The following is a 57,671-nucleotide window of genomic DNA, read 5'->3' on the forward strand; positions in this document are numbered from 1 at the left end:
CCAATCCGGACTACGATCGGCTTTTTGAGATTAGCATCCTATCGCTAGGTAGCAACCCTTTGTACCGACCATTGTAGCACGTGTGTAGCCCTGGTCGTAAGGGCCATGATGACTTGACGTCGTCCCCGCCTTCCTCCAGTTTGTCACTGGCAGTATCCTTAAAGTTCCCATCCGAAATGCTGGCAAGTAAGGAAAAGGGTTGCGCTCGTTGCGGGACTTAACCCAACATCTCACGACACGAGCTGACGACAGCCATGCAGCACCTGTATGTAAGTTCCCGAAGGCACCAATCCATCTCTGGAAAGTTCTTACTATGTCAAGACCAGGTAAGGTTCTTCGCGTTGCATCGAATTAAACCACATGCTCCACCGCTTGTGCGGGCCCCCGTCAATTCATTTGAGTTTTAGTCTTGCGACCGTACTCCCCAGGCGGTCTACTTATCGCGTTAGCTGCGCCACTAAAGTCTCAAAGACCCCAACGGCTAGTAGACATCGTTTACGGCATGGACTACCAGGGTATCTAATCCTGTTTGCTCCCCATGCTTTCGTACCTCAGCGTCAGTATTAGGCCAGATGGCTGCCTTCGCCATCGGTATTCCTCCAGATCTCTACGCATTTCACCGCTACACCTGGAATTCTACCATCCTCTCCCATACTCTAGCTTCCCAGTATCGAATGCAATTCCCAAGTTAAGCTCGGGGATTTCACATCCGACTTAAAAAGCCGCCTACGCACGCTTTACGCCCAGTAAATCCGATTAACGCTCGCACCCTCTGTATTACCGCGGCTGCTGGCACAGAGTTAGCCGGTGCTTATTCTGCGAGTAACGTCCACTCATCTTGGGTATTAACCAAAAGAGCCTCCTCCTCGCTTAAAGTGCTTTACAACCATAAGGCCTTCTTCACACACGCGGCATGGCTGGATCAGGGTTCCCCCCATTGTCCAATATTCCCCACTGCTGCCTCCCGTAGGAGTCTGGGCCGTGTCTCAGTCCCAGTGTGGCGGATCATCCTCTCAGACCCGCTACAGATCGTCGCCTTGGTAGGCCTTTACCCCACCAACTAGCTAATCCGACTTAGGCTCATCTATTAACGCAAGGTCACAAGTGATCCCCTGCTTTCCCCCGTAGGGCGTATGCGGTATTAGCATCCCTTTCGAGATGTTGTCCCCCATTAATAGGCAGATTCCTAAGTATTACTCACCCGTCCGCCGCTAGGTCAGTTACCGAAGCAACCTTCCCCGCTCGACTTGCATGTGTTAAGCCTGCCGCCAGCGTTCAATCTGAGCCATGATCAAACTCTTCAGTTAAAATCATTAGTGACTTAAGGTCACAATTCTGGCTCATCAATGTACTGACAAATTCTCTCAAATAAACTTCGAGTAATTTAAACCAATCAATCAATGATAATATTTCGATCAATCAATCAGTAAAAATCCACACAAGTTGTTCTTCATATTCTCTTAATGATCTTCTTCATGCTTCGTCAGCATCAAGCTAGGTCGGCTATATTACTCTCTATCTCTAGAAAGTCAACTGTGATTTCAAATTATTTTTTAAACTTCTTTTCTAAAATCCAACTTAATCAATTCAACCAAGTCATTGTTTTATTAGAAGTTTTAATCTTCATCACCGCCGATGGATGTGCATTCTACAGCATTCCTAACCTAACACAACCCCCTTTTTTAATTATTTTTGATTTTAGTGCTCAGTTGTATTTTTATTAATCATATTTTAAAATTTTTATTTAAATTTTGACCTATTTATATTTGAATTTTTTCTTTAAACTATTTCAAATGATTTTATCATTAAATAAATTAAGTAAAATATGGCCCTTCTTATAAATAGAAAAACATTCTGTTTAGGAATTTTGCTCTTGTGCTGCAATTATTCCTGGGCCAACTCGTCGCATAATATTTTTGTGATGACCTTATCCATTTTGAGTTATGCAAAGTGGAATACACCCTCACCTGAATTATGTGTTGCAGACAATCCAAATTATGCTACTCAATTTTCTAATTACGCAAAATCCAACAAATCATCTTTTAGTGTAAATGCTATTCATGCAACAGATTTAAAAAGTCGTCACTGCGATGCAGTATTCTTTTCGAATATCACCGCGCAAGCTGAGCAGACATTAATTGATAAATCCTTGAACTCCACAATTTTATCATTTAGCTCAAATAATGCTGAGTGTGAAATAGGAAGTGTTTTTTGCCTCTCTACCAACAAAACAGGGAATACTATTTTTAAAGTTAATTTAGATAGCTTAGCTCGATCTAAAATACATGTTGATCCGCGTGTTTTGTTACTCGCAAAAAATTCGGATTAAAATCATGATCAATAAGTTTTTTAAATCGAGCTCTTTGCAAACGCTTTTTCGTAAATCACAATTTACAACTTTTGCAATCACGCTATTTATTTGCACATCAACTTTTGTCACGATTTCAGTCTTTACAGTTGAGTCTTATGCAAAACAAAATTTACTATTAATCAGTCGTACAGTTTCTGAACGTGTGCAACCAGCACTCGTATTCTCAGACAAAATCGCGATTTCACAAATTATCAATGAATATACTTTCCAGCATTCTGTACGTCTTATAGAGGTATACGATGCGCAAGGACAAAAGGTTGCACAAAGTTTAAAAAATATTGAACACTATTCTTATATTCAAAATATTTTTGATCATATTTTTTTAAAAGATGCAATTAAATTGAATGTGCAACACCAAGGACAATTTGTTGGACAAGTTGTTTTATATGGTAGCTCGAATGAAATTTTAATGTTTATCTTTAAAATTTTTCTAGGTCTAGCATTTGGAATGCTATTTATGGTTTTTGCGGTATGGTGGTCTGTTAATCTCACCTACCGTCATATCATGGGCTCATTTTCTCCAATTATCCAAATCGCGCAACTTTTAAGAAATCAAAAAGCTTATAACTTAAGATTCCCTAAAAGTGATGTTAAAGAGTTCCAAGAGTTAAATAGTGTTTTTAACCAACTCCTTGATGAAATCCAGTCTTGGCATACACATCTTCAAAATGAAAATAGCGAGCTTTCATATCAAGTTCAACATGATCACTTAACACAACTGCCAAACCGTAGTTATTTTTATCAAGTGCTCTGTAGTTTATTTGATGATGCTCATCAACGCCAAAATTTAGCATTACTGTTTATTGATAATAATAATTTTAAAGCCATTAATGATCAGTATGGACACTTGGTTGGTGATGAAGTGTTAAAAGAGATGGCGGTTCGTTTAAGACGTCATATTCGTCAAGATGACTTCGTTGCACGTCTTGCCGGTGATGAATTTGCAATAATTTTGCGTTCAATTTCTAAAATTGAGCATTTAATTTCTATTGCAGAAAATCTCATTAAATGTTGTGAAGATCCTTTAATTTACAAAGGACAAGAGATTTATTTTAGTTTCAGTCTAGGCATTGCTATTTCAAGTAAAGCCTCTAGTCCAGAAGACTTAATTTCTCAAGCAGATCAAGCTATGTATAAAGCAAAATCGCTACAACACCATTGGTTCATTTATCATTCTTAATGTTTAGAGGATTGTTATGATTGCAAAAAATATACGTCTTTCTATTCTTGCTTTCGTTTGCTTAGCTCTCACAGGCTGTATGAACCTGGGTGGTCTAAGCTATAAGCAAGCACGCGTACTCAAGAAAGAAGGTTTCGTATTGACGGATGAAGGTTGGAGCTTAGGCTTACCTGAACGCTTGTTGTTTGGTTTTAATGAATCCAATATTCAGCCAGAACATCAAGTTGAGTTGATTCGTTTAGCGAAACAACTCAATAAATATCACTTAGATAAACTAAAAATTGTAGGTCATACTGATAATGTCGGTAATCCTGAATACAATTTAAAGTTATCCAAAGAACGTGCTCAAAATGTCTCTGATATTTTTATTGCAGAAAAATTTAATCCGGCAAATATTCAAATCATTGGTAAGGGATCTGATCAACCGCTTAAATCCAATGATACTGAAGAGCATAAGGCTGAAAATCGTCGCGTAGCTGTGATTATTATTCCTTAATCATTTTCTTTTATTCAAAATAGATCTCAACAGAGGTCTATTTTTTGTCTTCATTTTTTATATGGATTGAAGCAATACAAATTTCAGGCATAAAAAACCCGCTTCAAAGCGGATAATTTATATTTAAGCTTTAACTTAAATGGTCGGAGCAGTAGGATTCGAACCTACGACCCCCTGGTCCCAAACCAGGTGCACTACCAGGCTGTGCTATGCTCCGAACTTACAACGAACTTAAGGAATTGGGGTGAATGATGGGGCTCGAACCCACGACAACCGGAATCACAATCCGGGGCTCTACCAACTGAGCTACATCCACCGTCACATTAAGTTTTAGGCTCTATAATATCAAGCAACATATGGTGCGCCTGACAGGATTCGAACCTGTGACCATCCGCTTAGAAGGCGGATGCTCTATCCAACTGAGCTACAGGCGCATGACCAATGATACTGATATCACCGTTACCTTGCCTTGAAGAATTGGTCGGAGCAGTAGGATTCGAACCTACGACCCCCTGGTCCCAAACCAGGTGCACTACCAGGCTGTGCTATGCTCCGTTCATCTCAGCTTTAGTGTATCGCACATCGTGCGGTACGGTGTGCATTCTAGGCGTGACGCCACAAGACGTCAACACCTATCTTGAAAAAAAGTTAAAAAAACAAGTCAAATGTATATTAATCAAGCATTTCAGGTGTTTTTTATACAATTTTTAACGTTTCAATTGCGCACTGAAGTTCAACATACGATCTAATGGCAATTTTGCACGCTCTGCTAAGGCTGGATCAACAAATATTTCTTGATCAGCATTTTGTAAAACTGCCAAGATTCCATCGAGTTCATTCATTGCCATCCAAGGACAATGTGCACAAGAACGACATGTGGCTCCTTCACCTGCTGTTGGTGCTTCAATTAATGTTTTATGAGGTACGGCTTGTTGCATTTTATAGAAAATGCCACGATCTGTAGCCACAATCAAGGTATCTTGCGATAGTGTCTGCGCTGCTTTGATTAATTGTGAAGTACTGCCTACAGCATCTGCGATATCAATCACCGACTCAGGTGACTCAGGATGCACCAAAACAGCAGCATTTGGATACAAGGCTTTCATCTTTTCGATACCACGCGCACGGAACTCCTCATGCACGATACAAGCACCATCCCACAACAACATATCAGCGCCCGTTTTCTTTTGAATATAGCGTCCTAAATGTTGATCTGGTGCCCAAATAATTTTTTCACCCAGACTGTCTAAATGTTCAATAATTTCAACAGCACAACTTGAAGTCACAACCCAATCTGCACGTGCTTTAACTGCTGCCGATGTGTTCGCATAAACCACAACCGTGTGCTCAGGATGAGCATCACAAAATGCTGTGAACTCATCTACTGGGCAACCTAAATCCAGTGAACAAGTCGCTTCTAGTGTTGGCATTAATACTCTTTTTTCAGGGGAAAGAATCTTTGAAGTTTCTCCCATAAATTTAACACCAGCGACAACCAGTGTGGATGCCTCATGATCTCGACCAAAGCGTGCCATTTCTAAAGAGTCTGAAACACATCCCCCAGTCGCTTCTGCAAGTTCTTGCACTTCCGGATCACAGTAATAATGCGCCACTAAAACGGCATTTTGCTTTTCCAGTTCAGCCTTGATTTGATCAAACTTTTGTTGTTTCAGCTCTGGACTTAAACGATTGTCCTTTGGCTCACCCAAACGATCTAAATGCGCTTGCACAATCGATTTTGCTTCGTTGGCAATTAAATTATTCGCATCATTCATAAGAGGTCTTCTCATCCCTTGTCGCTGGCATCATGCTAGCGGTATACCTGTGTGAATTTATTGTACTTTTTACTGCACATAAATTCATCTCGAAAAATGTTTTGTTATAAAAAAGCCTCACGAATGAGGCTCAATTCAAATATCAATGTTTAAGAGCGATAGTCTGCATTAATTTTTACATAGTCATAGGATAAATCACAGGTATAGACGGTATCTTTGGCTGGTCCTCGCCCAAGATCTACACGGATAGTCATCTCAGTTTGTGACATCACGCGCGCGCCTGCTTCTTCAGTATAATCTTCTGCAGCACCACCATCTTTACAAATCTGTACCTCATCCAACCAAACTTGAATTTTTTCAACATCTAGATCTTTCACACCTGCATAACCAATTGCTGCAAGGATACGTCCCCAGTTTGGATCAGATGCAAAAATTGCCGTTTTTACAAGTGGTGAATGCGCAATACTATATGCAATATCACAGCACTCTTGTGTATTATGACCACCCTCAACTGCCACAGTAATAAATTTGGTTGCTCCCTCGCCATCACGAATGATCAGTTGCGCCAAACGCTTCATTACACGGGATAAAACCTCAAGCACTACCGTATAGCGGACATCATCTTCTGTAGTGATTTCTACACCACCAGCACATCCGGTTGCTGCAAAAATACATGAATCATTGGTTGATGTATCACCATCCACCGTAATACGGTTAAATGATTGGTCTGCACTAACTTTCAGCATCTTTTGTACAAGTGTTCGTGCAATAGGCATATCTGTTGCTACAAAGCTCAACATGGTTGCCATATTTGGACGAATCATACCTGCACCTTTAGAAATGCCGGTCATGGTATAAGTAATACCATCCAGCTCAAATTGCTCTGAAGCACCTTTAGGTGTGGTATCCGTGGTCATGATTCCAGTTGCGGCATCGTTCCAAGCATCCCCCTTCAAACTCGTTAAAGCAGGTTGTAATCCTTGAGTTAGGCGCTCAATTGGTAATTGTTCACCAATAACACCTGTAGAAAATGGCAGGACTTCAAAAGCCTCTACTTGTGCCAATTCAGCAAGCTTTAAGCAGGTCAATTGAGCATTTTGCATACCTAATTTTCCCGTACCCGCATTAGCATTCCCTGTATTAATCACGAGGTAACGAGGATTCGCCTGTGCCAAATGCGCTTTAGAGACATGAACAGGTGCTGCACAAAATGCATTTTGGGTAAATACCCCAGCAACATTGGTACCTTTTGAAAATTCAAAAATAACTAAATCTCGTCGATTAGGATAACGGACATACGCCTCAGCAGAGCCAATTTTTACACCTTGCACCACATGCATATGTGGCATAGACACGTCACCAACAGCCATTTTTAAATGTCCATATGAGTTAAATAAGAACAACAGCTTATTAGAATTCTTGCTAAAAATCGAGCTTATTAAAAAGCTTATTTATTTTTACTATAAGAAATGTTTATTCATCTGAATATAAAATAAAAAAAGCCAGTAAATTTACTGGCTTCATACTTTCTATCGCTTGTTATTGTTGCGCTGGAGCTGTGGTATCCACAGCCAATAACGCTTGTTTCACTTTTTCTTGACTAGATGCTGAAAGTGCTGGATTTGATGCAACAACTCGATTTACTGTCGCAGGTGTCACTGCCGCAATTGCTGCTGTTTTGAGAATAATTGGACGTCCACCCGTATTCCCCAAAGTATAACGAATACCCGTACGTGGGCTAATCACTGTGGTTGTTTCGTTTTTAACTTCTGCTTGCGCTGTTACCGCACCTGTCGCTGCTTGTACTTTTTCTACAGTGGTGGTTTGTGGTGCTGTATCTGCAAATGCCAATACTGGAAGGGCTAAAGTTGCAACAAATAAAGGTTGTAATAGTTTTTTCATTGTCTTTCCGAATATCTATTCAATTGAGCAACTTAATACCATTTTATTATATTTCCTGCAATCAAAATTAACTCACCGTAATAACTTGTAAAAAAAGCAGAACAATTGTTCTGCTTTTTTATTGAATTTTCAGTCGGTTTAATTAATTTTACCGTGGCACTGCTTATATTTCAGCCCAGAACCACATGGGCATAGTGCATTGCGACTTTCTGGTGGCTCAACCACATCGTCATTTGCAAATTGTGCATCAACGATATCATTGGTCACATTACCACTTAAACCATCTACTTCATCATGAGCAAAGTTCAAGCGCATTGCATCTGCTTGTGCTTGTTGTTGAGCTTCCATTTCAGCAAGCTCTTCAGGTGTTGGAATATGAACACGAGAAATATCAGTCACCACATCTGACTTAATTACACCTAACATATTAACGAATAAGTTAAATGCTTCTTTCTTGTATTCTTGCTCAGGATTCTTTTGTGCATAACCACGTAAGTGAATGCCTTGACGTAGATAATCCATCGCAGCCAAATGATCCTTCCAATGACGATCTAATGAACCCAACATGAAGTGACGTTCTAAAGTCGCTGCTGTTTCAGCACCCATTTGCTCACGACGACCACGATAACGTTCAACAATCTCATCAGAAATACGCTCAACCAAAGCTTCTTCATCAAGACGGCGGTCTTCTTCCAACCAACGATTAACAGGAAGATCAATACCTAAATCTTCTTTTAATGCATTTTCCAGACCATCAATATCCCATTGATCATGGATGGATTCTGGTGGAATATAAGTCTCAATCAAACCTTTTACAACTTCGCGATGCATTTCTTCAATATAATCTTGAAGTGAACTCTCTTCTAAAATCTCATCTCGTTGAGAGTAAATAATCTTACGTTGCTCATTATTGACGTCATCATATTTCAATAAATTTTTACGAATATCAAAGTTTCGTGCTTCAACTTTACGCTGCGCATTTTCAATCGAACGAGAAACCATCTTATGCTCAATAGCTTCGTTTTCTTGTAAACCCATTGCACGCATCATTGCAACAACACGATCACCTGCGAAAATACGCATTAAATCATCTTCTAAAGACAAGAAGAAACGTGAAACACCAGGGTCACCTTGGCGACCAGAACGACCACGCAACTGATTATCAATACGACGAGATTCATGACGTTCAGAACCGATGATATGTAAACCACCTGAACTCAACACCATTTCATTATTGTGTTCCCATTCTGCTTTTAGACGTGCTTCATCTTCAGCAGTAGGTTGTTCAATTTTGGCTAATTTAGCTTTCCAGTTACCACCAAGCAAAATATCTGTACCACGACCTGCCATGTTTGTCGCAATCGTAACAGCACGTGGTGAACCTGCTTGTGCAATAATATCAGCTTCACGTTCATGCTGTTTAGCATTCAGCACTTCATGCGCAATGCCCGCTTCTTTAAGCTTATCCGATAAAATTTCAGAAGCTTCAATCGTTGCAGTACCGATCAGGATTGGAGCAACACCAGCTTCATGGATTTTTTGAATCTCTTCAATAATCGCGTTGTATTTACCATTACGGTTTAAATAAATTAAATCGTTCTGGTCATTACGAATCATTGGGCGATGCGTTGGAATAAGTACAACATCCAAGCCATAAATTTCTTTCATTTCCGCAGCTTCAGTATCAGCGGTACCTGTCATACCTGAAAGCTTTTTGTATAAACGGAAATAGTTCTGGAATGTTGTTGTCGCTAAAGTTTGGTTTTCAGGTTGAACATCCAAGCCTTCTTTTGCTTCAACTGCTTGATGTAGACCTTCTGACCAACGGCGTCCCGGCATGGTACGACCTGTATTTTCATCAACAATAATCACTTCACCATCATGTACGATGTAGTGAACATTGCGTTGATACAAGAAATGCGCGCGAATTGCTGCTGAGACATGATGAACAAGGTTAAGATTTGATGGTGAATACAAGCTTTCGCCTTCAGCCAACAAGCCCATTTTGATCAATTCATCTTCAACAGTTTCATAACCGACTTCAGTCATTTCCACTTGGCGTTGTTTTTCATCAATCCAGAAATGCCCACCATCTGCAACTTTTTCTTCTTTCTGTGCATGAAGCTTAGGTGGAATACTATTGATTGCGACATACAATTGTGATGAGTCATCACTTTGACCAGAAATAATCAACGGAGTACGCGCTTCATCAATCAAGATCGAATCGACCTCATCAATAATCGCATAAACTAAACCACGTTGCTTTTTCTCTGCCATAGAGAAAACCATGTTATCGCGAAGATAATCGAAACCAAATTCGTTATTGGTACCATAAGTAATATCTGAACGATAAGCTTCAGCTTTTTCGATTGGTGATTGCATTGAATAAATCACGCCAACCGTTAAACCCAAGAACTCATAAAGCGGACGGTTTAATTCAGCATCACGTTGTGCCAAATAATCGTTAACCGTAATCACGTGAACGCCTTGCTCACTTATTGCATTGAGATAAACAGCCAAAGTTCCCATCAGGGTTTTACCTTCACCTGTACGCATCTCAGCAATTTTACCTTCGTGCAAAGTAATACCACCAATGAGCTGCACATCATAATGACGCATACCCATAATACGCTTTGCTGCTTCACGACATACGGCAAATGCTTCTGGCATTAATTTATCTAGGCTTTCACCATTCTTATATCTTTGTTTGAATTCTTCAGTTTTTGCAGATAAGTCTGCATCGCTGAGTGCAGATATCGTCGGCTCGAGCGCATTGATCTTATCGACAATTTTACGCATACGTTTTAGTTCGCGCTCGTTTTTAGTACCGAAGATTCCTCCGATCAGACTTGCCAACATATAAACTCTCTAAATCTTGTAAAATAAATTTTTCTCAGACGATATTATGGTGTTAGAAATTTGAAGTACAAGGGTTTTGCACAAATCCAATCAAAAAAATCTGACGACCAGTTGGGTACGCATGAGTTAAAGCGCCTTAATGTAGCAAATTTAACCGATATTTACAGCGAGGTCGTGCGCAATTCTGTGTTTTTTTCACATCAACACACCAACATATCTGTTTTTTTCATAAAGAAATAAAAAAACACTATTTTTAATTATAAAAAAACTGCGCAATAGTATTTTGGACGAGCTAAATAACAGATGATTTTTTAATTTTGAGGTTTTTATCATGACGCTACGACTAGGTGACATTGCACCAGATTTCACCCAAGAATCCAGTGAAGGACCCATTCACTTCTATGATTATTTGGGCGACAGCTGGGGAATTCTGTTTTCGCACCCTGCAGACTACACACCTGTGTGTACCACTGAACTTGGCTATACTGCAAAGTTAAAAAGTGAATTTGAAAAACGTGGCGTAAAAGCTATTGCCCTTTCAGTAGATGATGTTGAATCACACCGCGGATGGATTAACGACATCAACGAAACACAAAATACTCAGGTGAACTTTCCGATACTTGCAGACAAAGATCGTAAAGTTTCAACGCTTTATGATTTTATCCATCCCAATGCCAGTGAAACTTTAACCGTTCGCTCCTTAATTATTATTGATCCCAATAAAAAAGTACGCCTCATTATTACCTACCCAGCATCAACTGGGCGTAATTTCCATGAAATTTTGCGAGTGATTGACTCATTACAACTGACAGATAATTATAAAGTAGCGACACCTGCCAACTGGCAAGATGGTGAGGATGTTGTGATTGTGCCTTCACTCAAAGATGAAGCGGAGTTGAAAGAGCGCTTCCCAAAAGGCTATACGGCGGTTAAACCTTATTTACGTCTTACACCACAACCGAACAAATAAAATAACCCGCAACTACGTCATTTATTTAAACTAACTACTCTTTCAAAAGATCACATTTTATATGTGATCTTTTTTATGCCATTTCTCTATTCAAGTCCAAGACACTCCTTATTAAAACCAGACTGAGTCTAAAATCAAAAAAAGGCACCGAAGTGCCTTTAATTCTATCTACAGCACTTAAGCTGGAATACGCAAAACTTGTCCAGGAAAAATATCATCTGCATTTTTCAGTAATGGGCGGTTTGCTTCAAAAATTTTATTGTATTGATTTGGATCACCATAAAATTCTTTTGAAATTTTTGACAAATTATCACCTGACTTCACCGTATAGAATTTACTTTCTGGCTCTGGTGTAGCAACAGTCATTTGATCATCCACTTGAGCAACATGATCAACATTACCAATCGCAAGAACAATTTTCTCTTTATCTGCTTGGCTGTGTACTTGTCCACGAACAGTAGCTAAGTCTGTTTCAGAATTATAACTCACCGATAAACCGTCAATAGACAGACCTAAACTCTTCACGAGTCCAAGGAGTTTGTTCGCAACTTCTTGTGCAGAAGGCTCTGCTGGTGTTGCTGGTGCAGCTTGTGGCTCAGCAGGCGCTGTATTTTTTTTACCGATACCTTTTACGAAATCAAAAAGACCCATTTATGTTCTCCATATTTTATTTGGAACTTGTTTTTACTGTGAACTTTTATAAAAAATTATAAACTCTATTTTTATAGCGAAAAAATACAGCGAAATGCGTAGTCATTAGTGACAGAAAAGTAACCGTATGTAACCACTATTTTTTTGATTTTAGAATTATTTCAGCATGATCAAATATTTTGTTTAGGTGATTAAGCTTGATTTCATCTTTAAAAATATCCAGCAATAAAAAAACCACCTTTACGGTGGTTTTTACGCATAACAACGACGTGTTATACAATCAACACATTAACCAAGTTTTTTAGTTACATAGTCGATTGCTGATTGAACAGTCGTGATTTCGTTAGAATCTTCATCAGGGATAGTGATGTCGAAGTCATTTTCGAAAGACATAACAAGTTCTACTAGGTCTAAAGAATCCGCACCCAAATCATCCATGAAAGATGCTTCGTTTTTGATTTCTTCAGCTTTAATACCTAATTGTTCTGCAACAGCTTGTTTAATGCGTTGTTCGATATCGCTCACAGGAATTCTCCTCATTGCTTGTGGCGGCTTTTAATTGCCTGATAGTTTAATTGAATATTTACTTTTTTCAAAGTTTATACATCGCATTACGCCATGTATAAACCACCATTTACGTGTAATACTGTGCCTGTAATGTAACTAGCTTTGTCAGAAGCCAAGAAACTCACAGCATCCGCAATGTCTTGTGGTTGACCAAAGCGGTTTAAGGCAACTTGATCACTCATTTTTTTACGAATGTCTTCGCTTAACTGCTCAGTCATTTCAGTCGCAATAAAACCTGGAGCAATGCAGTTCACTGTAATTTGACGGCTACCCATCTCTTTTGCAAGGCTACGGCTAAACGCTTCAATACCTGCTTTTGCCGCTGAATAATTGGCTTGACCTGGGTTAGCAAAATGAGCAACGACAGAACTAATATTGATAATACGTCCAAAGCGAGCTTTGGTCATACCTTTCAATACACGTTTAGACAAACGGAAAACAGCCTTGAGATGAATGTTGAGAATATCGTCCCAATCATCTTCAGACATACGCAATAATAGATTATCTTTGGTAATCCCTGCGTTATTGACCAATATCATCACTGAACCATATTTTTGTTCAATGTCAGATACCAATGCATCAATGGCTGTGCCGTCGCGTACATCAAGTACTGCGCCTACACCTTGCTCTGCAAAAGTCACAGAAAGTTTTTCTGCACCTGCTTCGGATGTTGCTGTACCGACAACAAAATAACCATCTTGAATTAATTGTTGAGCGATGGCAGCACCAATTCCTCTGCTTGCGCCTGTCACTAATGCAACTTTACGTTCTTGTGTCATGCAATTTTCCCTTCAGCCACTAAGATAGCATTCAGTGCATCTTCCATACGTGCTTGCGTATCAAGTGGAAATGCTTTTTCAATATTAGGTAAACGTTTTGCCAAATTTGCCAGTACATTACCAGGTCCGCACTCTGCAACATACTGGATACCTTGATCTTGTATGAGTTGCATGGTTTTGGTCCACTGTACAGATTGGTACAATTGCGCTGTTAACGCCTGACGTAACTGTGTGGTATCTGTGGCAATTTCAGCATTGACATTTTGTATTACAGGAATACTTGGAAGCTCAATGGCAGTTTGTTCCAAAGCTTCTGCAAACCGTTCAGCAGCAGGTTTCATCAACGAACAATGAGATGGTACGGATACTGGTAAAGCAATCGCTTTGCCACCATTCTCTTTTGCCGCAACCATAACCGCTTCAACCAGCGTCTTATCCCCTGCAATAACAACTTGACCTTGTGCATTATAGTTTGCCGCTTCAACTGAGCCACGCCCTTGCACATTGGCTTGTTCACACAGTTCAATGACTTTTGCATCCTCCAAACCGAGAATCGCAGCCATTGCACCTTGCCCTTGAGGTACTGCAGATTGCATCAATTGACCACGTAGATTGACCAATTTAACTGCATCAGCTAATGTCATTGCATTTGCAGCAACCAAGGCGCTGTACTCACCTAATGAATGACCTGCAAGATACTTTGGTGCAACACCACCAAGATCCAACCATACACGCCAAAGCGCAATACTGGCTGTTAATAGTACAGGTTGAGTGTTTTCAGTTTGATCTAAACCCTCACCACTTTGCGCAATGTGCCATAAATCAAAACCAATGGCATCTGAAGCTTCAGCAAAGGTTTCTTGTACACCACTAAACTGTTCTGCAAGTTCAGCAAGCATACCTACTTTTTGTGACCCTTGACCTGGAAACAAAAATGCAGTTTTTGTTGCTTGAGCTGCTTGTTCGAGTCGTTTGGCAGACATATAAAAAGTCCCTTATTTAATCTTGATCGTTTCCGATGCGGCAATTTTACAGAAAAAAAAAATTTATTTAATTGCGAAATACAACAAAAAATACGCATATACAAAACAAAAAAAAGGGAGCTTTCGCTCCCATTTTTTCACTAAGCTTACGCCTAATGCGTCAACAATTATTCAGCATCAGCTGCTTTAGCGAATAATTGACGACCACGGTAGAAACCATCTTTAGTCACGTGGTGACGACGGTGAGTTTCACCTGAAGTTTGGTCTACAGTTAATGCATTCTCGGTTAAAGCGTCATGTGAACGGCGCATGTCACGGCGAGAGCGACTTTTACGGTTTTGCTGAACGGCCATGATGGCTCCTTACAAATCGAAAAAATGGATCAGAACAAATTCGGTTGTCTTAACTTAACAGTATAACACAAAATTTAGTTAAGTTTACCCTTCAAACTTGCCAAAACATCAAACGGGTTATCCCGTTTTTCTTCAACAATGTCCTGAACGGCTGGCTGATGCTTATGTTCACAAGCGTCATGCTTAGGAGACAAAGGCATCAACAATAACAATTCATCTTCTAAAAGCGCGAGTAAATCAACAGTTGCAGGAGTATTGGTTAAATAATCTCCCTTGGTTGTTGCTTCACTTTCACCTAATACGATGAAATCAGCATCCTCATCCAAGCGCTCTATCAGTGACTCATCATCTATTAAAGCCAAATGGAAATCAGAAACCAGAGGAATTTCAACAGAATCCAGACAACGCTGACATTCCATTGGAACTTTAGTATCTACATGACCATCTAACCATACGATACGATGATACGCATCCATTGATAGCTTACAGTCTATATTGATCAATTGATCATCAATTGATCCAACAGCTTCACGGGAAATACGAACAAAGCGAGACAATGGCAGTGTACCTGACCATGTAAAGCCTTGTTCAGCCCATTTAAACGGCTCTATCTGTGCCGGAAAGGTATTTGCTGACATAATTAAGGCGGCAATTCTACAAATTCATAGGTACTCTGTCAAAGATTAAGATACAATTTTGTACTTATTTAGACAGATCTCTTGAGTAATACAAGCCATGCATCAGTTGCAGCCGCAACCTGAAGTCACTACTTCATTACAATTTAACACCCGCTTAACCTCTGAAAACACATTGGAAGTGACCGATGTGCAACGCTCCCAATGGGAGAATTTGCAAACAGAAGCCCAGCAAGTAGATTGGCTTATCTTACACTTTAATCGTTGGTTTTCCCACCTAAATGTAATACTTGTTCGTGGTGATTTTGAACCTGAATATTTTCCTGCAACAAAAGACCAGCCTGCGCGTATTCAATTTGCACATGGATTTTTTAATAGTGCTTTACATGAAATTAGTCATTGGACCATTGCAGGTGAACAACGTCGATTGTTACCTGATTTAGGCTATTGGTATGCGCCAGATGGACGTACAGCTGAGCAACAAGCATTGTTTGAACAGGTTGAAATCAAACCTCAAGCCATAGAATGGTTATTCTCTAAAGCATTTGGACGAAAATTTCGAGTCTCACTGGATAATCTCACTGGAGAAGGGGGTGATGGTGCTAGATTTAAAGATCATGTTTATGCTCAGGTACAACACTTTTTTTCAGGTGAAACTAAACTTCCTCGCGATGCAAAACACTTTATTGAATGTATTTGTGCATACACTCGAGGTGGCAAAACATTACAAAGCAGTGAGTTCAACCGAAATGATTTAGATGGTTAATCAAAATAAGTTAACTCAAACATCTTTACCAACTCATTTCGCCATCTTGATTCTATGGCTGGCGATATAATTGCAATCAGAGTCCACTCATTCGCACTAGATCGACATAGATTTTAGTGAATGTCATATTCAAAAGCTAAAATACCTGAGCCATCGTTCTAATATTATTAAAATATGAATGAGTTCAAATAAAATTACAAATAATGGTGTTCTTAACCATTTATTTTCAATACCATATATCAATAGATAATAAATCAGGAGAATAAATATGCTGCATTTAAGAGTACATCCTGACAATCCTCAACCACGTTTAATTAGTCAAGCTGTAGAAAGAATTCGAGCAGGTGATGTTGTGGTCTATCCAACAGATGCGGCTTATGCCATAGGCTGTCAGATTGGAAATAAGAATGCGATGGAACGTATTGCTCAGATTCGTGGCTTAGGTGCCAAACATCAATACGCCATTATTTGTGCTGACTTATCAGATATCGCCACTTATGCCAAAGTAGACAATGCAATGTATCGACTACTTAAAGCCAATACACCTGCAGTCACCACGTATATTTTACCTGCAACCAGTGAAGTACCGCGTCGCTTAATGCATCCAAAGAAAAAAACCATCGGTCTACGTGTTCCAAGTAATCCTGTCTGTCAAATGCTGTTAAAAGAGTTGGGAGAACCCTTACTGACAAGTACCTTGATTTTACCCGGTCAAGATGCACCAATGGATGATCCCTACGATATTGAACAATTATTGGAAAAACGCATTGATGTATTTATTGACAGTGGTTTGGGAACTTTAACCACCACTAGTATTGTCGATCTCTCTGGAGTAAATCCAGAAATTGTTCGTCGTGGTGTGGGCGATGTCAGCGCTTTTGAATAAGCGCTGGACATTTAAGTTTTAAAGCGATCTCTTTCTCGAAGTCACATGAATAACATTAATCACTCTAATATTAATCATGTGATCATCAAAAATTATAGGTTAATCCCGTATAAAAGATAGTTGTTGTTTTTTCATTTATTAAAGGTCCATTTTGGGCTTTATTGGGTAAGAACTCTTGCTTGACTGCACCACTCAAACTAATGTTCTTTGTAATATTATAGATTGCACCTAGCGAAACTTGCGGGACAAGCAATTGATTTGGTTTGTAAGATGTAACACCTCGAGCAACTTCACTATCCAATACACCATAGTAATAATTTGCTCGCTTATCAGAGAGCCAATTTACACCAACATTTGGAATAATGGTGAGCTCTGGGGTAAGACTCCAAAAATATTCATATTTTAAACGCAACTCCGCACCTTTACTCGCTCCACCAACATCATTGACAGCTTGTAAAGAAAGTTGGCCATAAGGTGAATGAATAAGCCCTTCAAAACCTAAATCAACACTTAAATCTCGGTCTTCCAATTGAGATTTGTTTAGATTTTTTTCTGCTAATTTTCTTCTACTGAGTTTATCAACGTCTAAAATCATCATACTGGCATTTGCAATCGCACTAAATTTAACCACCTGATTTTGATATAGATTAGCACCTGCATACAAACCACGAACAAAAAAACGATCACTTTCATATGCAATAACAGGAACAGGGATAACTTCTGTTTTTTCTCCTACATACATTCCAGTACGCCCAACTACCCCCATGCCTAAACTCACACCCTTAACCTTATTAATTTGCTTAATTGTTTTATCTACATCCGCCGCAAAAACAACAAAAGGGAAACACAATAACGTGGTAAATACAGTTCTTTTCAACATCTTCCATCCCACCTATATTAAGAAATTTTAAATAATAACACTTATTAAACAACGCAAAACACCAACTTAAGTAAATTTAATCAATTAATTAAATTTACTATAGCCGTTATAAATTATTTTTAAATTTACATAAAAATTAATAAAAACAAAATATTACAAACATAATTTATTCAAAAAGATATATCTGATTTTAAAAATAAATGCGAACTTCGTTACAAAGTTGTATACAACCCTACCCCATCATCAAAAAATTATTTAAAAAATCTTAAATTCAACTCTTAATTTATGAAGATACAGCGCATAAAAATTTTGATTTTCAAACAAAGCCCTTGTTGTGATTATTGATCCAATTGAAGATTTCTCTTTTGAAATGCGCTTCCAAGGTAGAGATTTGAGTAGTTTATGATTATTTTAGATTGGTATTTTTTCCAATTCAGTTTATAAACAAAGCACAATCCTAAAAACAAAGCATCATTATGATATACAACATTCATCATTTACATTGTGGAACGATGTGTCCAATCTGTGCACCCATTTATGGGCAAAAGGGCTTACATGCAAAAATGGTCTGCCACTGCCTCTTAGTTGAAACCGATAAAGGCTTAGTACTGATTGATACAGGATTTGGGACCCAAGATTATCTTCACCCTCAAGTACGCCTAGGCAAGTTATTTTCAAAGGTCAGTGCTATTCAATTTGATTTTACACTGACCGCACTCGCACAAATTCAACAACTCGGCTTTCAGCCTTCTGATGTGAAACATATTTTAGTCAGTCATTTAGACCTAGATCATGCTGGAGGAATTTCAGACTTTCCTCAAGCCACGATTCATATTCTATCCAGTGAATATAATGCCGCTCAAAAACTATCGGTGATGAATAAATTACGTTATCGCCCACAACAATTTAAAAATCATCGTCACTGGAACTTTCTTGAGCCCAAGAATGGAGAATCTTGGTTTAATTTTCACAAGGTTCAAGGTTTTCATATATTTAATGATGAAATTTTATTGATTCCATTACTGGGACATACCACCGGACACTGTGGTATTGCGATTAAACAACACAATGGATGGGTATTCTTCTGTGGGGATGCTTATTACAGCCATTTGGAATTAGATCCAAATCATAAGCTTCCACTATTGGATAAACTTGAACGCTTATTTGCAGAAAATAATACCGCTCGTTTAAAAACACTTTCTGAAATCCAACGTTTGGCACACAATGAGCCTCGCATCGAAATAATTTGTGCGCATGATCCCGTTGAACTTGACCGCTACCTTGTAAAATAATCATGAAATTGAAATTACTCGCCTCTACCGTCTTAGTCAGCTTAAGTTTACAGTTTGTAGGCTGTATGACGACATCAGCACTTCCTGATCACCAACGCCCACAGCAATGGGGTACTGTGGTGAATAAACAGCATAATTTTTATCGTATCAGTGACAGCGTTTTCCGTAGTGAACAGCCCAGCACAGAGATTATTCCTGCCTTAAAAGAGCATGATATTGCTGTGGTCATCAATCTAAGGAGCCGTGATAGAGATAAAACTGTTTTGGCACAACAAGATTTTCAATTGGTACATATTCCAATCAACACTTGGGCAATCGATCGTGATGATTTACTTCAAGTCATGAAAACGATTCAAACGGCTGAGAAAAAGCAGCAAAAGGTTCTTATTCACTGTTATCACGGCTCAGATCGTACGGGTGCAAGTGTTGCCATGTACCGTATTATTTTTGAGAATTGGTCAGTCGATGATGCATTAAAAGAAATGAAACATGGTGGTTATGGTTTTCATCCAATTTGGAGCAATATTGAAAAACTTTTTACCCCTGAAAATATAAAATGGATTCGTGAGCAACTCACGAATCCATCTTTAGCGACCTAATCTATAACACTTAACATCAGCTCTTAACGGCGATCCAAAGGAACCCATTCGATCACCCAAGCGGATTTCATGCCTAAACTTGCATCAGCATTGATCTTTTTACGTGATGCATCAGCAGACTCTCGATCTTTAGATGGTCCAACCATGATACGAATACCTTTCGAGGTTGGGCTTTTGGTGACTTTATACCCTTTGGCACGGAGCTTTGCAGCGACTGCATCTGCATTGGCTTCATTGGCTGCAAGTGCAACTTGTACCATCCATTGTTTATCACCATTTTCCAGTAAATCGCGTGCTTTTTCTGCCTCAACTTTCTTTTTAGCTTCCTCAGCTTTACGCTTTTTCTCAGCTTCTGCTTTCTTCTCTTCAGCTTGTTTTTTCTCAGCAGCGGCTTTCTTTTCAGCTTCTACTTTGCGTTTCTCGTCAGCTTTCTGTTGTTCTTCTAGCTTACGTTTTTTCTCTTCAGCTGCTTTACGCTCTGCTTCTGCGGTAGCTTGTCGCTTCTGCTCAGCGAGCTTTTTTTCAGCTTCGGCTTTCTGTTTCAACTGTGCATTTTGTTGCTCAAGCTGTTTCTGTTCAGTTGCTTTCTGCTGCGCTTTGGCTTTTTCATCTTGCACCAGCTCAGGAGGAATATCTGCACCCTCTTGTGCTGCCGCTGCTGCACCACGTCTTGCATTTGCAGCAGCATATTCTTCAGCCGCTTTACGTGCAGCATCAGCCTCTGCCTGTTGTTGCATACGTAAAAACTCAGCAGCCTTGGCTTCTTGTTCAGCCACAGCTTTTTCACGAGCACGCTTTTGTTCTTCCAACAGACGTTTTTCTGTTGCAACATCCACAGTCAATGGTTGTAATTGTACAGCCTCGCCTGCAGGCGTAGTTTTGTTTGGCTGAGTTTGACTTGCAGGTTGTGTTTCAGCCTGTCTTTGGTGGATTTCTTCTTTACCTTTTAGAAGCAATGCCGCCAATAGAACACCACCACTTAATAAAACAACACCGCCCATCCAGCGTTGTTTGTTATTCATTGACATTCTTCTAAATACTCCCAGACCGCTTCTAAGGTATGGAACGAACCACACACCAAAATCAGCTGATTATTATTGGTTTCTGCAAGCGCTGATTGAAATGCGGCTTGTACACAATCAAACTGTTCAACTGTCTCATTCTGCAATGCAGTGTGCAACTGTTCCATTGATGCTGCACGAGGCACAGTTAATGGAGCAATTTTCCACTTTAAGACAGTATTTTTCAACAACTTGACCACAGAATCTATATCTTTGTCAGACAACATTGAAAAAATAGAGACAACTTCTGTGTACTGTTTATTGTATTCTAAGAATTTTCGCAATTGCTTTAACAAAAATTCAACACCATGCGGATTATGTCCCGCATCAAAGATGACTGTTTTATCTTGTATTTTTCTAATTTCAAAACGACCAGCCAATTGTGCCTTTTTGATTCCCTGAGCAATTGCCTGTTGCGAAACATTTAAATCACTGAGTACAACTGCGGCAACAGCAGTAGAAATATTTTCTAAAGCAAGCTGCCCTGTTGGAAATTTCAAAGTCGTACCTGAACTTGCAAAGTTCCAAGTCTGACCATCTTCAGATAGCTGATAAAAATAATCACGATTTACAGCATATAGCTGAGCATTACATTGTTGTGCTTTGTCCTGAATCGCTTGTGGCATTGCTTGTAAGCCACCAAAGACGACAGGAATATTTGGACGAATAATTCCTGCTTTTTCAAAAGCAATTTTTTCAATCGTATCGCCCAACCAGTCGGTATGATCTAAACCAATATTGGTAATCACAGCGAGATCTGGGTCAATCACATTGACCACATCTAAACGTCCACCTAACCCTACTTCAAGCACCCAAACATCACATTGTTTCTGTTTAAAAATAACAAATGCTGCCAGTGTGGTTGCTTCAAAAAAGGATAATGATAAATTGCAGATACGACGTGCTTGATCAACTTGAACAAAAGCATCAATCAGAGTTTGATCATCAACTTCCTGACCAGCCAATTTGACACGTTCATTGAATCTGTAAATATGTGGGGATTGATATAGACCTACATTCAAACCTTGCGCATTGAGTATGGCAGCGAGGGTGGTTGTGGTTGATCCTTTACCATTAGTGCCAGCAACAGTGATCACTTTTGCTGAGGGACGCATGATTTCGAGTTGTTCAGCTACAGGAATGACTCGCTCTAAGCCTAAATCAATTCCTGTAACGTGAACATGGCTCCAATAATCGAGCCATGTTTGTAATTTATCAGTATTTAAAGGTGCTGTTTCGTTGTTCAAGGCAAGTTCATCAGTTTCGCTACAATACGATATACAGTATCACGTAATGCATGACGATGAACAATTTGATCGACCACCCCATGATCAAGCAAGAATTCCGCACGTTGGAACGGTTCTTCAAGTTTCTCACGTACGGTTTGTTCGATAACGCGCTTACCAGCAAAGCCAATCATCGCTTTAGGTTCTGCAATTTGTACATCGCCCAACATTGCCAAAGACGCAGTAACACCACCATAAACTGGGTGTGTTAACACCACGATATAAGGTAGATGTGCATCTTTCATTTTTTGAACCGCAGCTGAAGTACGCGCCATTTGCATAAGCGACAACATGCCTTCTTGCATACGTGCACCGCCAGAAGCTGCAAAACAGACTAATGGCTGTTTGTCTTTAATGGCTTTTTCAGCAGCCTGTACAAAGCGATCGCCCACGACAGTACCCATTGATCCAGCCATAAAGTCGAATTCAAAAGCACAAGCCACCATTGAAATATTTTTCAACTGCCCTTGCATGGCGACCAGCGCTTCAGTTTCACCTGTTTTATCCTGCGCTTCTTTTAAACGCGCTGGATAAGGTCTACTGTCGACAAAATGTAACGGGTCTTTAGCAACAAATTCTTGACCAAGTTCATTGTTAACTTGATCAAAGAACCAGTTCAAACGATCACGTGCTTTCATTTTCAAATGTTCATCACATGACGGACAAACATAAGCATTAAAAGACATCGCTGTACGAGTCACGAGTGCATGACATTCAGGGCACTCAATGGTTGGTTCAGTAAACGTCGCTTTGAGTGTTTGTTGTTGATCAGGCACATCAATGCCTGGAACTTTACGATCTGTCCACGGCGTAATTGCGCTGAGGATTTTCCCTGATTTCACTTCTTGATTCATACTAACTCATCGAGCGCCGCTCGAAGCTCCTTGACTTTATTCACTGCTGCTTCAACAGCTTGTTCTGGTGCAAGATTTGCAAAAGGTTTGACAAAAGCACTTCCAACAATCACAGCATCTGCAACTTGACCAACAGCTTTAGCAGAAGCAGCATCACTGATTCCAAAACCTACACCAACAGGAATATCGGTAAAGGTTTTAATTTTTTGGATACGTGTTGCGACTTCAGTTGTGTCTAATGTTGCAGCACCAGTGACACCTTTTAGAGACACATAGTAAATAAAACCACGGGCTTGATTTACTACATGTTGAATACGCTGTTCAGTAGAGGTTGGTGCGAGCAAAAAGATTTGATCCATATCGTATTTTTGCAATACGTCATCTAATGTTTTTGCTTCTTCTGGAGGTAAGTCCACAAGCAACACGCCATCTACGCCACATTCATGGGCATAAGCCACAAACTTTTCATATCCAATGACTTCAACAGGATTTAAATATCCCATTAAAACAACAGGTGTAGTGGTGTCTTTTTGACGAAACGCTTTGACCATATTCAAAGCATCAAGTGTGTTGGTGCCGGCAGCCAGAGCACGCTCTGCTGCAAGTGCGATTACAGGACCATCTGCCATCGGGTCGGAAAATGGTAATCCAAGTTCTACAACATCTACGCCTGCTTCAACCATCTGATGCAACAATGGTACCGTTACATGAGGTTGTGGATCACCCGCCATCACATAAGAAACCAAAGCCTTACGCTGTTGAGATTTAAGTTGTGCAAAACGAGTGGCTAAACGTGACATAGGATTGTACATTCCTTGAATTGTTCAAACTTGAGGAGTTTTTAGATGATCAGACAACTGAGATGAATTTAAAATTCATTGACTTATTATCTTCCATCATCCAAATGTATAAATACAAGACACTGCATTGTAACGCTATTTTTTACTCAAAGGATAGAGTCACATAGTCGCTCAAACGTATCTTGTTTTATATGACAAATAATAAAACAACCCATATGTACATTTAGCGCTATTTTCAAAATGAGGACAATGATCAAAGTTACCTATTTTTAATATAATGAAAATCCCACATATTTTTTAAAAAATAAAAATAAATCATAACTATAGGGTAAAAAAAGCACTTCTAGAAGATACACAATCATTTTTCAGAAATTGCAAAAGCTGTTTATACTACGCGGGATTCTGATTTTTTATCTCCTCTTATGACCACACTCCCACAGGCTAAAGTGCAAGCCAGTGCGCTTGCGCTATTACCACTTATTGTATTTTTAGCCATTTTTTTAGGCAGCGGTATTTACCATACCATCATTGGTACTGAATTTGCTTTTTATCAAGTCAAAGCCCCGATCGCAGCGTTGCCTGCGATTATATTGGCGATTTTGCTGTATAAAGGAAAAATAAACTCAGCAATTGAAGCATTTTTAAATGGTGCAAGCCATCCAAATTTGATCCTCATGTTTATGGTTTTCATGTTGGCAGGCGCATTTGCGAGTGTGACCAGTAGCATTGGAAGTGTGGATTCAACTGTTCAATTTGGTTTATCCATCATTCCACCGACATTTGTCTTGCCCATGCTGTTTGTGATTTCAGCTTTTATTGCAACTGCAATGGGAACATCAATGGGCACAATTGCAGCTTGTGCTCCGATTGCGTTTGGATTCTCCCAAGCCACAGCGATTCAGCCCATTTATGCCATAGGTGCAGTGGTTAGTGGTGCAATGTTTGGTGATAATCTATCGATGATTTCAGATACCACCATTGCGGCAACGAGAAGTTTAAATGTAGAGCTACGCGACAAATTTCGGGTCAACATTTGGATTGCACTACCGGCTGCAATCATCACCATCATGATTTATTTTTTGACCAGTCACCAATCTCAACTCATTGAGTATAAAAGCTATAACTTATGGTTGATTGTGCCTTATTTGGCTGTTTTCTTTTTGGCTTTTACCCGTTTGCACGTGCTTGCTGTGTTGACGATTGGTATTATCCTTTCTGTCTTAATCGGTCTGGTTGCAAAGCCTGAATTGGATTTACTCAAATTAAATAACGCAATTTATGACGGATTTATGGGAATGTTTGAGGTTGCGCTACTTTCCATGTTTTTAGGTGGACTTTCTGCCATTATGCAAAAGGAAGGTGGTTTAGAGTGGTTAATTCAACGGATTTATTCTGCAACCCGACGATTTAATATTGGTCGACAACGTGCAGGTGAAATTGGTATTAGCTTTTTGGTGATTTTCTCGAATTTATTCGTTGCCAATAATACTGTGGCAATTATCTTATCTGGTGATATGGCACGAGAAGTTGCCAAAGAATATGGTGTAGACCCCAAACGTGCTGCTGCATTCATGGATATTTTTTCATGTGTGATTCAAGGCATTATTCCCTATGGTGCACAACTTTTACTCGCATGCTCAATTGCTAAACTTTCACCTATGGAACTCATCAGCTCCATTTATTACTGCTGGGTATTGGCAATATTTGCAGTTTTAGCTATCGCATTTAGATTTCCAAAATTAAAATAGAAATCATAAATAATAGGCATGAAAAAATTAACTTAGCCTACCGCCATATTGTCTAAGTTAGTTTTTGCAAAGCATTTATGAAGACTTTAAATCTTGCTTTTTTTCTAACAACGTTTGACCACTATATGCTTTATAGGCTCGGGCTAAAGCGGACTGATCCGAGTAACCTAAACGCATTGCAATTTCAGAAAGTTGTATGTCACCACTCAGTAAAAATTCACATCGTTTCATGCGTTCACTTTCAACAATTTTTTTAAAAGAAGTGCCTAAATCACTGAGTTGACGTTGTAAAGTACGTGTCGAAATATGCAGTTCCTGTGCAACATCCTCAATCTTTGGCGCTTGTTCTTTGAGTTTTAAATACTCCGCCACGATAATATGCAATTGCTGGGCAATGGTTTTATAGCGAGGTTTTGCTGCGATCGCTTCTTCTGCCTGCTTGACCAAGAGTTGCATCAAAGATGGGTCAGCTTGTTGTATCTTCAGTTCCAAGCCTTCCATACGCAATACAAAACTATAGTGAGGTTGATTGAATAGCACCTCGCAAGCATAGAACTTTTGATAATGATAGAGTGCCATCTGTGGGGCGTGTGCAAAGTATACTGCTTGTAGGGGAAATTGATTTGGGGGTACGATTTTCCGTGCAAGATGCATCATCAGCGCATTGGTAAATTCATTAATTAAAATATATTTATCATGATGAAATGGCCAAATTAAATGAACATACTGCCCTTTTTGTTGCATCTGCATGGGAATTACTTCATCCCCATCAATCACCAAACGACTAAAGCGCATAATATTTTGTAATGCTTCGGCAACGGTGGTACTTCGGGATGCCATATAACCCAACACTCCAAAATGTTCTGGTCGAACATATTCCGCCATTTCAAAAACAATTTGTGGACAATCGAAAGCCTGTTTGGTTTTTTCAATCAATTTCTGAAAGAATAAATAAGCCGATTGTGTATCAATAGGTAATGACAGGATACTCAGCAAATGTTGTTTTTCATCTGCCTGCAAAAAATCAAGTGTGGCAACATCCACGCCTCGCTCAGCCAAGTACATCTGCCAAAGATGGAAATAGCCGTTCGGAATCTGAAGCTCTTGCATATCCTTGCACTCTTTCAATTCTATATATCAACCAATTTGACATTATAAATTTTCATTCTGTCATAAAATGTATAAAAATTGGCAATATCTGTCAAAACAAAGCTGCAATTTCCCGACATACTGAAATCATCGAAAGCAATGCAAGTAAAACAAAATGAATGCATTAGTTAAATATCAGGTGGACCCAGTCGTTCGCACCAAGCTCGATTTCAAGCTTGAGGATGTTCCTCGCTTCTGGTTTGGCGGAGATCCATTCCGTACACGTTTATTTGATGCTTTGAGCCTAACCTTTCCAGATGGAGAGCGCTACTTTATTGAAAGTGTTCGTTTATTTCGCAATAAAATCACTGATCCAGATTTGCAACAACGGGTTGCTGACTTTATTCGTCAAGAGGCTCAACACGGTATGGCACATGACAAAATGAACCAAGTCATGAAAGACCAAGGAATGCCTGTTGATCGTTTTATTCAGCTTCTACAGAAAATATTTAAATTTGAACTCAGCCAACGTTCTCCACAGTACAACATCGCTATGACCGCTGCAGCGGAACACTTAACCGCACTTATGGCAGAAACTTTTTATCGTCATAAAGCAACTTTAGCTGAAGCACATCCTTATGTTCGCGCTTTGTTAGCATGGCACTCTATTGAGGAAATGGAACATCGAGATGTGGCCTTTGATGTGATGCAACAAGTGGGGGAAGTTCCAGATCATTTACGCCGTTTCGCTTTGGCGTTTACCACAATCATGATGTTCAACTTCACGCTGTACCGAGCCAATATCATGTTGAAGCATGATGGTTTCAGCCGTCTAGAACGAATCAAGATGGCGGCTCAAGGCTTACCCTGGTTCTTTGGAAAGCAAGGTATTCTTTCAGCAATGAGAAGTGAATATTTGGATTGGTTTAAAAAAGATTTCCACCCTAGCCAACATCCAGTAATTCGCCAATATCAAGTTTGGGTCGATACCATGGCTACCACCAATGATCCAATTCAAGCAGGTGAAGCATTTTGGCAAGCAGGTTTATAAGTCTGCTTATGCTACACCTTTGTTGATGGGTAAATGTGAGAATAAAATAATGAATGCATATGTACAACACCAAGTTGATCCTGTAGTCCGAACTAATCTAGATTTTAGATTAAATGAAGTTCCACGTTTTTGGTTCGACAACGACCCTTTCCGAACACGTATGTTTGATGCACTTAGCCTGACTTTTCCTGTCGGTGAACGCTATTTCATCCAAAGTGTACGAGCACTTCGCGATAAAATCACCGATCCAGATTTACAACAACGCGTAACAGATTTCATTAAGCAAGAAGCACAACACGGTCTAGCCCATGACAAAATGAATCAGGAAATGCAACGCCAAGGTATGCCTGTAGATCAGTTTGTTCAGTTTATGGGTGAACATTTTGAGTACATCCTCAAACATCGCTCTAAGCAATACAACATTGCCATGACGGCTGCAGCAGAACACCTCACCGCACTTATGGCAGAAACTTTTTATAGTCATAAAGAAACTTTAGCTGATGTACATCCCTTTGTACGCGCACTCTTTGCTTGGCACTCAATTGAAGAAATGGAGCATCGTGATGTGGCTTTTGATGTGATGAAAGAAGTGGGCGAAGTGTCAGAGAATCTGCGTAAATTCGCGCTGGCTTTTGTAACACTACAAATGTTTGGTTTCACTTTTTATCGTGCCAATGTGATGTTAAAACATGACGGCTTTAGTCGCTTACAACGCGCCAAATTTGCGCTCAAAGGTATTCCTTGGTTCTTTGGTAAGTCTGGAAAATTATCTGCCATGCGTCAGCAATACCTAGATTGGTTTAAAGCCGATTTTCATCCGAGTCAGCACCCTGTGATCCGACAATATCAAGTCTGGGTAGATACTTTGGCTGAAACCAATGATCCAATTGAAGCGGGTGAAGCCTTTTGGCAAGCAGCCCAATAAGACATTGAAATAATTACCCCCCTAGCTGATCAATTTCTTTTTCGGCAACATAAGATTTTATCCAAACCCTTCTTATGTTGCTTTTTTTGTCCTAAATGCTCAATCCAATATTTTAATTCCGAAACGAAGTCTTACCACTTTGCATAATGCTGTTCAAGCAAACCATATTCTTGATTAAGCTGAATGGTTTCACCTGTTTCTGATTCGATGCTACCACTGATCCGTGATTGCCATTGGCTAAATTGACTCCCCACCAAACGTAGGTTTAAATTCTCAAATCTACGCCAACCCGTTTCTATGTGAAGATTGAGTTTCTGATCTAGGGAACGTACTGACCATACATTGGTATCCATTTTTTCAAACAATACATCCGCAACTGCATAGAGTATACCATTGACCCAAAGGCAGTTTTCATTACCAAAACTTTCATTTACACCTGATGCAAGGTTTAAACCAATACGTTGACCTTGCTGATCCCAAAAATTACAAGAAAGCCAAAACCAAGCCGTTTCAGGTCTTAAAAAGCCACAGGTATCATCTAAAGAAGCCAGTGATTGATCATTGAAATGAATCAATTCTTTATGCTTATCAACAAAAAAACCCTCCACAGCCAATGTTGTTTTCTTTTGAGTATAGGTCCAACCATTGATGCCATTAGGACTACATAGGCTTAAAGGTTCAGTACCAGCACAAAATATTCGTGCTTTTAACTGCTCCTCACCATGACGGGTTACACGAATATAACGCACCCCATTGGCATGTTGCATTTCGAATTCAAACGGCGACTTACTAAAATGGCTTTGGCTATATAGAGGTTGTTCATCAAGTGAAGTACCACGTCCTAAAATGGTATTGGCATTCCACTCTAAAACCTCTTGATTGGTATGATCATATATATAGATGAAACCGTGTCCAGCCCAACCAATATCTGCTATTGCAATCCCAATTGAATATTGTTCGTGCTGAATACCACAAAATTTAAACTTTTTATATTTTAAATGCTTGCGCCAGCCTGTTAATGTTTTTCCATAGGGTGTTTTATAGACATAATCATGAACATTAATTTTGCTGGGCACTTCTTTAAAGCGTCCATAACGTGGCTGACCGTTGCTTTGTATTAAATCCATGTGAATTCCCAATCCTTTTTTATAAGGGAAATATTAGACTTTAGTCGATATTTTGATTATTGCTATTTTTCCACATATAGCAATCTGATTGATCGCAAATCGTAAAAATGGTTTCACGCATTATATTGAAGAAAAGTGTCACAAATGTATAGTATTTAATCAAAATAAGATAATAAAAAAATAGGGCAATTGCCCTATTTTTCAATGAGATCAATTGATCAGATAATTTTCCCTACTGGAATCTGGTCTATCAATTTCTGTGGTGCTTTAAAACGCTCACCATACTTTGCTTCTAATGCGTTTGCGCGAGCCAATGCTTTTTCCAGACCATATTGGTTGAGGAATTGGATCGCACCTCCTGTCCACGGCGCAAAACCTATTCCAAAAATCGAACCAATATTGGCATCAATTACAGATTCCAAAACATTTTCTTCATAGCAACGTAAAGTGTCCAATGCCTGAACAAACAGGAAGCGATCTATCATTTCTTGCTCAGAAATAACTACATCTTTCTTCCAGTGGCTTAGACCCTCCCATAAATGCTTCTTCCCACCTTCTGGGTATTCATAAAAACCTGCACCTGCTGCTTTACCCTTACGCTCAAAGGTATGAATCATGGTTTCAATCACATCATCTGCACCTGAAAGTGGTAAATCTTTACCTTCTGCTTGCAGTGCTTTACGGGTTTCTTTCGTCACATGTTCAGAAAGCGTTAATGCAACTTCATCCTGAATGGCAAGTGGACCCACTGGCATACCTGCTTTCAATGCAGCCATTTCAATGCGTGCTGGATGGACACCTTCATGCAATAGACGTAAACCCTCTTGTACAAATGTGCCAAAGACACGACTGGTAAAGAAACCACGACTATCATTGACAACAATAGGCGTTTTACCAATTTGCTGCACATAGTCATAGGCTTTTGCTAAAGTTTCAGCAGAAGTATTCTTACCTTTGATGATTTCCACCAATTGCATTTTATCGACTGGGCTGAAGAAATGCAGACCGATAAAATGAGTATCATCTTTAGAAGCTTTGGCTAAACCCGTAATCGGTAATGTTGAAGTATTTGAAGCCATCACACCACCGTCAACCAAGAACTGTTCAGCTTCTTGAGTCACTTTGGCTTTCAAATCTTGATTTTCAAAAACAGCTTCGATAATCAAATCACAGCCTTTTAAATCTTCTGCAGAAGCAGTTGCTGTAATCAAACTTAAAACTTGATCACGTTTTTCAGCCGTCATACGCCCCTGTGAGACACGCTTATCCAAAAGTTTTTGGCTATATGCTTTGCCTTTTTCAGCATTTTCAACAGATACATCTTTCAGAACAACTTGTATTCCTTTGATCGCTGTTGAATAGGCAATACCTGCACCCATCATGCCTGCACCTAACACACCAACTTTGGTCGCCTGCCATTTTGCAATATCTTTAGGGCGACTTGCGCCAGCTTTGATTGCATTTAAACCATGCCAGAATGTACCGATCATATTTTTCGCCACTTGCCCTGTTGCAAGGTAAGTGAAATAACGATTTTCAATACGGAAAGCTGTATCTACATCAACTTGTGCCCCTTCTACTGCGGCAGCCATGATTGCTTCTGGTGCAGGGTAGCATCCTTTGGTTTTGTCTCTTAACATTGCAGGTGCAATAGCAAGAATTTGGGCAACAGCCGGTGTTTTTGGATCTCCCCCAGGAATCTTATAGCCTTTTACATCATAAGGCTGTTGTGATTTCGGATTCGCCTTAATCCAAGCAATGGCTTTGTCGAGCATGTCTTGCTCATTCTCAGCAAGCTCATTGACTAAACCGAGAGATTTTGCTTTATCCACCCCAAATTGCTTACCTTCCATCAGAAATGGAAAAGCGTTTTGCAATCCGAGTAGTCGTACCATCCGTACGACACCACCACCGCCAGGTAATAAGCCAAGCGTCACCTCAGGCAGACCTAATTTGATTTTAGGATCGTTTAGAGCAATACGATAATGACAACTTAACGCAATTTCCCAACCACCACCTAAAGCAGTTCCGTTAATCGCAGCAACGACAGGTACTCCCAAAGTATCAATTGCACGTAGATCATCTTTGAGTTTTGCAGTCATGTTAAAGAATTCAGTCGCATGCTCTGGTGTTGCTTCAATGAGTTCATCCAGATCACCGCCAGCAAAGAATGTCTTTTTTGCAGAACGATAAATCACACCTTTGAGGTCAGTTTCAGATTTAAGTTTTGAAACAACATTTTCTAAAGCCACACGGAAATCAGCATTCATGGTGTTGGCAGATTGGTTTGGAGAATCCATTGTTAGAATGACAATACCATCTGCATTTTTTTCATATTGAATTGCGCTCATTATTCTTCTCCTTAAACCAACTCAATAATGGTCGCAATACCCATGCCACCACCCACACACAAGGTTGCTAAACCACGCTTTTTCCCTTGACGTTCTAATTCATCCAACAATGTACCTAAAATCATTGCACCTGTTGCGCCCAAAGGATGCCCCATGGCGATTGCACCGCCATTGACATTGACTTTTTCAGCAGGAACATTAAGTTCAGACATAAAGCGCATCACAACCGATGCAAAAGCTTCATTCACTTCAAATAGATCAATATCATCAATGGTCAGACCCGCTTTTGCCAATGCCTTACGCGCAGCAGGTGCTGGACCAGTCAGCATAATGGTAGGATCTGTTCCAACTAAAGCAGTCGCCAACACTTTGGCACGAGGTTTTAAACCTTGTTCTTTTACTGCTTTTTCAGATGCCAATAACACCACAGACGCACCATCCACAATTCCTGATGAATTTCCTGCATGATGTACATGGTTAATTTTCTGTGCTTCTGGATATTGCTGTAAAGCAATCGCATCAAAGCCCATGCTACCCATCATTTCAAAACTTGGATTCAGCTTTGCCAAGCCTTCTGCTGTAGTGAGTGGCTTAATAAATTCATCTTTTTCAAGAATCGTCACCCCTGCTTTGTCTTTTACCGCCACAACAGATTGATCAAAATAACCTGCTGCTTGCGCCGCCGCTGCTTTACGTTGCGAATTCGCGGCAAACTCATCGACATCCGAACGGCTATAACCATCTAGTGTTGCAATTAAATCAGCGCCAATCCCTTGAGGAACAAAATGTGATTTTAAATTGGTCTCAGGATCAAGCGCCCAAGATCCACCATCTGAGCCCATTGGAATACGAGACATCGACTCTACGCCACCCGCAACCACAACATCTTCCCAACCAGAACGGACTTTTTGAGCAGCCATATTCACTGCTTCCAAACCTGATGCACAGAAGCGGTTGATTTGTACACCTGCAACATCATTGTCCCAACCTGCTGCAATCGCAGCAGTTTTTGCGATATCACCACCTTGATCTGCAATTGGCGTCACACAACCCAATACGATGTCATCAACTTTGGAAGTATCCAATTGGTGGCGATCTTTCAATTCATTGAGTAATGTTGTTAATAAAGTGATTGGCTTCACTTCATAGAGTGATCCATCTTTCTTTCCTTTTCCGCGTGGTGTGCGAATGGCATCAATGATGTAAGCCTCGCTCATAGCTGTTCCTTCTTATGACTTCTAGATTGTTATGTGCTTCGAGTGTACTTTATAAAGTCGAGAGATCAATGACGAGAACGGAATAGTCGCTTGATATTTTTTGTCAATTGAAAAAAGCTGCAAATTAAAGAGATTTAAATGCCCATATATCAGCACAAAACATTGCTCATTACCTACTAAAACTCATATCAGCATTAAAATCATGTTGCTAAACAAAATCGATATCGAGAATATCACTGAATTCTCTTTTCCCTGTCTGGGCTAAATCAGTTTCATTCCTTGGATAGCTGATGGGTTGATCTTCACTTAAATCTGAATGTAATGTCCCTATTTTTAAATAGTCTATTTCCGCAAATTGAGGAAATTCATGTTCAACAGCTTCTAATCGTTGAATACATGCAATCGCTTCAGCTTGTGTGAGCGTAATTACTTTTAAAGCCCTTACAATTTGCCCAAAACCCTCAATATATTCACTAATTTCAAAAACAATTTCCCCATTTCGGAAATTACCATCCACAGCAATGATACGGAGATCATCAGCTAAAGATGACTCACGACAAGCTTGATCATGCCAAGGATCATGATCTTTGCGGTATGTCATATACTGTATTCTAGCCTTTTCGGCATCTTCTAAAGTGGTAAAAATACCTAAAATAATGTCAATAAAACGATAAGCTGAGATTGTTCTCATCAACATCCACATACTGTTCTACACCAAATCTTGAGTCCTAAATATTTAATCAAGAATCATCAGTAAACAAATTAACATTCATACTGTATTCATTTTAAATGGATAAAACATCCAATGTCATCGCACAACGGCTTTCTCGAAGAAAACCGCATTCAACCTCATGTTGAATTTTTTTTTGGAGATAATCTGGTAAATGATCATCATCCAGCTTTTGAAAACCTAACTTCTCATAAAATGGGCGATTCCAAATCACATCATTAAATGTCGTTAATGTCAGATTTGAAAAATCATGCTTCCGAGCAAAATCGATAATGTATTCTAGTAATTGCCGTCCAATTCCTTGCTTTTGCAATGTCCCATCCACATCCAATTCAATAATATATAAATCTTGGTTTTGTTTTTCGGCATATAAAAATCCAGTGGCTTGATTATCAAGATTTACCGAAACAAAGCCATACGCTTTTGAAATCAACTGCATGTGGTCATCTACAGATAAAATTGAGCTGTCTGCTAACCAAGCAAGTGCAGGAATATTCAAAAAAGCTTGGGTTGCCGATTTTTCAATTTCAATTAAGCGTGGAATATCTAAAGTTTCAATTGTTCTAATTAAACATGTCATTTATTGATCTAGCCATACATTTAGCGTTAAGTATGATCAAACTCCCCACTTAAAAAGTTTGAAATTGACATACATCTCCGCTTTACAGAATATCATGCAATGAGCGATGTAACAGACAAGTCTAAATGATAGAACTGATTAAATTCGGTGGCTTGATAGCTTGAGAAAGCATCACCTTTGATAAATCCAAACTTTTTATACAAATGAATTGCTGGATCAAAAGAGGGATGTGTTCCTGTTTCAAGACTCAATTTTTGATATTTTCTAAACTGCGCAATATGCAAAAGATGTTTTAAAACTGTAGTCGCTGCGCCTTTACCTAAATGTTGAGGATGAGTCCGCATGGATTTGATTTCGGCATGAATTGGCGAGAGTTCTTGAATAGCGCCACATGCCAAAAGCTCATCTTGATCCCAAAGGGTATAAAAACTGATCTGTGGCTGTTGTAATGCGGAAAGGTCTAAAGCAAAACTATGTTCAATTGGTGAGTTCTCATGCATGCCTGCTAAATGAATGCGAAGCAAGTTTTGTACTTGTATCTCATCAAACTGCCCGAGCTTAATCATCTTTTTAATGCCCTATCGTTTAAACCCATTCCATCATATATCAGAAAAAACATCGACAAAATGCTTAGGCATAAAAAAGCCCAAGTCAAACTTGGGCGGAGGATAATCAAAAAATAGTTTTTGATTTCATCATGTTGTCATCAGTGATAACCATGTAATTGGCGATAGAGCCCCGGCGTAACCCCAGTCCATTTTTTAAATGCACGGTGGAAGGTACTGGTTTCACTAAAACCAACTTGTTGAGCCACATCTTCAAGGGTTAAATCTGGATTTAATAACAAATGAATAGCAGCATCACGGCGTAATGCATCTTTAACACCTTGATAGCTTTTACCTTCAGCTGCTAAACGACGGCGCAAAGTTTGTGGGGATAAATACAACATGGATGCTACATCATTCAAGGTCGGCATTTCCTCGCCGATCTGACTCTTCAACACTTCACGGATACGTGATGTCAACGAATTGGTGTTTTTAAATTTCACCAAAAGTTGTGCAGGTGCAGCTTTTAAAAACTCTTCTAAACTCGCCTCATCCTGACGAATCGGCAGGTCTAAATAGTCGGCAGCAAAGGTAATTTCCGTACGAGGCATGTCGAACTGCATGACAGGTGCAAAGAATAATGCATCATATTCATCTGCATGATTTGGGCGTGGGTAGCCAAAATGTACACGCTCCAGAGGAATACGACGCTCAATTAACCAAGATGCCAAACCATGCCAAATCATCAGCATACTTTCAGTAATGAAGTGGTCAGGGTCCATGGTTTTTGGAATCAAAGGCACCAAACGCGCTTCATGTTTATCTCGTTCAACTGCTACAGACCATTCATCACCAAATAATTTATAGAATTGTGAGGATAGTTCTAAAGCATCACCCAGTGTTTTAGCATGGATGATCAATTGGCACATTATGGCAAAAGAGCCTAGACGACGTGGTTGAATATCAAATCCAACATGTTCATCTTGGGTAACCATCCACAACATTTTCACGAAGCGAGTATATTGCTCTGGTGAAATACGTGCTTTAGGCTGACGCAGTAATTCTGCTTCTATGCCAACATGTGAAAGTAAAGTATCAACGTCCATTCCTAAACGTTTTACACCGGTTAAGGCTGCATTCACAAAATGGATACTGATCGTATCACGACTCATGGTAAATCCTTCACTCTCTTTGATGTTCACTAACAATTGACCTAAATGACGCTAAAAAATGTTTTATTGGCGATTTACAACAGTGCAGATCACCTTTTTACATCATAAATTGCCGAAATGATCAAGGTAAATGGCTGAACATGACATTGTTTTGTTAATTTTATATTTCTATTATGGATGTAAAATCAACACTATATTGGTAAAAACAATTATGACAAGCGCTTTAAAGGGATTGAAAGTACTCGATTTTTCGACTTTATTACCCGGTCCATTCGCAACTTTATATCTTGCCGACTTAGGTGCAGAAGTGATCCATATCGAGTCACCTACTCGTCCAGATCTGGTTCGTTTGTTTCCTCCCTATGCAAATGGACAAGCAACATCACATAGTTATCTGAATCGAAACAAACAATCTGTCACCTTAGATTTAAAAGATCCTGCCAGTATAGCGCAGGTCAAGGAAAAAATTTCTGAATACGATATTGTGGTTGAGCAATTCCGTCCCGGAGTAATGCAACGTTTGGGTTTAGACTATCAAACCTTGTCTGAAATTAATCCTCGTCTGATTTACTGCTCGATTACAGGTTATGGGCAATACGGCACATATAAAGATAAGGCAGGACATGATATTAACTATATTGCATTGTCTGGAATCGCGGGGCATTGTGGTCGTCAAGACAGTGGACCACCACCGATGGGAATTCAGATCGCCGATGTTGCAGGTGGTTCATTACATGCAGTGATTGGGATTCTTGCGGCTGTGGTCGAACGTCAAAATAGTGGACTTGGACAGTACATTGATATTTCTATGACAGACTGTGTGGTTGGGCTCAACAATATGGCTGCCGCAGCCAGTTTGGCAGGTGGGCAACATCAACAGCGTGAGTTAGAACAACTGAATGGCGGTACATTCTATGATTATTATGCAACTGCCGATGATCGTTACTTATCGATCGGTAGTTTAGAACCACAATTTATGACAGGTTTAGCAACAGCACTCGAACTGCCAATTCTATTAGAAAAAGGTACTTCTTTTGACCCTGAAGACCGCCAAATGGTCAAACAGGCAATTCGAGAAAAAATTAAAACTCAAACACTTGCAACATGGAATGATTTATTTAGCCAACTGGATGTTTGTGTCGAGCCAGTTTTAAGTTTGGATGAAGCCCTAGACTCCAAAATTTCCAAAGAACGCGGTTGGGTGATCAATGTTCCATTAAAAGCCAATGCAGATCAAACCGAACCCCAGTTAGCATGTCCAATAAAATTTTCAAGATCACAAATGCGTTATCAATATATTGGTCAGCAACTCGGCGAAGGAAATTGGTAGCAACACACTCACTACAACATCTTTTAAGTTAAATAAAATTACAAATTGGTCATTTTATTTACAATTTGTATGAATTGTAAGCAGAGCATCCTGTGTAATCTTGATACTAATCAATTACACAGGTGTTCTGATGATGCTTCATTATTCCTGCTTCTTAGTGCCTCTAAAATCCTCCTCCCCTACATTTCATACTCATTTTAAGCACTATACAAATAAATTTAGTCGAACAAAAACAACAGAATAAATTAACCACAAAGATACCCTTATTTTAATTATGTATTTACAAAGAATTATCACCATACGATAAACCTTTTGCATAAATTACAATTAAAAGTCAAAATTAATAGATTTTTATACGAATATGAGAGTATCATAAACAATTAGTTACAAAGTGTTATCAAGGTCACCAAATATGAATAAATCTAAAGGTTACTTTTATGGGGCAATCAGCCTATTGTCTTTATGTTGTTCTTTTCAAAGTACACAGGCAGCTGATGCATTTGATCCACAAAGTCCGTGGATGCTTGGCGACTGGAATGGCAAGCGAACCGAGTTGCAACAAAAAGGTTATGACTTCAGTTTCGGTTATACTGGCGAATTAGCCACATTACTGGATTCAAAAAATCATTCAAGCCACGGTACCGAGTATGCAGATCAGTTTGCATTGGGTACCCATATCGACTTAGAGAAAGTATTGGGTTGGAAAGATACAGAAGCCCAAATCACCATCACTGAACGTAATGGTCGCTCGCTCTCACAAACCTCAGACGCGCTTGCTGGACAACTCAGCTCGACCCAAGAAGTTTGGGGACGAGGTCAAACTTGGCGCCTTACTGATTTCTGGATCAAGAAAAAATTCTTTGATCAAAAATTAGATATTAAAGTGGGTCGTTTTGGCGAAGGCGAAGATTTTAACAGTTTTGACTGTGATTTTCAAAACCTTGCACTCTGCGGCTCTCAAGTGGGGAACTGGGTTGGTGATCAATGGTACAACTGGCCTGTCAGTCAATGGGCAATTCGAGCGAAATACAATCTCAACCCTGAACTTTATGCGCAACTTGGCGCTTATGAATATAATCCTGAGAACTTAAAGCGTGGCAAAGGTTTCAACCTCAGCACAGATGGTTCTCATGGCACAATTATTCCAGCAGAAGTGGTTTGGCAACCTAAACTCAGCACAGCCAATTTACCCGGCGAATATCGTTTGGGCTATTACTACAGCACAGTCGATGCGCAAACCATCAAAAACCCAAATAAAACCGATCATAAACAAGGCGGATGGGTCGTTGCAAAACAACAATTCACTACACACCAAGGTGATGTAAACCGTGGTTTGACGGGTTTTGTGAATTTAACCTTGCATGACTCAACCACCAATACGGTAGACAATATGCAAAATATTGGACTGGTCTATAAAGGTCCATTTGATGCACGCCCTCAAGATGATATCGCCATCGGCTTTTCACGGATTAGCATCAATTCTGATGTCAATGACATTCAAACTCGTCAACAAGACGAAGAATATAACACCGAAGTTTATTATGGTGTACATGCCACCAACTGGCTCACAATTCGTCCAAATGTACAGTATATCCGCCATGTCGGTGCATATAAAAATGGCGAAAATGCGTGGGTTGGCGGCATTAAATTGCAAACTGCATTTTAGTTTGTAGACGATAAATATTTTGATGCCTACTCATATGTTCTCCCAAGGCATTAAAATATTTAAAGTCTAGTTTTTTAAGTTCTCTGCTTCATCAAACCTTATGGGAATGATCAAGCATTCAAAATTAATTAAATAGATAGGTGGTCAATATGCAAACTCCATCTTCAGGATTTAGAACATTTACCATTGCGATTGCAATCGTATTTGGTTTAGTCCTCTTTATTGGTGGCGTATGGCTTGCAGCACTTGGTGGGTCTTGGTACTACATCATCGCAGGCATACTTTTCATTGCAACAGCAATTTTATTACGTAAGTTAAGCAGTTCTGCTTTATATGTCTATGCCGCATTGGTACTCGGTACTGTGGTATGGGGGCTTTGGGAAGTCGGCTCTGACTTTTTCGCACTTGCGCCTCGTTTAGACATCTTAGGCGTGTTTGGTTTATGGTTGCTTATTCCAGCAGTTACCCGTGGTTTCGATGCCAAAAGCGCTAAAATTGCACTTTCTGGTACTTTGGCAATCACGATTGCTGTTATGGCATATTCGATCTTTAATGATCCACAAGAAATTCGTGGGACATTATCCGCAAAACAACCAACCCCTGCTCCAATTGATGGAATCGCTGATGCGGATTGGCCTGCATATGGGCGCACTCAATCAGGTTTACGTTATTCTCCATTGAACCAAATAAACTCGGACAACGTGAAAGACCTGCAAGTTGCATGGACTTATCATACAGGCGAGTCAAAAACCGAGAATGACTCTGGTGAAACAACCAATCAGGTTACTCCGATTAAAATCGGCAATAACATGTATTTGTGTACGACCCACCAAAAATTGGTTTCTCTTGATCCCTCTACAGGTAAAGAAAAGTGGGTATTTGATCCAAAACTTAAATCAGATAATACTTTCCAACACTTAACCTGTCGTGGTGTTTCTTACTACGATGCAAATAACACTGTAGGTTTTGCAACAAGCCTGCAAGCAAAAAAATCATCTTCAACAGAATGCCCACGTAAAGTCATTTTACCTGTAAACGATGGTCGTATCGTTGCCGTAAATGCTGATACAGGTAAAGCATGTTCTGACTTTGGTCATAACGGTGAAGTTGATTTGCAAAAAGATATGCCATTCCCTTATCCGGGCGGCTATATTCCAACGTCTCCACCAGTAGTTACGGGTACAACTATTATCATTGGTGGTTCAACAACCGATAACTATTCTACGCAAGAACCCTCTGGTGTAATTCGTGGTTATGACGTGAATACAGGTGCTTTGCTTTGGGTATTTGACACAGGTGCTGAAGATCCAAACCAGATTCCAGGTCCTGGTCAAAAATATGTCAACAATTCACCAAATGCATGGGCACCACTCGCCTATGATGCAAAACTCGATATTGTTTATGTACCCACTGGTGTAGGTACACCTGATATCTGGGGCGGTAACCGGACCAAACTGCATGAGCGTTATGCCAACTCAATGTTAGCATTGAATGCAACGACAGGTAAATTGGTCTGGAACTTCCAAACCACTCACCATGATTTATGGGATATGGATGTACCTTCTCAACCAACCTTGGCTGATATTAAAGATAAAACAGGACAAACTGTTCCTGCCATCTATGTATTGACCAAAACAGGAAATGCCTTTGTTTTAGACCGTCGTAATGGTCAAGCTATCGTTCCGATTAATGAACGTCCAGTACCACAAACTGTAAAACGTGGTCCACAAACCAAAGGCGAATTCTATTCCCCAACTCAACCATTCTCAGACTTCAACTTAGCGCCTAAAGATAAATTGACAGATAAACAAATGTGGGGCGCAACCATGTTTGACCAATTAATCTGTCGTGTCTCATTCCATCGTTTAAATTATGATGGCATTTATACTCCACCTTCAGAAAATGGCACGCTCGTTTTCCCGGGTAATTTAGGTGTATTTGAATGGGGTGGTTTATCACTGAACCCTGACCGTCAAATTGCTGTGATGAACCCAATTGGACTGCCATTTGTCAGTAAATTGATTCCAGCTGACCCTAACCGTAAGCAAACAGCAAAAGGTGCAGGTACCGAAGCAGGTGTTCAACCGATGTATGGTGTTCCTTATGGTGTTGAAATCAGTGCTTTCCTTTCACCATTCGGCTTACCATGTAAACAACCTGCATGGGGCTATGTTGCTGGTGTCGATTTAAAAACACATGATGTCGCATGGAAACGTCGTATCGGTACCATCCGTGACAGTATGCCAGGGATTCCATTACCGCCGTTCAAAATGGGTGTACCAATGTTAGGTGGCTCTATTTCAACAGCTGGTAATGTTATGTTCATTGGCGCAACGCAAGACGATTATATTCGTGCCATTAATGTCACCAATGGTGATGAATTATGGAAAGGTCGTTTGCCTGCAGGTGGACAAGCAACCCCAATGACCTATGAAAGCAACGGCAAACAATATGTTGTGATCATGGCAGGTGGACATGGTTCATTTGGGACCAAGATGGGTGACTCTATTGTCGCTTATGCCCTACCAGATAAATAAGGTAATGAACTGAGAATAAAAAACAGGTCTTGATGACCTGTTTTTTATTGTTTCCGAAAAAGAGACATCACCTTAAAATGACCGGCTGATGACCTGACCATCAAAGTTAAAACAATCTTCGACCCGAATTTTTTGTACAGGGGAAAGCTGATCAAAATCAAACCATTGGTATTCAGAATGCTCTTCACTTAAATGAATCTGTTGATCACTTGGCAAAGTACATTTAAAAATAAAGGCATGGGAATTAACGGTAGGGTGATAATAAATACCGGATAGATATTCAATCTTCACATCACAACCCAATTCCTCTTGGCATTCACGGCGTAACGTTTCATGTACTGTTTCACCTTGATCCAATCCTCCACCAGGTAAACCCCATGCACAACCTGCATAAGTTGCCTTTAATAAGAGGACTTGCTGTTGTTCGTTGAAAATAACAGCATGTGAACTCATTCGGTAAAAATCATGAAACCCCATTTACGCCACCCTGATCATAAGACTCTGCTTATCTTGCTAAATAACATTTTGAAAAAATAAGACGTAATGCATAAATGATGGCGATCACAAATACAGCATAGCCCGTTTGATGCAATATCATAGGAATACACAGCACAATGACAGCGGTTATTGGATAAAACCATTTCTTTATACCAGACAAATGATGAATATCCTGTAATAACCATAGGCTAGCGCTATATACAATCAAAGAAATTGCAATAAAATATGTTACGATCTCAGCAGAAATTTCAGCTTTATGGGTCACAACATCAACGGCAGCAGCCAAGCCGGCACCCAATGCAGCAATACTCACGAAAATAAAAAAATGACCATAACCCCATGAGAATGCACGTTTACGACTATTCAATCTTTCAGCAACATCGTGATCAAAATACGCCCACCACATGGTAAACATGATCAATAAGCCACCAATGGTTAAAAAGATCAACTCTTGGCTTAACAGCTGATTATTTAAAGCATCAGAAATTGCTGCAAAACATCCTATGATCGACTCACCTAACACAATGATGGTGAGCAATGCATATCGCTCTGAAATATGATGCGGATGCCAAGGTGTCATATTATGTGCTTCGGCAAAGATAGGGACGCTGAGTTCTGCAATCACCAAAAGCACAAATAGATATAGGGTAAAATGAATCGGCGAAAAATGAAAAAGTAACCAACCAATCTGCACAAGGATAATACCAAAAGCATATCTCAAAGCCGTTTGCTTACGCTCTGGATCATTTTTCGCAACCCGAAACCATTGTGTTACCAATCCAAGGCGCATAATGACGTAGCCGATAATAATCACATCAAAATCTTGCTGCTGAAAAGCACTCGGAATGCCAGCCGCCATAACCAAAGAACCGATGATTTGTACAAAAGTCATGATGCGATAAAACACATCATCATTGTCATAAGCCGAGGCAAACCAGCTAAAATTCATCCATGCCCACCACAGTGCAAAAAACACCATGAAATAAAGCAATAAACCATGTGATAAATGGTTTTCAATAATACTATGATGTAATTGCTGCCCTGCTGTTGCGATTGCCACCACAAAAATCAAATCAAACAACAATTCTAAAGATGTTGCCACTCGATGTGGCTCATGAGGATTACGTGGAGTTAAGGGTTTTAACCAACCATATTTTGCAAACAATGAATTTGGCATTATTTTTCACATTTTGAGATTATTTTCATGATTTTTTCAAAACTCGATCTGTGATTCAAGTAGCAAACCAACAAGCACTGAAAAATCTTTTTTGCCACTTCAAATGATTGCTATTGAATTTAAATAAACGCCCAAGAAAGAGCGTTTATTTTATAAAGATTAGGGTCTGTGGGCATTTCATAAATGGCTTGCGTTGTAGGTTAAAATTGAGCAGGCAAGGCATGAAATGAAAAGAATAGCGAGACTATTTTTAAGTTTCATAACGTAGCCTGAGATAATTTTAGCCACAACCCTTCGGGACTAGCGTGTTTTTTGTCGCTTCGTCGTTACGAACTACTCATTTAGAATGACTAAATTTCGTATTTCGCGCCTAGAATCGCCTAAAAAACACACCTAGTCGCAAACATAGACGAATTGTCCACAAACCCTAATTATACTACTAATCTCAATTTTGCCTTGTCTTTTAACATAATGGCTTTGCCAGTCATCATATCTATTGGCATTGAGATATGTTGATGTACCACCAACCATTGCCCTTCTTTCTTTTGAAGACATAATGTGGTTCGACACCAAGGCATTTGTAACTTATCTTTCAGTGCCGTATTTTCCACTTTAGAATGACAATGCAGTATGGCCAAATCGTTTGAGGCATATATTTTCATATTACGTCGAACAATTTTTATATTCTCGCTAAAATAAGGGCTAAACTTTTCCCATTCCTGTTTATAGGCGTGAATACCATCCATTTGAGTACTGACGTCAAACAGACTGACATCTTGTGCACATTGATCTAAGAGGTGTTCAAGACTGTTACCAACAACAGCAGCATCCCATATTTGAATTTGGGAAATAACCTCAGCAGCAATTTGTGAATTACCAGCGATTTCTATTTTCATCGAGAAACCTCACTTATTTGTGACCAATTTAACACTTAATAAATATTATGTGAATTATATTAGTGTTTATTTAAGTGACTGCTGAATCTAAATCAAACCTATCTCTTGTGATTATTCCAATATGATTATTTTATGGAATATCTCCTATAATCTAGATACACTCACCCAACTCCATCGATATAATTCTTCATTACATTAGCAATATTTAAAAATACTCAATTTAATTCACATATTTTCCGAAAAGTATTTGATTAAATGGTCAAATACCCTAATCGCAAATTATTTATTAAAACTCAATAATACCAAACCGATACAGTGAACTTAATTTGATAATAAATTGACCATAACATATTTAAATTTTAAAAATGCTTAAAAATAGTCATATAAATTTATGATAAAAACTCAATTAAGATTTAAAAGTAAATGCAAAGCTAATAAATATAATACTCTTGATGTTTTTATATTCTATCTTTTTAAAATGTATTTGAAGATTTATGTCAAAATTGTAATTTTAAACTTAACAATTTCATTAAAATTCATTTAAATAATTTCATTGAATTGATCAATTTTGATAAATAATGGTATTTTTAATCAACTTAATATTGCCATAAAAAAAGCATGTAAATCACATGCTTTTTTAGAAAATTTTAACAGTCTATTCTGCTTGTTCAGTTAAATCTTTAATTTTCTCAGAAGGACCATTTTTCTTTACAGATTCAATCCCATTATCGCGCGCTGCATCACCCGAATAAAATTGGCTCGTTCCAATGATTTGATGATTTGCGGCTTTTAAATTGAAGTAGGGTTTACCATTTTTGGCTTCAAGGCGATCATAACGAGCATCATCGGGGCTATTTTTTTGTACAGAAGCAATACCGTTCTGTGCTGAAGCCTTTGCTTTATACAATTCACTGGTAAGAATAATTTCTCCATTTCCTGCTTTCAATACAAAGCGATATTGACCATCTTTTGCTTGACTAATTTCATACCATCCTGACATGGCTCACCTCTTGATTGTTTTCAGTTTATTTTATTACACAGCGCTTATTGGATATAAATTACGCTACTGATATGAAATATAAATGACTTTTGATTTTTTAAAAAGACTAATTTGTTATGACTTTATGCTGAATGTAACGACGATAAGAAGCGATTAGGAAAATTTTTAAATATTCTTTATTATCAAACAGAAACATATCTTTAATTAATTTCCTCATTACAATTTAATGTTCAATCATTTATCGACTAAATGCATCTGTATGACCATAGCTTTTATATTTTATCTTGAGTAGTCGTTCAATTTCGGAATCATTGCCACGCAAAAACTTTTCCAAACAGTCACGAAATACCTCAAAAGGCACATCATCGTTATCAAAGCTTGGCATGCTTTCAGATTTAAATAAACCAAAAAGATGTGACTTTTGCTGTTTTTGATACAGTTCTGCATGCACATTAAAATTATATTGATCGTGACTGTAGGCAATCAAAAGACCACCAAACTTACGCCCACTCTGTATCTGCTCAACCTGAAAAAAGGGAAACTCGCCTTGATGTTGCTCTAACATCCCCCAAACAGCTTGTTTCGACCAATCAATTTGATCAAAGCTATTTAAAATTTGAGTGGATGCATTACTTTCAAAATCTAAAGAAGAGCGTTCAGACTCATTCAATAATTCAATTTGAATTTTAAAACTCATCAGCAGCATCCTCTCTCTGTTTAAGCGCTTTCAAGTTAAAACCTACTCTCGAAAGCAAAGTATTTTTATACAGCATCAAGCACTTGATAGCGTGCTTTATCATGAGATTACTGGAATATCGATCCAGATACTGTTCGGAAAATGTTTCCCTAAATAGGCTTTTAAATATTCTGCGGTATCTTTTGAAATTAGTTCATCCTGAGATTCATCATTTAAGTTATAGGCAAGCGCATACAACTCTAAATCACGACTCTTCAATGCTTCTAAACTTAAAATCGTATGATTAATACTCCCTAAACGACCAGAACTCACTAAAATCACTGGCAGTTTTTTCTGAGCGATATAATCAATTGTCAGCAGCTCTGTAGTGAGTGGCACCATCAAACCACCGGCACCTTCCAATAAAACAGCTTCATAGTTTTGTGCAAGTTGATCTGTGGCAGATTCAATTTTTTGGAAGTCGATTTCACGTCCATCTATTTGTGTTGCCAAATGTGGTGATGCAGGATAAGTAAAAATTTCTGGCATGGTCAGTTTGGTTTCATCTTCTGGAAACCAGCCCATGCCCATAATTTCTCGATGTTGTTGAATATCTTCTGATATATCTGTATTACCAGTCTGAATCAACTTTTGAGTAATAGTTTTACGCCCTTGCGCATTCCACAATTTTGCTAAATATCCCGTCGTATAGGTCTTGCCAATCCCCGTATCTATTCCACTAATAAAGTAAACTGATCCAGTCATGACATTCTCCGCGCGATACAATAAATAGGATGATAAGTCAGGCGATACTGAAGTACTCCTGCCTCATCAACATAAGAAAACTGTTGATAATTTTGGTAAAAATCCATAAGGCTTTGCTTTGTCCAACGGAATGAAGAAGCCGTTGCGGTTACACCTGTGGCTTTTAAATGTTGTAAAACTTGTTTGGGATGGGTAAAAGTCAACTGTTCAATCTGCTCAGATAAATGCAAAATTTCAAAACCATTTTTCTGCAATTTAGCCTGTAAGTCCTTGATAGATAAATAGCTCAATCCCTGCCCTGTTAAGCTTTTAATTTCTCGCAAATTGTGCTGACCAAAACTCGAAAAACACAGTTCGGCTTGTGCGGTTAAATGATGAAACGCCTGTTTAAAAATCGCATCTAAATCATTTATCCACTGTAGGGCAGAGCTTGAAGCAACCAAGTTCAAGTTTTGTGGAAACTCAAGTTGTTCAATATCCCCAATTAACCAGTTTACCTGAGGGTTACTTATTACATTAAAGTTAAAATGCTGCTGAACATCTTCATAAAGATCATTCAAAATCAAATCTTTGATATTGAATTTTTGTATTAAAAGCTGGGTTAGATTTCCTGAACCACAACCAATTTCAAATACTTTGTCATACTCACCAACACCATATTGAGTGATTAAATCAGACAAATGCTGAGCAATTTTTCTTTGCACGATTGCTTGTTCTGGATAGCTCTGCCCTGCCTGCGCAAAACGCAACGCAATCTGTGACATATCAAGTTTTAGAGATTTCACATTCAGCTCACAATACGTTCTGCTTACAATAGGGGAATCAGCTGATCTAAATCAGCTCGAGATATTTGAGCAGTTAAAGAAATACGTAACCTTGAGCCGTGTTGTGGAACAGTCGGTGGACGTACAGGCATAATGTAAAACCCTGCTTCTTGTAAAGTTTTTGCCTTCATCACTGTTTGGCTTGAGTCGCCAATAATCACGGGAACAATATGAGAAGTAGATGGACAATCAAAGCCCTTCGCTTGTACAGCCTGTTGTAAGTACCCACTGGTATTGTATAAATGTTGGCGCAATTGATTTAAACCTAAAACTTTCTGAAAGATAAAATTTGTCCAAGCCATACAAACTGGGGGTTGAGCCGTACTAAAAATCAAAGGACGCATCGAATTAATCAGAAACGCTCGAATGACTGGGTGACAAATTAAATAGCCACCAACTGATGCAATTGCCTTACCGAAAGTTCCAACTAAAAAATCAATCTCTTCGATCACTTGATATTGCTCAGCACAACCCAAACCGTGCTCACCTCGAACACCGATTGCATGTGCTTCATCTACATATAACATGACTTTGCAAAACTGCTTTTTAATCTCAACCAATTTTGTTAAATCTGTTTCATCACCATCCATACTAAAAATGGATTCAGTCACCACAATAATCCGCTCAAAAGCCTCATCATCATGATATTTAAGCAACAATTGAGCCAAATGTTCGAGATCATTATGTCGATAGCGCACATATTTTGCGGATGACAAACGGATGCCATCAATCATGCTGGCATGAATTAATTTATCAGCAAGAATCAGTGTCTTACTATCAGCAAGAGCAGGCAGAATACCAATATTCATATGATAGCCACTGTTAAACAGCAACGCAGCACGACCGTTAAAAGCTTGAGTTAAACTTTCTTCTAGCAATTCATATTCTGGAAAATTCCCCGTCAACAAGCGTGAAGATGAAGAGCTCATTCGGTGCTGAGCATTTGGCGTTTCATCAAAGAATTGCTTTCTTAGTTCAAGGTCAGAAGCCAAACCTAAATAGTCATTTGAAGCGAAATTTAGCATTTGCTGATCATGGATATATATCTCACGACCTTGCTGTGTATTTGAACTAAATTGTCGAAAGTTTCCTTGTTGCTTTAGCTCATCCAATTGTTTGGCATAGTGGTCCAGCAATCTATTGGTTGCACTCATATGTTTTGCTCCATACCGCTAACAACTTCAACCAACTGTGTAAGTAAAATATAAAGCTCACTGTCCTTAATCACATAAGGCGGCATCACATAAACCAATTTACCAAACGGACGAACCCAAATACCACGACGTACAAATTCTTGTTGTAAGGTTTTCATATCTACATTAACGGTGAGTTCAACCACACCGATTGCTCCCAATACACGGACATCAGCAACATGCTTGAGTGATTGTAATGGTGTCAAATGGCGATTAAGCTGAGTTTCGATACGCTGAATATTGTTTTGCCAATCTTGATTTATGAGTAATTCAGTGCTTTTTACCGCCACAGCACAAGCTAAAGGATTTGCCATAAAAGTAGGACCATGCATAAATACCCCCGCCTCTCCCTGACTAATCGTTTCAGCCACCTGCTTTGAGGTAATCGTCGCTGAAAGGGTCATATATCCACCCGTCAAACCTTTACCTATACACATGATGTCAGGTTCGACTTGCGCATGTTCCCATGCAAATAATTTTCCTGTGCGTCCAAAGCCAGTTGCAATTTCATCAAAAATTAATAAAACATCATATTGCTCACAGAGCAATTTGGCTTGACGTAAATATTCAGGATGATAAAAACGCATCCCTCCCGCACCTTGTACAATCGGCTCAAGAATCAAACCTGCAATACTGGCATGATGTACTGCCAAAGTTTCTTCAAGTGCCGCTATATCTTGTTGATCCCATTCTTCATAAAAACCAACTTTGGGTGCAGGGACAAAAAAACGGTTGGGTAAACTTGATCCAAAAATTTGATGCATACCTGTTACGGGATCACAGACAGACATCGCATTCCATGTATCTCCATGATAACCAGAGCGGGGGGTGACAAAATTGGTTTTTAGCGCGTTGCCTTGAGCAGACCAATATTGCACTGCCATTTTTAATGCGACTTCAACTGCAACAGAACCGGAATCTGCAAAGAAAATTTTGTCGAGACTTGGCGGAGTGATTTCAAGCAACAACTTTCCCAATTGTATCGCAGGATCATGGGTAAATCCGCCAAACATAATATGTGACATATTTTGGAGTTGATCGGTGACTGCTTGATTTAATTCAGGATGGTTATAACCATGAATCGCACACCACCATGAGGACATACCATCGATGAGTTGACGACCATCTTCAAGTTCAATTGTTGCACCAAACGCCTTTTTGACTTTAAAACTGGGTAAGGGCTGTGTCATGGATGTATAAGGATGCCAAAGATGTTCACGATCAAAACCTAGATCATCTGCGACCAATTCGTTCGCTCGGTTGTTTAAATCGGTCATCCATTTACTCCAGTATCCATAGGTAAAGCAGTTACAGCAAAAACAGTGTACCGATGTTAAACCTACAGAGAATAAAAATAAATTGCGAGATTTACCACTCGTCCAATGATTTATTCTATTTTTTGTAAATATTGGCAGATTTTATCAGAAACCAATTCAAAATTAAAAACTGGAAGCCCATGTGAACCTGTAAATAGCTCAACATCCAAAAACTTTGCATTGAATTTCTGGAAATTTTCAAAGACTTTGTGACTAACTAAGAAATCTTGCTCTGCAAACAAGTGATATTGCTTTCCAGTATAATTTTTTAAGATCTCAACATGATTTAATTGCTCTAAGCACAACAAACCCTGTCTTAATAGTTCTAAATTTTGTGGCTTAATCAAACTTTGCAATTTAGCAAAATCTGCTTTGCTGGTTTCGCTGCCCTGGCAGACCATAAAACCAAATTTTTTCAGTGTGGCAATTGCATCATCTACAAAGGATTGTTTGAAGTTTTGAAATGTAGTTTGAGGCATTGCCGTTTGCCATTCAGCATTTGCGACAAAACATGGATTTGAAGCCAGTGTGATCAATATCTTCTTTTGCTGATATTGTTTTTCGATTTGGTCGACCAACAAGGTTGCCAACTGCCCACCTAAAGACCAGCCACAAATCACATCAAAGGATTGAGCCTTTTCAACATAGTATTGTAAGACTTGTTGATCCAAGGCATTAAAAATATTAATCAGCTCAACGGCATGACCTTGCTGTTCTAAGCGTTGTTGTAATGCCATGAGCAGCTTTGTTCCACCGCCCCAACCAGTAATCAGCAAAATACGTCGATTCAATTCAAATCACTGTTAAAAATCATCAGAAGCGTTGATTAGAGCATGCTTAAAATAATAGAACAACAGATCTGATTACAACGCCAGAATTAGTATCTAAAAATCAAAACGTTAATGTCAATTTTTTAGTTATTGTTGCTTAACATCTAAATCAACCAATAATTGTTGCTTAACATCTAAATCAACCAATAAGCTTGCAGGAATCACTTTTGCCCATGTACTTTTAAATTGTTGATGGAGTTGATCTATTGCAAATTGACTATTTCTCGAAGTTTCATGCGCTTTAGAAATATCATCGGCACGAGTATAAGCAATCAAATAGTCAAGACCATCCAGTTCCACATGAAACCATGATTCTACATGCACACCTTCAGCAACAAGTGTCTGTATTGCCTCAGCTTGTCTACGATGTAATATTTCCTGCCATGCCCTCACATCATCTTTCTTATCCATTTTCAATTGGATGAGTACTGCACCGACGTCCATATTGTTCTCTTGATGATATACAACTTTAAAAATCATAAAGGCGTTTCAAATAAAAGCCAACATTTCTCCACGCGCTGTACAGCTAAACTTTGTTAGTATGGATTTAGGCTCAACGCAGCAAAGGATATACAATGAAATCACTTAAAATATTAGGTATAGGGTTACTTTCTATTTCTACCCTGTTGATGTTGAATCGGGTCAGTCATGCTGAAAATTCAATTTTTTCTTCTTATGAATCAGAACGACAATGGGTTGGAAAACCTGCGCCCAGTTTTAAACTACAAGATCAAAATTCAAAATGGCATGAACTGAGTCAATATAAAGGTAAATGGGTCGTTCTGTACTTCTATCCAAAGGATGATTCACCTGGTTGTACTCAAGAAGCCAATCAATTCAAATCACTCTATCCACAATTCATTAAGAATAATGCTGTAGTGCTTGGTGTAAGTTTGGATGATGTAAAATCTCATCAGAAATTTTCAGAAAAATTGGGACTCAATTTCCCGATTCTTGCGGATACCAATCACCAATTGGCGAATCAGTTTGGGATTGTGCGTAATCTCGGAATTACCAAAATCGCAAAAAGAGAAACTTTCTTAATTGATCCTCAAGGCTCAATTGTGTATCACTACAGCAGTGTAAATACTCAAACGCACGCAAATCAAGTGCTTGCTGATATCCAAAAATTTTCAAAAAAATAATTGTATAAAGCCTTAGCTATGATGGCATGCTATTTAATTAGCACTTAAACATCGAACAAATGATTGAGCTTGTTTGGTGCTGAAATAGCTCGACACCAATAAAAAAAGCCTTTAGATGATAAAATCTAAAGGCTTTTGATCTCATACAGCAACTCTTACATTTGCGACTGAATATAGTTTTGCAAACCAATCAATTCAATCAAACGCAATTGTTTTTCTAACCAATACGTATGGTCTTCTTCTGTGTCATTCATTTGCTGACGAAGCATATCACGGGTAACGTAGTCACCTTTTTCTTCACACAGTTTTACGCCCTGTGCAAGTTTTTCACGCACATGATATTCCAACGCCAAATCTGCTTTTAAGCAAGTCACCACATCTTCACCAGTGACGATATCATCTCGATTCATATTCGGTGTACCTTCAAGGAAAAGTACACGGCGAATTAAAGCATCAGCATGTGAAGCTTCTTCTTGCATTTCATGATCGATACGCTCATAAATTTTGCTTAAGCCCCAATCCTCGTACATACGAGAATGAATGAGGTATTGATCACGAGCAGCCAGTTCGCCACCGATCAACATATTTAGATAGTCTACGACTTCTGGATTGCCACGCATTTCAATTACTCCACATTCTTTTGCAATAGTATGGGCAAATTTTATAAAATTTGCAAAAGGCAAAATGTGTAAGTTTATGATTTTTATAAAATTAAAATGAGAAACATACGCATTTGCAATTCAAATAAGTAATTTTCTATATATAAAATAACCTCTTGCAATAATTCACCATACTTTTGATGGCGATTTATTGCTAAAAATGACAATGATTTATTTTGTAACCATTAAAAATGCTTCTTATTTGCCATCATGATTTTGTTTTCTATTAAATTTTAATCGCGAAACTCAAGCGATCACTTTTTTAATTTTTTTAATGCTAATATTTCAAGACAACATTCGCCTTAATATTTATGATATTGAATATTAAAAATTAGAAGGAAAAAATAATGGTTCAGGGAAATATTTCAGCCCCAATTTTGGTCACAGGTGCAACAGGCTATATTGCGAGTTGGGTGATTCAAAAGCTATTGGAGCAAGGTTATACCGTTCATGCAACTGTACGGGATTTAAATAAAAAACAAAGCTTTGCCCATCTTGAAAAAATAGCACAGCAAAGCACAGGAACACTTAAGCTTTTCAAAGCCAATCTGCTAGAAAAAGATTCTTTCGATGAGGCGATGCAAGGTTGTGAAGTTGTATTACATATGGCATCACCATTTGTAGTGACCAACTATAAAGATGCCATTAAAGATATTATTGAGCCTGCAATTTTAGGAACAGAAAATGTCCTCAATAGCGTCAATAAAACAGATTCTGTAAAACGTGTCATTGTGACATCAAGTATTGCTTCAACCTATGGTGATGCAATCGATATATTAAAAACTGAACACAATCAGTTTGATGAGTCCCATTGGAACATAACCAGTTCAACGACCCATCAACCTTATCCTTACTCTAAAGTCATGGCTGAACGAAAAGCTTGGGAAATGGCAGAAGCACAAAATCGCTGGGAGCTTATTTGTGTAAATCCAGCTTTAGTGCTTGGACCATCACTAACGGCAAATACTCAGTCAGGCAGTGTTGAAGTCCTCGAACAATTTGCCAACGGAATGACGCTATTTGGTGTTCCACCGATGTGGAATGGTATTGTTGATGTTCGAGATGTAGCTGATGCGCATATTTTAGCCGCGTTTAACCCACACGCGTCTGGTCGCTACATTATTAGTGGTGGCTCACTCAGTCTCTTGGAAATGGGAAAAATTTTACGTCAAAATTTTGGACAAAAATTTCCTTTTCCCCGCAATCAAGTTCCGAAAAAAGCTTTTAAATTTATTGGACCTGTATTTGGTTATTCACGTGACTTTATTGAAAAGAATATGGGCTATCCGATCTTCTTTAATGCAGATAAAAGTATCAAAGAATTGGGCATCCACTATCGTGATATTGAGACCAGTTTAGTGGAGCATTTTCAACAATTGCTTGATGATGGTGTGGTGAAAAAATATATTTAGCGTCTCCCAACATTTCAGCCATACACGTTTTCTTTAAAACAACAAGCCTTTTTCATATATGAAAAAGGCTTGTTGTTTTATTACGCTCAAAATCAGCTAGGCTTAGAAATCAAAGGTTACACCAACCTTATATGTTCTAGCACCACCCACCAAAGCGTAATTTGAATTAAAAACTCCTTCCCAATATTTTTTATTGGTCACGTTATCAACATTGGCAAGAAATGTGGTATTTACCCCACCAAGTTTAGTTTTATAACGTGCACCTAAATCAACAATTGTATAATCAGGAAGTTTTAAGCTGTTCTCTTCATTCAAATATTGTTCACTCACATAACTCACACGCGTGTTTATATTGAGACCGTCAATTTGAGGAATCGCATAATCAAGTCCCAAAGAGGCAGTAAAATCAGGAACACCATAAACGTTATTTCCCTGAATCGCTGTTTTACCAGATTTCACGTATTCCGCATCGATATAAGCCAAGCTCCCCATTAAAGATAATGCATCTGTTACATTTCCAGAGAAAGACCATTCGATACCACGTGAACGAGTCTCAGCATCATCTTTAACCTTATTTGTTATAGTGTCCTGATATACCTCGGGCTTTTCAATTTGATACAACGCCACAGTGTTTAACCATGAACCCCATTGATATTTGGCGCCCAATTCATACTGTTTAGTTTGGTATGGTGCAAGCGTATCTCCCTGATTGGTTGCAGTCGGATAGGTAATCTCAGAGACCGTCACGCCTTCTGCTAAACCCTCGACATAGCTTGCATAAAAAGACAGATCCTCGCCAAAGGGTTTAATCACAATGCCCAAACTTGGAGAAAGTTTATCTGAATTATAAGATGTTTTTTTAACCAAGTTCTTTGTATCAATATCTTGATAGCGAGCACCTAAAATGAGTTGCAACTTATCATCTAGCATTGAAATCTGGTCAGTTAAGGTGTAACTCACATACTCATTATCACCATAAGGCACAATTTCAGGATAAGTTGTTGGCATCTTTCCGGTATTGGATGGATGGTATAAATTCGTTGTAAAACTCGAACTGGTTGCTGCTTTATGTTGGGTATACTGACGCGTTAAATAATCCGCACGTAAACCTAATGTATGTTGAATAGAACCTGTATCAAACTTCCCCTCAAAGCCAAAGTTTGCTGCGGTGTTATGTTCTTTTGAACCCACGCGATAATATTGAGATGTGGCATTTCCATTGACATTATTCACAATCATACGCGTACCAAAAAGATGCCCATCGTATGATTTTTCAACATAACCAATACCCGCAAATGCTTTTAAATCAGGGGTAAATTTATATTCACCAGATAACCCCACAAATTGACTGTTGGTATTGCCTTTTAAGTCTGAGAAATAGTTTAAATCACCTTTTGGTGCGGCAAGAACCTGATTAACACTTCCCTTTCCTCCCATCGCAACCATCGCAGGTGAGCCCCCCTTACGATTTCCTTTTACCGCATATGCATCTAAGTTAATTTTGACTTTATCTGTAGTGTAATCGGCAGCAATTGAGCCCAGTGCTTGACGATCATTCATACCATCAATGATATGCTCACCATCTGCATAAGCACCATTTACACGTAGTCCAAATTCTTTCTCTTGACCAAAACGACGTGATACATCAAATCCCGATTGGTAATATCCTCCGTCTTCATATACAGCTGAAACACGTGTTAATTCTTTATCGGCTCGTTTTGAATGACCAATAATAATCCCCCCCACACTTCCTGTAGGAGCAACACCCGCGACCAATGCATTTGGTCCTTTAAGCACTGAAACGGATTCTAAAAACTCTGTTGGCATACGCCCATAAGGGGCTACACCATAAAAGCCGTTATAATTTAAATCTTCATGATTGACATCAAAACCACGGATTTTAAAGTTTTCATTGAGATGCCCTTGATTGGTCGTCGTTCTTACACTGGCATCATTTTTTAAGACTTCACCCGCAGTATTTGCTTGTTGGTTTTCAATCAACTGCTCAGAATAACTATTTATACTAAATGGGGTATCAATAATTTGCTTGTTGCCCAATGGTCCTAACTGGGTATTTTTTTTCAAAGCGCCATTGGCAAAAGTTGCCTCCTCTTGCTGTTTTTCAGCAGTAACTTTGATTGTCGGTAAGGTTGAAACCTCCGTATCAGCCAAAGCTGTTTGTAGAGTCCCCCCACCAAAAAGAGCAACCGCAATAGAATTAACTAAAAGAGTTTGGGAAAAAAGTTTCATATTCAACAAATTATTTTTCAATTGATAATGATTATTATATACACTATTACTATTGTTAAATATTGTAATTTTTCATCTAAAACTTTTTTTAATGGAAAATTCTAATAAATAGGAATGATTATCATATAAAAAATATGAGACTTCTTCGCCATTCAAAATAGGATTCAATACTTTTAAGTATCCATGAAATATGAATAATCGCTTTCTATGGCTAAGCATCGCCTAGCTTAATTGATGTAAATTTTTCATGTAAAGCTTGGTGTTGCAAATAAAAGTCTTACAGATTTATTTTTATCTCATGATCAAGGTTTCATGCTTGATCAAGCTAAAATACATTTAAACGTCTTCCCAAAAATTACTTTTTCAAGCTTTATGAAGAAACTGATTATTGCACGATTAAGTAATGCCCAATATTTTCATATCCCACATTCAACCTATTCACATTAAATTCAGTTGGCATGAGCAACACATCTGGCTCATCAACAAATTGACCGATCGCATATTCTAAGATCACACTTTTTTGTTGATTTAACATTAGCTTCATTTGGCAATATGAAATTCGTTTGTCTTGATCATGTTCCTGATTTAACGTCTTAATTTCTGTAAAGTTAAAATGAAAATTTTGTTGGATCTGTTGTTTTAATAATTTGTCCTCATGAATGTCATACTGAAAAAGCGCATTGATCGCTTGATCTTTCTGAGCATCATAAACCATCAAAAGTTGCTTTTGTTGTTTATCTAATTGCATTGCGATATAGGGTTCTAATAACTTTTCATAATTGGCAATATAGTGGTAAACATCATCCAATTCTGTTTCTTTTGCCTGTTGTTGTTGAGCAATTTTGACAAACTGAGTATTCAAATCATGGAAGATGTTTTGGTTTTTTTGTATCAGTTTTTGTTTGAGTTGGGCTTGTGTATATTGCTTTGACCAAATCAAGTCATTCACCGATTGTTGATCCTGTTTAAAGGATCTAAGCATGAATTCGTTAAAATGTTTAATTCGCAAATACCAAT

53 protein-coding genes, 4 tRNA genes and 2 other annotated features (1 of these 59 only partly in view) are annotated in these 57,671 nt (G+C 38.8%); of the genes, 16 read left to right on the forward strand and 41 right to left on the reverse strand.

Annotation, left to right across the window (positions count from 1 at the left end; all coding sequences use genetic code 11):
- Position 1 precedes the first annotated feature (1 nt).
- Positions 2–367, reverse strand: a sequence feature (16S ribosomal RNA rRNA prediction is too short).
- Positions 368–427: 60 nt separating this feature from the next.
- Positions 428–1,299: a sequence feature (16S ribosomal RNA rRNA prediction is too short), on the reverse strand.
- 622 nt (positions 1,300–1,921) lie between these two features.
- The 3 genes from F938_RS09575 to F938_RS09585 are packed head-to-tail and all read left to right on the forward strand — an operon-like array spanning position 1,922 to position 4,047.
- Positions 1,922–2,329, forward strand: coding sequence for a regulatory sequestration protein YfiR (locus tag F938_RS09575; protein ID WP_009584663.1), 408 nt, complete (start codon positions 1,922–1,924; stop codon positions 2,327–2,329).
- A gap of 4 nt (positions 2,330–2,333) precedes the next feature.
- Positions 2,334–3,551, forward strand: a complete 1,218-nt coding sequence (locus tag F938_RS09580; protein ID WP_004830220.1) for a diguanylate cyclase DgcN/YfiN — start codon at positions 2,334–2,336, stop codon at positions 3,549–3,551.
- A gap of 16 nt (positions 3,552–3,567) precedes the next feature.
- On the forward strand, positions 3,568–4,047 hold the full coding sequence (locus tag F938_RS09585) for an outer membrane lipoprotein YfiB (protein ID WP_004830223.1): 480 nt from the start codon (positions 3,568–3,570) through the stop codon (positions 4,045–4,047).
- 140 nt (positions 4,048–4,187) lie between these two features.
- Here the strand turns inward: F938_RS09585 and F938_RS09590 are convergent.
- From F938_RS09590 to secA, 8 genes are all read right to left on the reverse strand, one after another.
- Positions 4,188–4,264 (reverse strand) — tRNA-Pro (locus tag F938_RS09590).
- Between the two features lie 23 nt (positions 4,265–4,287).
- A tRNA-His gene (locus tag F938_RS09595) sits at positions 4,288–4,363 on the reverse strand.
- A 41-nt stretch (positions 4,364–4,404) separates the two neighbouring features.
- Positions 4,405–4,481 (reverse strand) — tRNA-Arg (locus F938_RS09600).
- A gap of 44 nt (positions 4,482–4,525) precedes the next feature.
- Positions 4,526–4,602 (reverse strand) — tRNA-Pro (locus tag F938_RS09605).
- Between the two features lie 152 nt (positions 4,603–4,754).
- Positions 4,755–5,822, reverse strand: a complete 1,068-nt coding sequence (gene nadA / locus F938_RS09610) for a quinolinate synthase NadA (protein ID WP_005031120.1) — start codon at positions 5,820–5,822, stop codon at positions 4,755–4,757.
- Positions 5,823–5,971: 149 nt separating this feature from the next.
- The gene (gene argJ / locus F938_RS09615; RefSeq protein WP_005031122.1) at positions 5,972–7,192 is read right to left on the reverse strand and encodes a bifunctional glutamate N-acetyltransferase/amino-acid acetyltransferase ArgJ; all 1,221 of its coding nucleotides are present in this window, start codon (positions 7,190–7,192) and stop codon (positions 5,972–5,974) included.
- A 169-nt stretch (positions 7,193–7,361) separates the two neighbouring features.
- Positions 7,362–7,724 (reverse strand): hypothetical protein, encoded by a 363-nt coding sequence (locus F938_RS09620; protein WP_004830228.1) that lies wholly within the window; start codon positions 7,722–7,724, stop codon positions 7,362–7,364.
- 138 nt (positions 7,725–7,862) lie between these two features.
- On the reverse strand, positions 7,863–10,583 hold the full coding sequence (gene secA / locus F938_RS09625; protein ID WP_005031125.1) for a preprotein translocase subunit SecA: 2,721 nt from the start codon (positions 10,581–10,583) through the stop codon (positions 7,863–7,865).
- A 331-nt stretch (positions 10,584–10,914) separates the two neighbouring features.
- On the opposite strand from secA, the gene F938_RS09630 reads away from it, so the two are divergent.
- The gene (locus F938_RS09630; protein WP_004830231.1) at positions 10,915–11,553 is read left to right on the forward strand and encodes a peroxiredoxin; all 639 of its coding nucleotides are present in this window, start codon (positions 10,915–10,917) and stop codon (positions 11,551–11,553) included.
- 177 nt (positions 11,554–11,730) lie between these two features.
- Here F938_RS09630 and lysM read toward each other — a convergent pair whose 3' ends face one another.
- From lysM to F938_RS09660, 6 genes are all read right to left on the reverse strand, one after another.
- A complete protein-coding gene (lysM, locus tag F938_RS09635; protein ID WP_005031126.1) occupies positions 11,731–12,204 on the reverse strand; it encodes a peptidoglycan-binding protein LysM in 474 nt (157 codons plus the stop codon).
- Positions 12,205–12,492: 288 nt separating this feature from the next.
- Positions 12,493–12,729, reverse strand: a complete 237-nt coding sequence (gene acpP / locus F938_RS09640; protein WP_004723957.1) for an acyl carrier protein — start codon at positions 12,727–12,729, stop codon at positions 12,493–12,495.
- Positions 12,730–12,815: 86 nt separating this feature from the next.
- Positions 12,816–13,550, reverse strand: a complete 735-nt coding sequence (gene fabG / locus F938_RS09645; RefSeq protein ID WP_005031128.1) for a 3-oxoacyl-ACP reductase FabG — start codon at positions 13,548–13,550, stop codon at positions 12,816–12,818.
- On the reverse strand, positions 13,547–14,533 hold the full coding sequence (fabD, locus tag F938_RS09650; protein ID WP_005031129.1) for an ACP S-malonyltransferase: 987 nt from the start codon (positions 14,531–14,533) through the stop codon (positions 13,547–13,549). The genes fabG and fabD overlap by 4 nt, the downstream gene beginning before the upstream one ends.
- A 167-nt stretch (positions 14,534–14,700) precedes the next feature.
- Complete coding sequence (gene rpmF, locus F938_RS09655; RefSeq protein ID WP_004830240.1) at positions 14,701–14,886, reverse strand: 50S ribosomal protein L32; 186 nt, start codon at positions 14,884–14,886, stop codon at positions 14,701–14,703.
- 74 nt (positions 14,887–14,960) lie between these two features.
- Positions 14,961–15,524 carry a YceD family protein gene (locus F938_RS09660; protein ID WP_005031131.1) on the reverse strand — a complete coding sequence of 188 codons (564 nt, stop codon included), beginning with the start codon at positions 15,522–15,524 and terminating at the stop codon, positions 14,961–14,963.
- 97 nt (positions 15,525–15,621) lie between these two features.
- Here F938_RS09660 and F938_RS09665 point away from each other — a divergent pair, with 97 nt between their 5' ends.
- Together F938_RS09665 and F938_RS09670 are read left to right on the forward strand one after the other, a co-directional pair.
- On the forward strand, positions 15,622–16,287 hold the full coding sequence (locus F938_RS09665; RefSeq protein ID WP_005031132.1) for an elongation factor P hydroxylase: 666 nt from the start codon (positions 15,622–15,624) through the stop codon (positions 16,285–16,287).
- A 268-nt stretch (positions 16,288–16,555) separates the two neighbouring features.
- Positions 16,556–17,173 carry an L-threonylcarbamoyladenylate synthase gene (locus tag F938_RS09670; protein ID WP_004830246.1) on the forward strand — a complete coding sequence of 206 codons (618 nt, stop codon included), beginning with the start codon at positions 16,556–16,558 and terminating at the stop codon, positions 17,171–17,173.
- A gap of 85 nt (positions 17,174–17,258) precedes the next feature.
- Here the strand turns inward: F938_RS09670 and F938_RS09675 are convergent, their stop codons facing one another.
- Positions 17,259–18,053, reverse strand: a complete 795-nt coding sequence (locus F938_RS09675) for a MipA/OmpV family protein (RefSeq protein ID WP_005031134.1) — start codon at positions 18,051–18,053, stop codon at positions 17,259–17,261.
- 476 nt (positions 18,054–18,529) lie between these two features.
- Between F938_RS09675 and F938_RS09680 the strand changes: the two genes are divergently transcribed.
- Together F938_RS09680 and F938_RS09685 are read left to right on the forward strand one after the other, a co-directional pair.
- A complete protein-coding gene (locus F938_RS09680) occupies positions 18,530–19,345 on the forward strand; it encodes an MBL fold metallo-hydrolase (protein ID WP_005031136.1) in 816 nt (271 codons plus the stop codon).
- A gap of 2 nt (positions 19,346–19,347) precedes the next feature.
- Positions 19,348–19,944, forward strand: coding sequence for a dual specificity protein phosphatase family protein (locus F938_RS09685; RefSeq protein ID WP_005031138.1), 597 nt, complete (start codon positions 19,348–19,350; stop codon positions 19,942–19,944).
- A 23-nt stretch (positions 19,945–19,967) separates the two neighbouring features.
- On the opposite strand, the gene F938_RS09690 is transcribed toward F938_RS09685, so the two are convergent.
- Genes F938_RS09690 through trpA form a run of 4 tightly spaced genes read right to left on the reverse strand, consistent with a single transcriptional unit; the run spans position 19,968 to position 23,945 of the window.
- A complete protein-coding gene (locus F938_RS09690) occupies positions 19,968–20,972 on the reverse strand; it encodes an SPOR domain-containing protein (RefSeq protein WP_005031140.1) in 1,005 nt (334 codons plus the stop codon).
- Entirely contained in the window at positions 20,963–22,252 is a 1,290-nt protein-coding gene (gene folC, locus F938_RS09695; protein WP_005031141.1) for a bifunctional tetrahydrofolate synthase/dihydrofolate synthase, read from the reverse strand. Before folC ends, F938_RS09690 begins: the two co-directional genes overlap by 10 nt.
- Positions 22,249–23,145: an acetyl-CoA carboxylase, carboxyltransferase subunit beta gene (accD, locus tag F938_RS09700; protein WP_005031142.1), complete on the reverse strand. Its 897-nt coding sequence runs from the start codon at positions 23,143–23,145 to the stop codon at positions 22,249–22,251. Before accD ends, folC begins: the two co-directional genes overlap by 4 nt.
- Positions 23,142–23,945 (reverse strand): tryptophan synthase subunit alpha, encoded by an 804-nt coding sequence (gene trpA, locus F938_RS09705; protein WP_005031143.1) that lies wholly within the window; start codon positions 23,943–23,945, stop codon positions 23,142–23,144. The genes accD and trpA overlap by 4 nt, the downstream gene beginning before the upstream one ends.
- 422 nt (positions 23,946–24,367) lie before the next feature.
- Between trpA and F938_RS09710 the strand changes: the two genes are divergently transcribed.
- Positions 24,368–25,693 (forward strand): Na+/H+ antiporter NhaC family protein, encoded by a 1,326-nt coding sequence (locus F938_RS09710; protein WP_005031145.1) that lies wholly within the window; start codon positions 24,368–24,370, stop codon positions 25,691–25,693.
- A gap of 75 nt (positions 25,694–25,768) precedes the next feature.
- Here the strand turns inward: F938_RS09710 and F938_RS09715 are convergent, their stop codons facing one another.
- Complete coding sequence (locus F938_RS09715) at positions 25,769–26,803, reverse strand: AraC family transcriptional regulator (RefSeq protein ID WP_005031146.1); 1,035 nt, start codon at positions 26,801–26,803, stop codon at positions 25,769–25,771.
- A 154-nt stretch (positions 26,804–26,957) separates the two neighbouring features.
- Between F938_RS09715 and F938_RS09720 the strand changes: the two genes are divergently transcribed.
- The gene (locus tag F938_RS09720; protein WP_005031147.1) at positions 26,958–27,833 is read left to right on the forward strand and encodes a metal-dependent hydrolase; all 876 of its coding nucleotides are present in this window, start codon (positions 26,958–26,960) and stop codon (positions 27,831–27,833) included.
- A gap of 49 nt (positions 27,834–27,882) precedes the next feature.
- Positions 27,883–28,758, forward strand: coding sequence for a metal-dependent hydrolase (locus F938_RS09725; RefSeq protein WP_004830260.1), 876 nt, complete (start codon positions 27,883–27,885; stop codon positions 28,756–28,758).
- A gap of 131 nt (positions 28,759–28,889) precedes the next feature.
- Here the strand turns inward: F938_RS09725 and F938_RS09730 are convergent, their stop codons facing one another.
- The 7 genes from F938_RS09730 to F938_RS09760 form a co-directional block, all read right to left on the reverse strand.
- Positions 28,890–29,885: a DUF2804 domain-containing protein gene (locus F938_RS09730; RefSeq protein ID WP_005031148.1), complete on the reverse strand. Its 996-nt coding sequence runs from the start codon at positions 29,883–29,885 to the stop codon at positions 28,890–28,892.
- 218 nt (positions 29,886–30,103) lie between these two features.
- The gene (locus F938_RS09735) at positions 30,104–32,236 is read right to left on the reverse strand and encodes a 3-hydroxyacyl-CoA dehydrogenase NAD-binding domain-containing protein (RefSeq protein WP_005031150.1); all 2,133 of its coding nucleotides are present in this window, start codon (positions 32,234–32,236) and stop codon (positions 30,104–30,106) included.
- 11 nt (positions 32,237–32,247) lie between these two features.
- Positions 32,248–33,453 carry an acetyl-CoA C-acetyltransferase gene (locus tag F938_RS09740; RefSeq protein ID WP_005031153.1) on the reverse strand — a complete coding sequence of 402 codons (1,206 nt, stop codon included), beginning with the start codon at positions 33,451–33,453 and terminating at the stop codon, positions 32,248–32,250.
- Between the two features lie 208 nt (positions 33,454–33,661).
- A complete protein-coding gene (locus F938_RS09745; RefSeq protein WP_005031154.1) occupies positions 33,662–34,144 on the reverse strand; it encodes a hypothetical protein in 483 nt (160 codons plus the stop codon).
- Between the two features lie 94 nt (positions 34,145–34,238).
- Entirely contained in the window at positions 34,239–34,763 is a 525-nt protein-coding gene (locus F938_RS09750; RefSeq protein WP_005031155.1) for a GNAT family N-acetyltransferase, read from the reverse strand.
- Between the two features lie 92 nt (positions 34,764–34,855).
- The gene (locus tag F938_RS09755; protein WP_005031156.1) at positions 34,856–35,329 is read right to left on the reverse strand and encodes a GNAT family N-acetyltransferase; all 474 of its coding nucleotides are present in this window, start codon (positions 35,327–35,329) and stop codon (positions 34,856–34,858) included.
- Between the two features lie 140 nt (positions 35,330–35,469).
- On the reverse strand, positions 35,470–36,480 hold the full coding sequence (locus F938_RS09760) for an AraC family transcriptional regulator (RefSeq protein WP_004724010.1): 1,011 nt from the start codon (positions 36,478–36,480) through the stop codon (positions 35,470–35,472).
- A gap of 211 nt (positions 36,481–36,691) precedes the next feature.
- On the opposite strand from F938_RS09760, the gene F938_RS09765 reads away from it, so the two are divergent.
- From F938_RS09765 to F938_RS09775, 3 genes are all read left to right on the forward strand, one after another.
- Entirely contained in the window at positions 36,692–37,810 is a 1,119-nt protein-coding gene (locus F938_RS09765) for a CaiB/BaiF CoA transferase family protein (RefSeq protein ID WP_010590847.1), read from the forward strand.
- A 412-nt stretch (positions 37,811–38,222) separates the two neighbouring features.
- Positions 38,223–39,476 (forward strand): carbohydrate porin, encoded by a 1,254-nt coding sequence (locus F938_RS09770; protein ID WP_005031158.1) that lies wholly within the window; start codon positions 38,223–38,225, stop codon positions 39,474–39,476.
- 149 nt (positions 39,477–39,625) lie between these two features.
- On the forward strand, positions 39,626–42,013 hold the full coding sequence (locus tag F938_RS09775) for a glucose/quinate/shikimate family membrane-bound PQQ-dependent dehydrogenase (protein WP_004830273.1): 2,388 nt from the start codon (positions 39,626–39,628) through the stop codon (positions 42,011–42,013).
- 72 nt (positions 42,014–42,085) lie between these two features.
- On the opposite strand, the gene F938_RS09780 is transcribed toward F938_RS09775, so the two are convergent.
- The 11 genes from F938_RS09780 to F938_RS09830 all read right to left on the reverse strand — a co-directional run bounded on the left by F938_RS09780 (position 42,086) and on the right by F938_RS09830 (position 51,632).
- Complete coding sequence (locus F938_RS09780; protein WP_005031160.1) at positions 42,086–42,490, reverse strand: NUDIX hydrolase; 405 nt, start codon at positions 42,488–42,490, stop codon at positions 42,086–42,088.
- Positions 42,491–42,518: 28 nt separating this feature from the next.
- Positions 42,519–43,688 (reverse strand): low temperature requirement protein A, encoded by a 1,170-nt coding sequence (locus tag F938_RS09785; protein ID WP_005031162.1) that lies wholly within the window; start codon positions 43,686–43,688, stop codon positions 42,519–42,521.
- A 431-nt stretch (positions 43,689–44,119) separates the two neighbouring features.
- Entirely contained in the window at positions 44,120–44,584 is a 465-nt protein-coding gene (locus F938_RS09790; RefSeq protein ID WP_004830276.1) for a YybH family protein, read from the reverse strand.
- A 655-nt stretch (positions 44,585–45,239) separates the two neighbouring features.
- Positions 45,240–45,584: a YegP family protein gene (locus tag F938_RS09795; RefSeq protein ID WP_004830277.1), complete on the reverse strand. Its 345-nt coding sequence runs from the start codon at positions 45,582–45,584 to the stop codon at positions 45,240–45,242.
- A gap of 238 nt (positions 45,585–45,822) precedes the next feature.
- Positions 45,823–46,281, reverse strand: coding sequence for a hypothetical protein (locus F938_RS09800; RefSeq protein WP_004830278.1), 459 nt, complete (start codon positions 46,279–46,281; stop codon positions 45,823–45,825).
- Between the two features lie 99 nt (positions 46,282–46,380).
- Positions 46,381–47,025 carry a dethiobiotin synthase gene (bioD, locus tag F938_RS09805; RefSeq protein WP_005031164.1) on the reverse strand — a complete coding sequence of 215 codons (645 nt, stop codon included), beginning with the start codon at positions 47,023–47,025 and terminating at the stop codon, positions 46,381–46,383.
- Positions 47,022–47,810: a malonyl-ACP O-methyltransferase BioC gene (gene bioC / locus F938_RS09810; protein ID WP_005031166.1), complete on the reverse strand. Its 789-nt coding sequence runs from the start codon at positions 47,808–47,810 to the stop codon at positions 47,022–47,024. Before bioC ends, bioD begins: the two co-directional genes overlap by 4 nt.
- A gap of 23 nt (positions 47,811–47,833) precedes the next feature.
- A complete protein-coding gene (locus tag F938_RS09815; RefSeq protein ID WP_005031167.1) occupies positions 47,834–49,003 on the reverse strand; it encodes an 8-amino-7-oxononanoate synthase in 1,170 nt (389 codons plus the stop codon).
- Positions 49,000–50,319: an adenosylmethionine--8-amino-7-oxononanoate transaminase gene (gene bioA / locus F938_RS09820; protein WP_005031168.1), complete on the reverse strand. Its 1,320-nt coding sequence runs from the start codon at positions 50,317–50,319 to the stop codon at positions 49,000–49,002. Before bioA ends, F938_RS09815 begins: the two co-directional genes overlap by 4 nt.
- A 110-nt stretch (positions 50,320–50,429) precedes the next feature.
- The gene (locus F938_RS09825) at positions 50,430–51,149 is read right to left on the reverse strand and encodes an alpha/beta hydrolase family protein (protein ID WP_010590849.1); all 720 of its coding nucleotides are present in this window, start codon (positions 51,147–51,149) and stop codon (positions 50,430–50,432) included.
- Between the two features lie 126 nt (positions 51,150–51,275).
- A complete protein-coding gene (locus tag F938_RS09830) occupies positions 51,276–51,632 on the reverse strand; it encodes a DUF6176 family protein (RefSeq protein ID WP_005031170.1) in 357 nt (118 codons plus the stop codon).
- A 131-nt stretch (positions 51,633–51,763) separates the two neighbouring features.
- Between F938_RS09830 and F938_RS09835 the strand changes: the two genes are divergently transcribed.
- Positions 51,764–52,333 (forward strand): peroxiredoxin, encoded by a 570-nt coding sequence (locus tag F938_RS09835; RefSeq protein WP_005031171.1) that lies wholly within the window; start codon positions 51,764–51,766, stop codon positions 52,331–52,333.
- Positions 52,334–52,488: 155 nt separating this feature from the next.
- Here the strand turns inward: F938_RS09835 and ftn are convergent, their stop codons facing one another.
- Positions 52,489–52,953: a heteropolymeric bacterioferritin subunit Ftn gene (gene ftn / locus F938_RS09840; protein WP_005031172.1), complete on the reverse strand. Its 465-nt coding sequence runs from the start codon at positions 52,951–52,953 to the stop codon at positions 52,489–52,491.
- Positions 52,954–53,339: 386 nt separating this feature from the next.
- Here ftn and F938_RS09845 point away from each other — a divergent pair, with 386 nt between their 5' ends.
- A complete protein-coding gene (locus F938_RS09845; protein WP_005031177.1) occupies positions 53,340–54,404 on the forward strand; it encodes an SDR family oxidoreductase in 1,065 nt (354 codons plus the stop codon).
- Between the two features lie 102 nt (positions 54,405–54,506).
- Here the strand turns inward: F938_RS09845 and F938_RS09850 are convergent, their stop codons facing one another.
- Complete coding sequence (locus tag F938_RS09850; RefSeq protein ID WP_005031179.1) at positions 54,507–56,654, reverse strand: TonB-dependent receptor; 2,148 nt, start codon at positions 56,652–56,654, stop codon at positions 54,507–54,509.
- 385 nt (positions 56,655–57,039) lie between these two features.
- Positions 57,040–57,671, reverse strand: the 3' portion of a protein-coding gene (locus F938_RS09855; protein ID WP_005031181.1) for a hypothetical protein. 148 nt of this gene lie beyond the right edge of the window; only the last 632 of its 780 coding nucleotides appear in the window; the start codon falls outside the window, past its right edge; it ends in the stop codon at positions 57,040–57,042.

It is taken from the genome of Acinetobacter bereziniae LMG 1003 = CIP 70.12, from assembly GCF_000368925.1.
Lineage (GTDB): Bacteria > Pseudomonadota > Gammaproteobacteria > Pseudomonadales > Moraxellaceae > Acinetobacter > Acinetobacter bereziniae.

Bases quoted from the DNA above. Each gene is read 5' to 3' on its own strand.
- F938_RS09575 (WP_009584663.1), top strand. From the start codon at position 1,922: ATGACCTTATCCATTTTGAGTTATGCAAAGTGGAATACACCCTCACCT.
- F938_RS09580 (WP_004830220.1), top strand. From the start codon at position 2,334: ATGATCAATAAGTTTTTTAAATCGAGCTCTTTGCAAACGCTTTTTCGT.
- F938_RS09585 (WP_004830223.1), top strand. From the start codon at position 3,568: ATGATTGCAAAAAATATACGTCTTTCTATTCTTGCTTTCGTTTGCTTA.
- nadA (WP_005031120.1), bottom strand. From the start codon at position 5,822: ATGAATGATGCGAATAATTTAATTGCCAACGAAGCAAAATCGATTGTG.
- argJ (WP_005031122.1), bottom strand. From the start codon at position 7,192: ATGGCTGTTGGTGACGTGTCTATGCCACATATGCATGTGGTGCAAGGT.
- F938_RS09620 (WP_004830228.1), bottom strand. From the start codon at position 7,724: ATGAAAAAACTATTACAACCTTTATTTGTTGCAACTTTAGCCCTTCCA.
- secA (WP_005031125.1), bottom strand. From the start codon at position 10,583: ATGTTGGCAAGTCTGATCGGAGGAATCTTCGGTACTAAAAACGAGCGC.
- F938_RS09630 (WP_004830231.1), top strand. From the start codon at position 10,915: ATGACGCTACGACTAGGTGACATTGCACCAGATTTCACCCAAGAATCC.
- lysM (WP_005031126.1), bottom strand. From the start codon at position 12,204: ATGGGTCTTTTTGATTTCGTAAAAGGTATCGGTAAAAAAAATACAGCG.
- fabG (WP_005031128.1), bottom strand. From the start codon at position 13,550: ATGACACAAGAACGTAAAGTTGCATTAGTGACAGGCGCAAGCAGAGGA.
- fabD (WP_005031129.1), bottom strand. From the start codon at position 14,533: ATGTCTGCCAAACGACTCGAACAAGCAGCTCAAGCAACAAAAACTGCA.
- rpmF (WP_004830240.1), bottom strand. From the start codon at position 14,886: ATGGCCGTTCAGCAAAACCGTAAAAGTCGCTCTCGCCGTGACATGCGC.
- F938_RS09660 (WP_005031131.1), bottom strand. From the start codon at position 15,524: ATGTCAGCAAATACCTTTCCGGCACAGATAGAGCCGTTTAAATGGGCT.
- F938_RS09665 (WP_005031132.1), top strand. From the start codon at position 15,622: ATGCATCAGTTGCAGCCGCAACCTGAAGTCACTACTTCATTACAATTT.
- F938_RS09670 (WP_004830246.1), top strand. From the start codon at position 16,556: ATGCTGCATTTAAGAGTACATCCTGACAATCCTCAACCACGTTTAATT.
- F938_RS09675 (WP_005031134.1), bottom strand. From the start codon at position 18,053: ATGTTGAAAAGAACTGTATTTACCACGTTATTGTGTTTCCCTTTTGTT.
- F938_RS09680 (WP_005031136.1), top strand. From the start codon at position 18,530: ATGATATACAACATTCATCATTTACATTGTGGAACGATGTGTCCAATC.
- F938_RS09685 (WP_005031138.1), top strand. From the start codon at position 19,348: ATGAAATTGAAATTACTCGCCTCTACCGTCTTAGTCAGCTTAAGTTTA.
- F938_RS09690 (WP_005031140.1), bottom strand. From the start codon at position 20,972: ATGTCAATGAATAACAAACAACGCTGGATGGGCGGTGTTGTTTTATTA.
- accD (WP_005031142.1), bottom strand. From the start codon at position 23,145: ATGAATCAAGAAGTGAAATCAGGGAAAATCCTCAGCGCAATTACGCCG.
- trpA (WP_005031143.1), bottom strand. From the start codon at position 23,945: ATGTCACGTTTAGCCACTCGTTTTGCACAACTTAAATCTCAACAGCGT.
- F938_RS09710 (WP_005031145.1), top strand. From the start codon at position 24,368: ATGACCACACTCCCACAGGCTAAAGTGCAAGCCAGTGCGCTTGCGCTA.
- F938_RS09715 (WP_005031146.1), bottom strand. From the start codon at position 26,803: ATGCAAGAGCTTCAGATTCCGAACGGCTATTTCCATCTTTGGCAGATG.
- F938_RS09720 (WP_005031147.1), top strand. From the start codon at position 26,958: ATGAATGCATTAGTTAAATATCAGGTGGACCCAGTCGTTCGCACCAAG.
- F938_RS09725 (WP_004830260.1), top strand. From the start codon at position 27,883: ATGAATGCATATGTACAACACCAAGTTGATCCTGTAGTCCGAACTAAT.
- F938_RS09730 (WP_005031148.1), bottom strand. From the start codon at position 29,885: ATGGATTTAATACAAAGCAACGGTCAGCCACGTTATGGACGCTTTAAA.
- F938_RS09735 (WP_005031150.1), bottom strand. From the start codon at position 32,236: ATGAGCGCAATTCAATATGAAAAAAATGCAGATGGTATTGTCATTCTA.
- F938_RS09740 (WP_005031153.1), bottom strand. From the start codon at position 33,453: ATGAGCGAGGCTTACATCATTGATGCCATTCGCACACCACGCGGAAAA.
- F938_RS09745 (WP_005031154.1), bottom strand. From the start codon at position 34,144: ATGAGAACAATCTCAGCTTATCGTTTTATTGACATTATTTTAGGTATT.
- F938_RS09750 (WP_005031155.1), bottom strand. From the start codon at position 34,763: ATGACATGTTTAATTAGAACAATTGAAACTTTAGATATTCCACGCTTA.
- F938_RS09755 (WP_005031156.1), bottom strand. From the start codon at position 35,329: ATGATTAAGCTCGGGCAGTTTGATGAGATACAAGTACAAAACTTGCTT.
- F938_RS09760 (WP_004724010.1), bottom strand. From the start codon at position 36,480: ATGAGTCGTGATACGATCAGTATCCATTTTGTGAATGCAGCCTTAACC.
- F938_RS09765 (WP_010590847.1), top strand. From the start codon at position 36,692: ATGACAAGCGCTTTAAAGGGATTGAAAGTACTCGATTTTTCGACTTTA.
- F938_RS09770 (WP_005031158.1), top strand. From the start codon at position 38,223: ATGAATAAATCTAAAGGTTACTTTTATGGGGCAATCAGCCTATTGTCT.
- F938_RS09775 (WP_004830273.1), top strand. From the start codon at position 39,626: ATGCAAACTCCATCTTCAGGATTTAGAACATTTACCATTGCGATTGCA.
- F938_RS09780 (WP_005031160.1), bottom strand. From the start codon at position 42,490: ATGGGGTTTCATGATTTTTACCGAATGAGTTCACATGCTGTTATTTTC.
- F938_RS09785 (WP_005031162.1), bottom strand. From the start codon at position 43,688: ATGCCAAATTCATTGTTTGCAAAATATGGTTGGTTAAAACCCTTAACT.
- F938_RS09790 (WP_004830276.1), bottom strand. From the start codon at position 44,584: ATGAAAATAGAAATCGCTGGTAATTCACAAATTGCTGCTGAGGTTATT.
- F938_RS09795 (WP_004830277.1), bottom strand. From the start codon at position 45,584: ATGTCAGGATGGTATGAAATTAGTCAAGCAAAAGATGGTCAATATCGC.
- F938_RS09800 (WP_004830278.1), bottom strand. From the start codon at position 46,281: ATGAGTTTTAAAATTCAAATTGAATTATTGAATGAGTCTGAACGCTCT.
- bioD (WP_005031164.1), bottom strand. From the start codon at position 47,025: ATGACTGGATCAGTTTACTTTATTAGTGGAATAGATACGGGGATTGGC.
- F938_RS09815 (WP_005031167.1), bottom strand. From the start codon at position 49,003: ATGAGTGCAACCAATAGATTGCTGGACCACTATGCCAAACAATTGGAT.
- bioA (WP_005031168.1), bottom strand. From the start codon at position 50,319: ATGACCGATTTAAACAACCGAGCGAACGAATTGGTCGCAGATGATCTA.
- F938_RS09830 (WP_005031170.1), bottom strand. From the start codon at position 51,632: ATGGACGTCGGTGCAGTACTCATCCAATTGAAAATGGATAAGAAAGAT.
- F938_RS09835 (WP_005031171.1), top strand. From the start codon at position 51,764: ATGAAATCACTTAAAATATTAGGTATAGGGTTACTTTCTATTTCTACC.
- ftn (WP_005031172.1), bottom strand. From the start codon at position 52,953: ATGCGTGGCAATCCAGAAGTCGTAGACTATCTAAATATGTTGATCGGT.
- F938_RS09845 (WP_005031177.1), top strand. From the start codon at position 53,340: ATGGTTCAGGGAAATATTTCAGCCCCAATTTTGGTCACAGGTGCAACA.
- F938_RS09850 (WP_005031179.1), bottom strand. From the start codon at position 56,654: ATGAAACTTTTTTCCCAAACTCTTTTAGTTAATTCTATTGCGGTTGCT.